51 protein-coding genes (1 of these 51 running past the window's edge) are annotated in these 56497 nt (G+C 67.6%); 16 read left to right on the forward strand and 35 right to left on the reverse strand.

Going from position 1 to position 56497, the window contains the following annotated elements; genetic code table 11:
• Window positions 1–178 (forward strand): PsiF family protein (locus HMPREF2886_RS14930; RefSeq protein WP_256562538.1); only part of this gene is annotated, 178 nt, incomplete at its 5' end.
• Window positions 179–365: 187 nt separating this feature from the next.
• Here the strand turns inward: HMPREF2886_RS14930 and HMPREF2886_RS14935 are convergent.
• Complete coding sequence (locus tag HMPREF2886_RS14935) at window positions 366–1631, reverse strand: Hsp70 family protein (protein WP_058018177.1); 1266 nt, start codon at window positions 1629–1631, stop codon at window positions 366–368.
• Window positions 1632–1838: 207 nt separating this feature from the next.
• Here HMPREF2886_RS14935 and HMPREF2886_RS14940 point away from each other — a divergent pair, with 207 nt between their 5' ends.
• Window positions 1839–2702, forward strand: coding sequence for an isocitrate lyase/PEP mutase family protein (locus HMPREF2886_RS14940; protein ID WP_003121125.1), 864 nt, complete (start codon window positions 1839–1841; stop codon window positions 2700–2702).
• Window positions 2703–2708: 6 nt separating this feature from the next.
• On the opposite strand, the gene HMPREF2886_RS14945 is transcribed toward HMPREF2886_RS14940, so the two are convergent.
• Entirely contained in the window at window positions 2709–3455 is a 747-nt protein-coding gene (locus HMPREF2886_RS14945) for a hypothetical protein (RefSeq protein ID WP_057388180.1), read from the reverse strand.
• Window positions 3456–3555: 100 nt separating this feature from the next.
• The gene (locus tag HMPREF2886_RS14950) at window positions 3556–4170 is read right to left on the reverse strand and encodes a hypothetical protein (protein WP_083318559.1); all 615 of its coding nucleotides are present in this window, start codon (window positions 4168–4170) and stop codon (window positions 3556–3558) included.
• 125 nt (window positions 4171–4295) lie between these two features.
• Here HMPREF2886_RS14950 and HMPREF2886_RS14955 point away from each other — a divergent pair, with 125 nt between their 5' ends.
• Window positions 4296–4562, forward strand: a complete 267-nt coding sequence (locus tag HMPREF2886_RS14955; protein WP_003099395.1) for a DksA/TraR family C4-type zinc finger protein — start codon at window positions 4296–4298, stop codon at window positions 4560–4562.
• 9 nt (window positions 4563–4571) lie between these two features.
• Here the strand turns inward: HMPREF2886_RS14955 and HMPREF2886_RS14960 are convergent, their stop codons facing one another.
• The 27 genes from HMPREF2886_RS14960 to gcbA all read right to left on the reverse strand — a co-directional run bounded on the left by HMPREF2886_RS14960 (window position 4572) and on the right by gcbA (window position 36424).
• Window positions 4572–5939: a hypothetical protein gene (locus tag HMPREF2886_RS14960; RefSeq protein WP_042170556.1), complete on the reverse strand. Its 1368-nt coding sequence runs from the start codon at window positions 5937–5939 to the stop codon at window positions 4572–4574.
• Window positions 5940–6057: 118 nt separating this feature from the next.
• Window positions 6058–7758, reverse strand: a complete 1701-nt coding sequence (gene ureC, locus HMPREF2886_RS14965) for an urease subunit alpha (RefSeq protein WP_033967939.1) — start codon at window positions 7756–7758, stop codon at window positions 6058–6060.
• Between the two features lie 68 nt (window positions 7759–7826).
• Window positions 7827–8132 carry an urease subunit beta gene (locus HMPREF2886_RS14970; protein WP_003095450.1) on the reverse strand — a complete coding sequence of 102 codons (306 nt, stop codon included), beginning with the start codon at window positions 8130–8132 and terminating at the stop codon, window positions 7827–7829.
• A 15-nt stretch (window positions 8133–8147) separates the two neighbouring features.
• Window positions 8148–8666 (reverse strand): L-methionine sulfoximine N-acetyltransferase, encoded by a 519-nt coding sequence (locus HMPREF2886_RS14975; protein ID WP_003099390.1) that lies wholly within the window; start codon window positions 8664–8666, stop codon window positions 8148–8150.
• Window positions 8667–8674: 8 nt separating this feature from the next.
• On the reverse strand, window positions 8675–8977 hold the full coding sequence (locus HMPREF2886_RS14980) for an urease subunit gamma (protein ID WP_003099389.1): 303 nt from the start codon (window positions 8975–8977) through the stop codon (window positions 8675–8677).
• A gap of 1 nt (window position 8978) precedes the next feature.
• Entirely contained in the window at window positions 8979–9821 is an 843-nt protein-coding gene (locus HMPREF2886_RS14985; protein WP_033967940.1) for an urease accessory protein UreD, read from the reverse strand.
• An 8-nt stretch (window positions 9822–9829) separates the two neighbouring features.
• Window positions 9830–10282, reverse strand: coding sequence for a GNAT family N-acetyltransferase (locus HMPREF2886_RS14990; protein WP_033967941.1), 453 nt, complete (start codon window positions 10280–10282; stop codon window positions 9830–9832).
• An 83-nt stretch (window positions 10283–10365) separates the two neighbouring features.
• On the reverse strand, window positions 10366–11064 hold the full coding sequence (gene urtE, locus HMPREF2886_RS14995) for an urea ABC transporter ATP-binding subunit UrtE (RefSeq protein WP_033967943.1): 699 nt from the start codon (window positions 11062–11064) through the stop codon (window positions 10366–10368).
• Window positions 11065–11201: 137 nt separating this feature from the next.
• Window positions 11202–12059 (reverse strand): urea ABC transporter ATP-binding protein UrtD, encoded by an 858-nt coding sequence (urtD, locus tag HMPREF2886_RS15000; RefSeq protein ID WP_023126687.1) that lies wholly within the window; start codon window positions 12057–12059, stop codon window positions 11202–11204.
• The gene (urtC, locus tag HMPREF2886_RS15005; protein ID WP_023436330.1) at window positions 12056–13135 is read right to left on the reverse strand and encodes an urea ABC transporter permease subunit UrtC; all 1080 of its coding nucleotides are present in this window, start codon (window positions 13133–13135) and stop codon (window positions 12056–12058) included. Before urtC ends, urtD begins: the two co-directional genes overlap by 4 nt.
• Window positions 13132–14721: an urea ABC transporter permease subunit UrtB gene (urtB, locus tag HMPREF2886_RS15010; RefSeq protein WP_039027777.1), complete on the reverse strand. Its 1590-nt coding sequence runs from the start codon at window positions 14719–14721 to the stop codon at window positions 13132–13134. The genes urtC and urtB overlap by 4 nt, the downstream gene beginning before the upstream one ends.
• Before the next feature lie 158 nt (window positions 14722–14879).
• The gene (urtA, locus tag HMPREF2886_RS15015) at window positions 14880–16145 is read right to left on the reverse strand and encodes an urea ABC transporter substrate-binding protein (protein ID WP_070747733.1); all 1266 of its coding nucleotides are present in this window, start codon (window positions 16143–16145) and stop codon (window positions 14880–14882) included.
• A gap of 424 nt (window positions 16146–16569) precedes the next feature.
• Entirely contained in the window at window positions 16570–17163 is a 594-nt protein-coding gene (locus HMPREF2886_RS15025) for a MarC family protein (protein ID WP_003095417.1), read from the reverse strand.
• A gap of 349 nt (window positions 17164–17512) precedes the next feature.
• Window positions 17513–20341: a hybrid sensor histidine kinase/response regulator RetS gene (gene retS / locus HMPREF2886_RS15030; protein ID WP_039027779.1), complete on the reverse strand. Its 2829-nt coding sequence runs from the start codon at window positions 20339–20341 to the stop codon at window positions 17513–17515.
• A gap of 103 nt (window positions 20342–20444) precedes the next feature.
• Window positions 20445–21734 carry a phosphoribosylamine--glycine ligase gene (purD, locus tag HMPREF2886_RS15035; RefSeq protein ID WP_042170542.1) on the reverse strand — a complete coding sequence of 430 codons (1290 nt, stop codon included), beginning with the start codon at window positions 21732–21734 and terminating at the stop codon, window positions 20445–20447.
• A 103-nt stretch (window positions 21735–21837) separates the two neighbouring features.
• Entirely contained in the window at window positions 21838–23445 is a 1608-nt protein-coding gene (gene purH, locus HMPREF2886_RS15040; protein WP_033977129.1) for a bifunctional phosphoribosylaminoimidazolecarboxamide formyltransferase/IMP cyclohydrolase, read from the reverse strand.
• Between the two features lie 79 nt (window positions 23446–23524).
• Window positions 23525–23848, reverse strand: coding sequence for a DNA-binding transcriptional regulator Fis (gene fis, locus HMPREF2886_RS15045; RefSeq protein ID WP_003121116.1), 324 nt, complete (start codon window positions 23846–23848; stop codon window positions 23525–23527).
• Window positions 23845–24843: a tRNA dihydrouridine synthase DusB gene (gene dusB / locus HMPREF2886_RS15050; RefSeq protein WP_033967955.1), complete on the reverse strand. Its 999-nt coding sequence runs from the start codon at window positions 24841–24843 to the stop codon at window positions 23845–23847. Before dusB ends, fis begins: the two co-directional genes overlap by 4 nt.
• Window positions 24844–25046: 203 nt before the next feature.
• Window positions 25047–26324, reverse strand: coding sequence for a DUF3426 domain-containing protein (locus HMPREF2886_RS15055; protein ID WP_033967956.1), 1278 nt, complete (start codon window positions 26322–26324; stop codon window positions 25047–25049).
• A gap of 95 nt (window positions 26325–26419) precedes the next feature.
• Entirely contained in the window at window positions 26420–27304 is an 885-nt protein-coding gene (prmA, locus tag HMPREF2886_RS15060) for a 50S ribosomal protein L11 methyltransferase (protein ID WP_033967957.1), read from the reverse strand.
• An 80-nt stretch (window positions 27305–27384) separates the two neighbouring features.
• Entirely contained in the window at window positions 27385–28251 is an 867-nt protein-coding gene (locus HMPREF2886_RS15065; RefSeq protein ID WP_033967958.1) for an EI24 domain-containing protein, read from the reverse strand.
• A 110-nt stretch (window positions 28252–28361) separates the two neighbouring features.
• Window positions 28362–29711, reverse strand: a complete 1350-nt coding sequence (gene accC, locus HMPREF2886_RS15070; protein ID WP_003095391.1) for an acetyl-CoA carboxylase biotin carboxylase subunit — start codon at window positions 29709–29711, stop codon at window positions 28362–28364.
• Between the two features lie 17 nt (window positions 29712–29728).
• Window positions 29729–30199 carry an acetyl-CoA carboxylase biotin carboxyl carrier protein gene (gene accB / locus HMPREF2886_RS15075; RefSeq protein ID WP_003110495.1) on the reverse strand — a complete coding sequence of 157 codons (471 nt, stop codon included), beginning with the start codon at window positions 30197–30199 and terminating at the stop codon, window positions 29729–29731.
• 23 nt (window positions 30200–30222) lie between these two features.
• Window positions 30223–30666, reverse strand: coding sequence for a type II 3-dehydroquinate dehydratase (gene aroQ / locus HMPREF2886_RS15080; RefSeq protein WP_003095385.1), 444 nt, complete (start codon window positions 30664–30666; stop codon window positions 30223–30225).
• Between the two features lie 143 nt (window positions 30667–30809).
• Window positions 30810–32585: a protein-disulfide reductase DsbD gene (locus HMPREF2886_RS15085; RefSeq protein WP_033977131.1), complete on the reverse strand. Its 1776-nt coding sequence runs from the start codon at window positions 32583–32585 to the stop codon at window positions 30810–30812.
• A 159-nt stretch (window positions 32586–32744) separates the two neighbouring features.
• Window positions 32745–34718, reverse strand: a complete 1974-nt coding sequence (gene ctpL / locus HMPREF2886_RS15090) for a methyl-accepting chemotaxis protein CtpL (RefSeq protein ID WP_070747736.1) — start codon at window positions 34716–34718, stop codon at window positions 32745–32747.
• A 77-nt stretch (window positions 34719–34795) separates the two neighbouring features.
• The gene (gene gcbA / locus HMPREF2886_RS15095; RefSeq protein ID WP_033967962.1) at window positions 34796–36424 is read right to left on the reverse strand and encodes a diguanylate cyclase GcbA; all 1629 of its coding nucleotides are present in this window, start codon (window positions 36422–36424) and stop codon (window positions 34796–34798) included.
• A 352-nt stretch (window positions 36425–36776) separates the two neighbouring features.
• Between gcbA and HMPREF2886_RS15100 the strand changes: the two genes are divergently transcribed.
• From HMPREF2886_RS15100 to speA, 4 genes are all read left to right on the forward strand, one after another.
• Window positions 36777–37847 (forward strand): DUF2333 family protein, encoded by a 1071-nt coding sequence (locus HMPREF2886_RS15100; protein WP_003095371.1) that lies wholly within the window; start codon window positions 36777–36779, stop codon window positions 37845–37847.
• 3 nt (window positions 37848–37850) lie between these two features.
• Window positions 37851–38387 carry an NUDIX hydrolase gene (locus HMPREF2886_RS15105; RefSeq protein ID WP_057389499.1) on the forward strand — a complete coding sequence of 179 codons (537 nt, stop codon included), beginning with the start codon at window positions 37851–37853 and terminating at the stop codon, window positions 38385–38387.
• Between the two features lie 203 nt (window positions 38388–38590).
• Entirely contained in the window at window positions 38591–38962 is a 372-nt protein-coding gene (locus HMPREF2886_RS15110) for a translation initiation factor Sui1 (protein WP_003106225.1), read from the forward strand.
• A 250-nt stretch (window positions 38963–39212) separates the two neighbouring features.
• Window positions 39213–41123 carry an arginine decarboxylase gene (gene speA, locus HMPREF2886_RS15115; RefSeq protein ID WP_033967964.1) on the forward strand — a complete coding sequence of 637 codons (1911 nt, stop codon included), beginning with the start codon at window positions 39213–39215 and terminating at the stop codon, window positions 41121–41123.
• 239 nt (window positions 41124–41362) lie between these two features.
• On the opposite strand, the gene HMPREF2886_RS15120 is transcribed toward speA, so the two are convergent.
• Window positions 41363–42517, reverse strand: a complete 1155-nt coding sequence (locus HMPREF2886_RS15120; protein WP_058178672.1) for an acetyltransferase domain-containing protein — start codon at window positions 42515–42517, stop codon at window positions 41363–41365.
• 141 nt (window positions 42518–42658) lie between these two features.
• Here HMPREF2886_RS15120 and cntO point away from each other — a divergent pair, with 141 nt between their 5' ends.
• The 4 genes from cntO to cntI are packed head-to-tail and all read left to right on the forward strand — an operon-like array spanning window position 42659 to window position 47740.
• Complete coding sequence (gene cntO / locus HMPREF2886_RS15125; RefSeq protein ID WP_070747738.1) at window positions 42659–44785, forward strand: pseudopaline transport outer membrane protein CntO; 2127 nt, start codon at window positions 42659–42661, stop codon at window positions 44783–44785.
• 29 nt (window positions 44786–44814) lie between these two features.
• Window positions 44815–45606 carry a pseudopaline biosynthesis protein CntL gene (cntL, locus tag HMPREF2886_RS15130; protein ID WP_033967967.1) on the forward strand — a complete coding sequence of 264 codons (792 nt, stop codon included), beginning with the start codon at window positions 44815–44817 and terminating at the stop codon, window positions 45604–45606.
• Window positions 45603–46904, forward strand: a complete 1302-nt coding sequence (cntM, locus tag HMPREF2886_RS15135; protein ID WP_070747741.1) for a pseudopaline biosynthesis dehydrogenase CntM — start codon at window positions 45603–45605, stop codon at window positions 46902–46904. The genes cntL and cntM overlap by 4 nt, the downstream gene beginning before the upstream one ends.
• The gene (gene cntI, locus HMPREF2886_RS15140) at window positions 46886–47740 is read left to right on the forward strand and encodes a pseudopaline transport inner membrane protein CntI (RefSeq protein ID WP_004365418.1); all 855 of its coding nucleotides are present in this window, start codon (window positions 46886–46888) and stop codon (window positions 47738–47740) included. Before cntM ends, cntI begins: the two co-directional genes overlap by 19 nt.
• Window positions 47741–47785: 45 nt before the next feature.
• Here cntI and HMPREF2886_RS15145 read toward each other — a convergent pair whose 3' ends face one another.
• A complete protein-coding gene (locus HMPREF2886_RS15145; protein WP_003095352.1) occupies window positions 47786–48403 on the reverse strand; it encodes a PAQR family membrane homeostasis protein TrhA in 618 nt (205 codons plus the stop codon).
• 230 nt (window positions 48404–48633) lie between these two features.
• Between HMPREF2886_RS15145 and HMPREF2886_RS15150 the strand changes: the two genes are divergently transcribed.
• Window positions 48634–49431 carry an SDR family NAD(P)-dependent oxidoreductase gene (locus tag HMPREF2886_RS15150; RefSeq protein WP_033967970.1) on the forward strand — a complete coding sequence of 266 codons (798 nt, stop codon included), beginning with the start codon at window positions 48634–48636 and terminating at the stop codon, window positions 49429–49431.
• Window positions 49432–49435: 4 nt separating this feature from the next.
• Here the strand turns inward: HMPREF2886_RS15150 and HMPREF2886_RS15155 are convergent, their stop codons facing one another.
• The gene (locus tag HMPREF2886_RS15155; RefSeq protein ID WP_033967971.1) at window positions 49436–49996 is read right to left on the reverse strand and encodes a TetR/AcrR family transcriptional regulator; all 561 of its coding nucleotides are present in this window, start codon (window positions 49994–49996) and stop codon (window positions 49436–49438) included.
• Between the two features lie 67 nt (window positions 49997–50063).
• Entirely contained in the window at window positions 50064–50603 is a 540-nt protein-coding gene (locus HMPREF2886_RS15160; RefSeq protein WP_033967972.1) for a PaaI family thioesterase, read from the reverse strand.
• A 173-nt stretch (window positions 50604–50776) separates the two neighbouring features.
• Here HMPREF2886_RS15160 and lpdA point away from each other — a divergent pair, with 173 nt between their 5' ends.
• Window positions 50777–52180, forward strand: a complete 1404-nt coding sequence (gene lpdA / locus HMPREF2886_RS15165) for a dihydrolipoyl dehydrogenase (RefSeq protein WP_073648937.1) — start codon at window positions 50777–50779, stop codon at window positions 52178–52180.
• A gap of 4 nt (window positions 52181–52184) precedes the next feature.
• Here the strand turns inward: lpdA and HMPREF2886_RS15170 are convergent, their stop codons facing one another.
• Window positions 52185–52640, reverse strand: a complete 456-nt coding sequence (locus HMPREF2886_RS15170; RefSeq protein ID WP_033967975.1) for a DUF2214 family protein — start codon at window positions 52638–52640, stop codon at window positions 52185–52187.
• A 124-nt stretch (window positions 52641–52764) separates the two neighbouring features.
• Between HMPREF2886_RS15170 and HMPREF2886_RS15175 the strand changes: the two genes are divergently transcribed.
• The 3 genes from HMPREF2886_RS15175 to mgtA all read left to right on the forward strand — a co-directional run.
• Window positions 52765–53604 carry an arylamine N-acetyltransferase family protein gene (locus tag HMPREF2886_RS15175; protein WP_033967976.1) on the forward strand — a complete coding sequence of 280 codons (840 nt, stop codon included), beginning with the start codon at window positions 52765–52767 and terminating at the stop codon, window positions 53602–53604.
• Between the two features lie 329 nt (window positions 53605–53933).
• The gene (locus tag HMPREF2886_RS15180) at window positions 53934–54152 is read left to right on the forward strand and encodes a hypothetical protein (protein WP_033967977.1); all 219 of its coding nucleotides are present in this window, start codon (window positions 53934–53936) and stop codon (window positions 54150–54152) included.
• Between the two features lie 226 nt (window positions 54153–54378).
• A protein-coding gene (gene mgtA / locus HMPREF2886_RS15185; RefSeq protein ID WP_033967978.1) for a magnesium-translocating P-type ATPase crosses the window boundary here: on the forward strand, window positions 54379–56497 show its 5' portion. It continues 593 nt past the right edge of the window; the window shows 2119 of its 2712 coding nt (coding positions 1–2119); its start codon is at window positions 54379–54381; its stop codon lies beyond the right edge, outside the window.

Consider the following 56497-nt stretch of genomic DNA (forward strand, 5'->3'; position numbering starts at 1 on the left):
GCTCAAGGGCGACGAACGCAAGGCGTTCATGAGCGGCTGCCTGAAGGCCGGCGCGCCTGCCGGCGGCAAGGCCACCGCCCAGCAGGAGAAGATGAAGAGCTGCAACGCCGACGCTACCGCCAAGGCGCTCAAGGGCGACGAACGCAAGGCGTTCATGAGCACCTGCCTGAAGAAGTGAGCCCCGCCCTCGTCGGGTGAACCTTGGCGGGTTCGGTGTGGCGGCGGATAACGCCTGTGGCGTTATCCACCCTGCGGACGGATGTGGCGTGGTCTTGGCGTAGGGCGAATAACCGCTCGCGGTTATCCGCCATGGCGGGCCCGGTGTGACCTTATCCACCCTAGGGCAGGGGCGCGGCCAGGGTGGCTCAGCCGTAGCGCTTCTTCGCCTCGATGGCCAGGCCGCTGCCGATGCTGCCGAACAGGTTGCCCTCGACATGACGGGCGTTGGGCAGCATCGCCGAGACGCTCCGGCGCAGCGCCGGAATGCCGCTCGAACCGCCGGTGAAGAACACCGTGTCGACCCGGTCCGGGTCGACCCCGGCCGAGGCCAGCAGTTGCGCGACGCTGTTGCGCACGCGCTCCAGCAGTCCGTCGACGGCGTGCTCGAACAGCCCACGGGTCAGCTCCACGCCCAGCCCGGCCTCGATGCGCTCCAGCGAGAGGTGCAGGCGCTCGGTTTCGGTCAGGCGGATCTTGCTGTCTTCCACCTGCATCGCCAGCCAGTGCCCGGCGCGTTCCTCGATGAGCCTGAAGAGGCGGTCGATGCCGGTGCTGTCGACGATGTCGTAGCGCATGTTCTTCAGCGCCAATTGCGACTTCTGCGCGTACACCGCGTTGATGGTGTGCCAGGTGGCCAGGTTCAGGTGGTAGCTGGTGGGCATGAAGGCGTCGCTCTTCATCCGGCTGCCGTAGCCGAACAGCGGCATCACGCCTTCCAGGCTGAGCTGCTTGTCGAAGTCGGTACCGCCGATGTGCACGCCGCCGGTGGCCAGGATGTCGTCCTGGCGCTCGGCCAGGTTGCGCCGCTCCGGCGCCAGGCGCACCAGGGAGAAGTCCGAGGTGCCGCCGCCGATGTCGACGATCAGGACCAGTTCCTCGCGCTGGATGCCGCGCTCGTAGTCGAAGGCCGCGGCGATCGGTTCGTACTGGAAGGAAACCTCCTTGAAGCCGAGCTTGTTGGCCACCTGCACCAGGGTGTCCTGGGCCTCGCGGTCGGCCTCCGGGTCGTCGTCGACGAAGAACACCGGGCGACCCAGCACCACCGCGTCGAAGGCTTGCCCGGCGGCGGCCTCGCCGCGCGCCTTGAGCTGGCCGATGAACAGGCCGAGCAGGTCCTTGAACGGCAGGGCGCTGCCGAGCACGGTGGTCTCGCTCTTCAGCAGCTTGGAGCCCAGCAGGCTCTTCAGCGAGCGCATCAGCCGGCCCTCGTAGCCCTCCAGGTACTCGCCGAGCGCCTGACGGCCGTAGACCGGGCGGCGCTCCTCGACGTTGAAGAACACCACCGAGGGAAGGGTGATCTTGCCGTCCTCCAGCGCGATCAGCGGTTCGACCTCCGGCCGCCACCAGCCGACGGTGGAGTTGGAGGTGCCAAAATCGATGCCCAGGGCGCGGGCGGCGGTGCTCGGGTTCATGGCGCGAAACGGTCCGGGAAAAAAACGGCCGCGCAGTGTATGCGAGAGCGTCGTGGATTTCACCGCCGGCGATCGGCAGGAAGTGTCCTGGTACGTCCGTGCGGGCCGCCCCGACCTTTGTATACGGATTTGCCAAGGGGCCTGCGCATGGTGCTATGTTGGCGCTGCTTTCCCACTCCGTCTTGCCGTGTTGTCCTGGATTTCGCCATGCATAGAGCCTCACACCATGAGTTGCGTGCGATGTTTCGCGCGCTGTTGGACTCCTCCCGTTGCTACCACACCGCTTCCGTGTTCGACCCCATGTCGGCGCGCATCGCCGCCGACCTCGGCTTCGAGTGCGGCATCCTCGGCGGTTCGGTGGCTTCCCTGCAGGTCCTGGCGGCGCCGGACTTCGCCCTGATCACCCTCAGCGAATTCGTCGAGCAGGCCACCCGCATCGGCCGGGTGGCGCGCCTGCCGGTGATCGCCGACGCCGACCACGGCTACGGCAACGCGTTGAACGTGATGCGTACGGTGGTCGAACTGGAGCGCGCCGGAATCGCCGCGCTGACCATCGAGGACACCCTGCTGCCGGCGCAGTTCGGGCGCAAGTCCACCGACCTGATCTGCGTCGAGGAGGGCGTCGGCAAGATCCGCGCGGCCCTGGAGGCGAGGGTCGACCCGGCGTTGACCATCATTGCCCGGACCAACGCCGAACTGATCGACGTCGATGCGGTGATCCAGCGCACCCTGGCCTACCAGGAAGCCGGCGCCGATGGTATCTGCCTGGTCGGCGTGCGCGACTTCGCCCACCTCGAGGCGATCGCCGAGCACCTGCACATCCCGCTGATGCTGGTCACCTACGGTAATCCGCAACTGCGCGACGATGCCCGCCTGGCGCGGCTCGGCGTGCGTGTCGTGGTCAACGGCCACGCCGCCTATTTCGCCGCGATCAAGGCGACCTACGACTGCCTGCGCGAGGAGCGCGGGGCGGTGGCCTCGGACCTGACCGCCTCGGAGCTGTCGAAGAAGTACACCTTCCCCGAGGAATACCAGGCCTGGGCCCGCGACTACATGGAAGTCAAAGAGTAGGCGACCTCAGGCCAGGCGCTGGCGCAGCGCCTGGTACAGCGGCAGGTCGCGTTCATACTGGCCGGGAACCAGGGCGTGGCGGTGCTCGGCGAGCATGCCCAGGTAGTCGTCCACCGCCGTACGGTAGCTGGCCAACTGGTCGGTGGCCAGGGGCTGGCCGGCCATGGCGCGGATGTCGAAAGCCCATTGCAACCCGTCGCGGGCGTTCGAATAGGCGGCGCCGTCCATGCCGGCGGTGAGTGCCAGCCACTGGTCGAGGAAGGCCTGCGGTGCGTCGCGCGGCGGGAAGTGGCGGATCTTCGCGGCGCCCACCTCGGTGATGCCGTCGCCGTCCAGGTCGACGCTGTAGCCTTCCGGCAGCAGCAGGTTGCGCGCGCCTTCCTCGCTCAGCGCCTCGACCCGGATCGGCTCGGCCAGGCCCATGTTGCGCTGGAGCGCCTGCAGGTCGTCGGCGCCCAGGCGGGTGAGGAAGCCGCGGGCGTCCAGTTGCGCGCCGTTTTCGCAGGCGCGGTTGAGCACATGGGCGAAGCGCAACTGGTCTTCCAGGCTGACGCCGCGCACCCGGCTGTATTCCAGCTGGGTGGCGCCGAGGGTGTCGGCCAGCGCCTCGGCCTGCTCCGTGCTGCCTTCGGCGGCGCCCGCAAGTCGCGCGTAGGCGGCCTGGAAGTCGCGCTGGAAATCCTGGTCGGGAGTGCGGGTCATCAGCTGCCTCTGGGCCAGGCTCGGAGAGCTGGAGGCTGAGTCGATCTTCATGTCCGGGTCGTCCTTGAGGCCGAGGAGAGAGAGCGCGTAACCCTACGCGCTGGCGGCGGCGCCCGCCAATGCGCAGAAGGTCGCAGGGCGACAGTCTGGCTCAGGATCGCCCGGAGCGCTCGCGTCGCTTGCGTTCGCGGTAGGCGGCCTGGTTGGCCAGGCGCCGCTGCGCCGAACCGGGGCGGTTGGCCGACTGGGCGCGGTACAGGCGCTGGGCGTAGACCAGTTCCATGTAGCGTTGCATCGCCCGGCTGTTGAACAGCAGCCAGGCGCAGGCGCCGCCGCCGAGTGCCACCAGGCCCGACGTCTCGCTGCTGGCCAGACGCAGCAGGAGTCCGGCGCCGACCAGCAGCAGGCTGGCGTCGCGGGCCAGGCGCGGGCCGAGGCTGGCGCCGCGGGAGAGCAGGGCGATCAGCCACAGCCAGGCCGCCAGCAGCGGCAGGGCGGAGAGCCAGCCCAGCGGCCGCAAAGGAGCCTCCGGCAATGCCAGGCGCAGCGCGGCAAGACCCAGCGGCGCGGCACCGAGCAGCAGCGCCAGGCTGCCGAGCAGCGGTGCGTAGAGACCGGGATGACGGCGCGGGTACAGGCCGTGCAGTTGCCGGATGCTATAGCGGTTCTCCGGCGCCGGCAGGGCGAACGGATCGCAGGCGAGCGCGGCGTCGAGCTGGCGGCCCTGGTCGATCAGGCGGGCGAGGCGGCGGAACAGTCCCATCATGCGGTGTACCTTCAGGCTTGGCTGGCGATTGTGCCACGCCAGGCCGATGGTCGCGCCGCCCTTGCAAAGCCGCGGGCGAACGCCCATATCTGGAGGTTCCAGGGTTTCAGCCAGAGGAGTCAGTCATGGCCAGCGGGTGGGCGAACGACGGTGCGGTGCAGGAACAGATCGACAGCACGATCGAGGATGCCATCGCTCGTGCGCGCAGCCAGTTGCCCCGTGGCGAGAGCCTGACCCATTGCGAAGAGTGCGACGCGACCATCCCCGAGGCGCGGCGCCGGGCGATTCCCGGCGTACGCCTGTGCGTCAACTGCCAGGCCGAGCACGACAGGGAACAGGCGAAGTTCAGCGGCTACAACCGCCGCGGCAGCAAGGACAGCCAGTTGCGCTGAAGGCCTGCCTCAGTTTTCCCGATAGCGTTCCTTCACCCATTGCTCCACCGGCGACAGGGTGCGCATCCCCACCCCTAGCGGATCGTCCATGTCATGCTGGCTGGAGGCGGTCCAGCGCGGGTCGATGAAGGACCAGGCCAGGCCCGCCGGGCCCTGGTCGCGGTAGGTGCCGAAGACATCGTTGAGGCCCAGCGGCTCCGCGTTGCGCAGCCATTGCCCATTGAAGCTGTCGCCGTTGATGGTGCGGTCCGATATCCAGCGGCCGTCGTCGTAGTGGAAGGCCATCACTCGCCAGCGATGCTCGCACCAGTGGCAGGCGTCGTCGTCGACGTAGAAGGCTTCGACGAAGATTTTCTTCCCGCCGATGTCGAGGAAGGTCGAGTAATCGTCGGTATGGCGCGGGGCCAGGGTCAGTCGGCTGCCATCGCCGAGGTCGATGAAGCGATCGGGGGCGTAGGGCGAGCGCGGCGAAAGGCTCATCAGGACCCTGGCGTAGTCGTCCCGCTGCGGCGGGTCGGCGACCAGTGCCTGGCGCTCCGCGGCGGTCAGCGCGAAGCGCTCGCTGCTTCGGCCGACCACGTTTTGCAGTTGCCGCTGGTCGCGCGGCAGGGTGCCGTCGAGGCCGGCGTACAGGTTGACGGCCTGGATGAACCTGGCCACATCGATGTTGAGCATTTCCGGATAGCCGGTATGGGCGGCCAGCCTGCCGTCCTTCATATCGTAGATGACCGACCAGCGCGTCCCTCCCGAGCCGCCGGAGTAGGACAGGTAGCCCAGGCGCAGTTCGTCGCGGCCGTCGCCGTCGTAGTCGGCGACTTCCAGTTGGCTGAGGCTGAACAGTTGGGGGAAGGCATAATCGGTTTCGAACTGCTCGCGCGGTTTCCGCTTCGCGTCCGGATCGAAGGGGACCAACTGGATCTTCCGGTATTCCCGGAGGCTCAGCTCGACCATGTTCTTCTGGATGTCCAGGAACGGGGAGAGGTTGAGCAGCGAGGAGAGGAGGCCGGGTTCGGCGATGTAGAACACCTTCACCAGCGGCAGGTTGGTCCGTCCCTGGTTCCGCTCCAGGCGCTCGATGACCTGGTCGTCCATGGCGAAGGCCTTGCCGACGAAGCGCCGATTGCCGTAGGCAACCAGGAATTTCTCGCCGAAGCCGAGCAGGTCGGCGCCCTTGATCTCCACCTCGTAGTCCGCCGGAAAGCGCGCGAGGATGGCTTGGCGCAGCATCACGTCCTTCTTGCTGATGGGAATCTCGCCGTACTGGTAGAGCTGGTAGGTCCAGTAGAGGAAGTAGCTCACCACGATGGCGGCTGCCGCCCGGAAGGCCTTGACCAGGAGCGGCGTGGTGGCGGAGGCGTGGCGAGGCGATGACGACATGGGCGGACTACCAGTGGCTGCGGGGAGGCGCCATTGTCGCCGCTAGCGCCGACAAGCCAAGCTGTCCGAACGGAGCGGTCGACGTCCCGGCGTGGCGCCGGGACCCGTCGCGTGGGAATCAGAACAGGAAATAGCGCTGCGCCATCGGCAGCACGTCCGCCGGTTCGCACCAGAGCAACTGGCCGTCGGCGCGTACCTGGTAGTTCTGCGCGTCGACCTCGATGGTCGGCAGGTAGCCGTTGTGGATCAGGTCGGTCTTCCGCACGTCGCGACAGCCCCTGGCCACGCCGATGGCCTTGCGCAGGCCGAGCTGCTCCGGCACGCCGGCGGCGAAGGCGGCCTGGCTGACGAAGGTCAGGCTGGTGGCGTGGCGGCTGCCGGCGTAGCTGGCGAACATCGGCCGGTAATGCACCGGCTGCGGGGTGGGGATCGAGCCGTTGACGTCGCCCATCAGGCTGGCGGCGATGGCTCCGCCCTTGAGGATCAGGCTCGGCTTGACGCCGAAGAAGGCCGGGCGCCAGAGCACCAGGTCGGCCCACTTGCCGGGCTCGATGGAACCCACTTCGTGGCTGATGCCGTGGGTGATCGCCGGGTTGATGGTGTACTTGGCGATGTAGCGCCTGGCGCGGAAGTTGTCGTTGCGCGCGCCGTCGCCGTCGAGGCGGCCGCGCTGGCGCTTCATCTTGTCGGCGGTCTGCCAGGTGCGCGTGATCACTTCGCCGACCCGGCCCATGGCCTGGCTATCGGAGCTGATCATGCTGAACGCGCCGAGGTCGTGGAGGATGTCCTCGGCGGCGATGGTCTCGCGGCGGATGCGCGACTCGGCGAAGGCCACGTCCTCGGCGATGGCCGGGTCGAGGTGGTGGCAGACCATCAGCATGTCCAGGTGCTCGTCGATGGTATTGCGGGTGAACGGCCGGGTCGGGTTGGTCGAGCTGGGCAGCACGTTGGCGAAGCCGCAGGCCTTGATGATGTCCGGTGCGTGGCCGCCGCCGGCGCCCTCGGTGTGGTAGGTGTGGATGGTGCGGCCCTTGAAGGCGCCGAGGGTGGTCTCGACGAAGCCGGATTCGTTGAGGGTGTCGGTATGGATCGCCACCTGGATGTCGTGGCGCTCGGCGACCTCCAGGCAGTTGTCGATCGCCGCCGGGGTGCTGCCCCAGTCCTCGTGCAGCTTAAGGCCGATGGCGCCGGCGAGCACCTGCTCCTCCAGCGGCAGCGGCAGGCTGGCGTTGCCCTTGCCGGTGAAGCCGATGTTCATCGGGAAGGCGTCGGCGGCCTGGAGCATCCGCGCCATGTGCCAGGGACCGGAGGTGCAGGTGGTGGCGTTGGTCCCGGCGGCGGGGCCGGTGCCGCCACCGATCATGGTGGTGACCCCGCTCATCAGCGCCTCTTCGATCTGCTGCGGGCAGATGAAGTGGATGTGCGTGTCGATGCCGCCGGCGGTGAGGATCATGCCCTCGCCGGCGATCACCTCGGTGCCGGCGCCGATGGCGATGTTCACCCCGGGCTGGATGTCCGGGTTGCCGGCCTTGCCGATGGCCTGGATGCGCCCGTCCTTGAGACCGACGTCGGCCTTGACCACGCCCCAGTGGTCGAGGATCAGCGCATTGGTGATCACCGTGTCGACCACCTGCGCCGCGCCCAGCTGGCTCTGGCCCATGCCGTCGCGGATGACCTTGCCGCCGCCGAACTTCACTTCCTCGCCATAGACGGTGAAGTCCCGTTCCACCTCCAGCCACAGGTCGGTGTCGGCCAGGCGCACGCGGTCGCCGACGGTGGGGCCGAACATGTCGGCGTAGGCTTGTCTGCTGATTTTCATCGAACGCTCCTTTGGCGATCGTCGGTGTTCGCTGTCTTTCCTCGGACCTGGCCAGTTGGGAACGGGCCCTAGAGGTCCCCCATCACCCGCCCGGCGAAGCCGTATACCCGCCGTCCGCCGCCGATTTCCACCAGCTCCACCTCGCGGCTCTGCCCCGGTTCGAAGCGCACCGCGGTGCCGGCGGCAATGTTCAGGCGCATGCCTCGGGTGGCCGGACGGTCGAAGGCGAGGGCGTCGTTGACCTCGAAGAAGTGGTAGTGCGAGCCGACCTGGATCGGCCGGTCGCCGGTGTTCGCCACGCTCAGGGCGAGGGTGCGGCGGCCGGCGTTGAGTTCGATATCGCCGGGCTGGATGTCGTATTCACCGGGGATCATGGGGGCTCCTTGGGCTCAGGGCGCGCTGCGCGTCGGGTCGAGGTTCAGTTGCATGAAGGTCAGGTCGAGCCAGCGGCCGAACTTCTGGCCCACCTGCGGCATCTGCCCGCTGATCTCGAAGCCGAGGCGCCGGTGCAGGCCGATCGAGGCGGCATTGCCGCTTTCGATGGCGGCCACCATGACGTGCAGGCCCTGTGCCCGCGCACGTTCGATCAGCGCCTGCAGCAGTTGCACGCCGAGGCCTTTGCCGCGCTGGTCGTCGCGCACGTAGACGGAGTGCTCGACGGTGCCGCGGAAGCCCTCGAAGGGCCGCCAGTCGCCGTAGGAGGCGTAGCCGAGCACTTCGCCGGCGGCGTCGCTCGCCACCAGGATCGGGTAGCCCTGGCGGGCGCGGGTGTCGAACCAGGCCTGGCGGTTGGCCAGGTCCACCGGGGTTTCGTTCCAGATCGCCGTGGTATTGCCCACGGCGTCGTTGTAGATGGCGAGGATGCCGGGCAGGTCGGCGACGCCGGCGTCGCGGATCGAAGCGCTCATGGCCGGCCTCAGGCGATGGGCTGGTGGACGGTCACCAGCTTGGTGCCGTCGGGGAAGGTGGCTTCCACCTGGATGTCCGGGATCATCTCCGGCACGCCCTCCATCACCTGCTCGCGGTTCAGCAGGGTGGTGCCGTAGTGCATCAGCTCGGCGACGCTGCGGCCGTCGCGCGCGCCCTCCAGCAGGGCGGCGGAGATCAGCGCCACCGCCTCCGGGTAGTTCAGCTTGAGACCGCGCGCCAGCCGGCGCTCGGCGAGCAGGCCGGCGGTGAAGATCAGCAGCTTGTCTTTCTCGCGGGGGGACAAGTCCATCTCAGGTACTCCAGATGCGTGGGGGAACGGCCTCGCGGCCGAGCAGCGCCGGCCGCAGCAGGCGCCAGAGTTCGATCAGCCAGGCTCGCGCGTGCAGTGCCTCGTCGGCCAGGCAGCGCGCCACCAGCAGGCCTCCGGGCAACTGGCTGAGGTTGCCGCGGCCGGCGCAGGGGAGCGCGCGGCAGCGTTGCAGCAGGTCGGTGTCGATCTCGCCGCTGGCGACCAGGGTCGCCAGCACCGGATGCCCGGCGAGGCCGATCGGCGAGTCGAGCAGGCGGTCGCCGCCGTCGATGCGCTGGCGCTCGTGCCAGAGCAGGCGGTCGTCGCGACGGATGTCCAGGGCCGCGACGAAGTGGCCGCTGGCGAAGCGCTCGCCGCTGGCCGGGCGGCCGAGCGCGACCATGTCCCAGTAGAACAGGCGGGCGTCGCCGCGCAGCTGGATACGGGTTTCCAGTTCGGCCTGGGCGCCGGCGAAGACGATGGTTTCCTGCGGCAGCCATTCCAGGGTGGCGCCGGGCTCCAGGTGGATCTCCAGGGTCTGCCGCGACGGGCAGGCGGCGCGGTACCACTTGGCCGCGCCGGGGCTGGTGAGCTGGGCCCAGGCGCGTTCGCCGAGGCGCACGTCGAAGGCCAGGCTGTCGCCGCCGGCGATGCCGCCGGGCGGATGCACGAGGATGTGCTGGCAGACTTCCGGGCCTTCGGCGTAGAGGTGCTTCTGCACCCGCAGCGGTCCGGTGTGGCGCCGCGTCACCGGGCGGGTGGCGTCGCCGGCGCGGGCGTAGGCCAGCTCCAGCTGGGCGTGCCAGGCGGGGTGGAAGCTCAGGTCGGGGAGGGCGGCGGTCATCGGTCGGGTCAGGCCAGGGCCTTGCGCATGAACACGCGGCGGAATCCCTCTTCCTGGCGGCGTTCGTATTCGAGGTAGCCGACCCTGGCGTAGAGCGCGATGTTTTCCGTCATCCGCTCGTTGGTGTAGAGGTACAGCGAGCGGTAGCCGAGGCTCGTCGCGTCGCGCTCGGCGCGCTCCAGCAGTTGTCGGCCGATGCCCCGGCCCTTGCATTCGGGAAGCACGGCGAGGTTGTCGACGAGGAAGCCGTCGGCGGTTTCCCGGGTCACCAGCAGGCCGACCGGCTGGCCGTCGTGCTCGGCGATGAGGACCCGGTCGCTGGCGATCACCTCGTGGTAGTCCTGGGTCATCGGCCAGGGCTTGCGGCCGATTACCGCGATCCACGGGGCATAGGCGGCGGCGACGCAGAGCGCGGCGAAGCCCGCGTCGGCCTGGACGGCCGGGCGCAGAGTGACGGTCATTTCGACCTCCTGCGGAAAGACGAGGGCATAGAGATTGCCAGTGCAGGCCCCGGTTGCGCCAGCGGCAGTGTGTCCCAGTCCGTTCAAATCGCCACCAGCCCGCGCACGCCCTCGTTCTCCATGTCGCGGCCGCGGCCCTGCTGGACGATCTCGCCGCGCGCCATCACCAGGTATTGGTCGGCCAGTTCGGCGGCGAAGTCGTAGAACTGCTCGACCAGCAGGATCGCCATGTCGCCGCGCGCCGCCAGGCTGCGGACGACCGCGCCGATCTCCTTGATCACCGATGGCTGGATGCCTTCCGTGGGTTCGTCGAGGATCAGCAGTCGCGGCTGGCTGGCCAGGGCGCGGCCGATCGCCAGTTGCTGCTGCTGGCCGCCGGAGAGGTCGCCGCCGCGGCGCTGTTTCATTTCGCGCAGGACCGGGAACAGCTCGTAGATGAAGTCCGGCACCGCCCGGGCGTCCCTGGCGCTGAAACGGGACAGTCCCATCAGCAGGTTCTCTTCCACCGTCAGCCGGGGGAAGATTTCCCGTCCCTGCGGCACGTAGGCGATCCCGGCGCGGACCCGCTGGTGCGGCCTGAGACCGCTGAGCGAACGGCCTTCCCAGGCGACCTGGCCCTCGCGGGCCGGGACCAGGCCCATCAGGCAGCGCAGCAGGGTGGTCTTGCCCACCCCGTTGCGACCGAGCAGGCAGGTTACCTCGCCGACCTTCGCCTCGAAGCTCAGGCCACGGAGGATATGGCTACCGCCGTAGTACTGGTGGAGCTTGTCGACTTGCAGCATGGTTCTCTTCCATTTGTCCCGTGATGGTTCTTCACTGCGATTCCCCAACCTCGCTCGGCGGATAACCGCGAGCGGTCATTCGCCCTGCGCGACGGGCGCCACTTGGCAGGCGCTACCCGCCGAGCGGATGGCTGGCGTCAGCGACCGAGGTAGACCTCGATCACCTGTTCGTCGGCCTGTACCTCCGCCAGCGAGCCCTCGGCCAGCACGTGGCCCTGGTGCAGCACGGTGACATGGTCGGCGATGCTGCCGACGAAACCCATGTCGTGCTCCACCACCATCAGCGAGTGCTTGCGCGCCAGGGACTTGAACAGCTCGGCGGTGAATTCGGTCTCGGCATCGGTCATGCCCGCCACCGGCTCGTCGAGCAGCAGCAACTGCGGTTCCTGCACCAGCAGCATGCCGATCTCGAGGAACTGCTTCTGGCCGTGGGACAGCAAACCCGCCGGACGCTGCCGCGACTCCAGCAGGCGGATGGTGGCGAGCACCTCCTCGATGCGTTCCCTCTGCGTGCCGTCGAGCCGCGCGCGCAGGCTGGCCCACACCGACTTGTCGGCCCTCTGCGCCAGTTCGAGGTTCTCGAACACGCTCAGGGCCTCGAACACCGTGGGCTTCTGGAACTTGCGGCCGATCCCGGCCTGGGCGATCTGCACCTCGCTCATGCGGGTCAGGTCGAGGGTGTCGCCGAAATACGCGGTGCCGCTCTGCGGGCGGGTCTTGCCGGTGATCACGTCCATCAGGGTGGTCTTGCCGGCGCCGTTGGGGCCGATGATGCAGCGCAATTCGCCGACGCCGATGTACAGGGTCAGGTCGCGCAGGGCCTTGAAGCCGTCGAAGCTGACGTTGATGTCTTCCAGGCTGAGGATGGTGCCGTGGCGCGCATCCAGCCGGCCGCTGGTGGCGGCGCCCAGGCCGATGGCGTCGCGGCCGCTGCCGGCGGTATCGAGGCCGGGGTGGAAGGCCGGTTCGAGCATCAGGTGCGGGGTGGCTCTCATTGCTCCTTCTCCTTGCGCAGCAGGCCGAGCAGGCCGCGCGGCAGGTACAGGGTGACGACGATGAACAGCGCGCCGAGGAAGAACAGCCAGTACTCCGGGAAGGCCACGGTGAACCAGCTCTTCGCGCCGTTCACCACGCCGGCGCCGAGCAGCGGGCCGAGCAGGGTGCCGCGTCCGCCGAGGGCGACCCAGACGGCGGCCTCGATGGAGTTGGTCGGCGACATCTCGCTGGGGTTGATGATCCCCACCTGCGGCACGAACAGCGCGCCGGCGAGGCCGCAGAGCACCGCGCTCAGGGTCCAGACGAAGAGCTTGTAGCCGCGCGGGTCGTAGCCGCAGAACATCAGGCGGTTCTCGGCGTCGCGCAGCGCGGTGAGGACCCGGCCGAACTTGCTCCGCGCCAGGCGCCAGCCGAGCAGCAGGCTGGCCGCGAGCAGCGCGACGGTGGCGAGGAACAGGGCGGCGCGGGTGCCCGGCGCGGTGATCGGGAAGCCGAGGATGCTGCGGAAGTCGGTGAAGCCGTTGTTGCCGCCGAAACCGGTCTCGTTGCGGAAGAACAGCAGCATGCCGGCGAAGGTCAGGGCCTGGGTCATGATCGAGAAGTACACGCCGCGGATCCGTGAGCGGAAGGCGAAGTAGCCGAAGGCGAAGGCCAGCGCGCCGGGCACCAGCACCACCAGGCACAGCGCCCAGAGGAAGTGCTGGGTGCCGGCCCAGTACCAGGGCAGTTCGTTCCAGGAAAGGAAGGTCATGAACGCCGGCAGGCTGTCGCCGGAAGCCTGGCGCATCAGGTACATGCCCATGGCGTAGCCGCCGAGGGCGAAGAACAGCCCGTGGCCGAGGGACAGCAGGCCGGCGTAGCCCCAGACCAGGTCGAGGGCGAGGGCGACGATGGCGTAGCAGAGGATCTTGCCGGTCAGGGTCAGGCTGTAGGCCGAGAGGTGCAGCGCGCTGTCCGCCGGCAGCAGGTGCAGCAGCGGCATGGCCAGCAGCGTGGCGAAGGCTGCGCCGAGCGCGATAGCGGTGACGCGGCCGCCGGCCTTGCGGGCGAGGGTGACGGTGAGTGGCTGGTTCAATCGATGACCCTCCCTTTCAGGGCGAACAGTCCCTGCGGGCGTTTCTGGATGAACAGGACGATCAGCGCGAGGATCAGGATCTTGCCCAGCACCGCGCCGATCTGCGGTTCGAGGATCTTGTTCGCCACGCCGAGGCCGAAGGCGGCGAGGACGCTGCCGGCGAGTTGGCCTACGCCGCCGAGCACCACCACCAGGAAGGAGTCGATGATGTAGCCCTGACCGAGGTCCGGGCCGACGTTGCCGACCTGCGACAGGGCCACCCCGCCGAGCCCGGCGATGCCCGAGCCGAGACCGAAGGCGAGCATGTCCACGCGCCCTGTGGGCACCCCGCAGCAGGCCGCCATGTTGCGGTTCTGGGTCACCGCGCGGACGTTCAGGCCGAGCCGCGTGCGGTTCAGCAGCAGCCAGGTGAGGAGCAGGACGAACAGGGCGAAGCCGATGATGACGATGCGGTTCCACGGCAGCACCAGGTTCGGCAGCACCTGGATGCCGCCGGACAGCCAGGCCGGGTTGGCTACCTCGACGTTCTGCGCGCCGAACAGCACCCGTACCAGTTGGATCAGCACCAGGCTGATGCCCCAGGTGGCGAGAAGGGTTTCCAGCGGCCGGCCGTAGAGATGGCGGATCACCGTGCGCTCCAGGGCCATGCCGATGGCGGCGCTGACGCAGAACGCCACCGGTAGCGCCAGCAACGGGTAGAGCGCCAGCCATTCCGGCGCCAGGCGCTGGAACAGCAGTTGCACCACGTAGGTGGAGTAGGCGCCGAGCATGAGCATTTCGCCGTGGGCCATGTTGATCACCCCGAGCAGGCCGTAGGTGATCGCCAGGCCGAGCGCCGCGAGCAACAGGATCGAGCCCAGCGACAGGCCGCTGAAGGCCTGGCCGAGCAGGTCGCCGACCAGCAGCCGGCGCTTGACCTGGGCCAGGCTGGTGGCGGCGGCGATGCGCACGCCTTCCTCCGGTTCTACCGCCGGGTCGAGCAGGTTCTCCAGGCGGGTTCGCGCCAGCGGATCGCCGGACTCGCCGAGCAGGCGCACGGCGGAAAGGCGTAGCGCCGGGTCGGGATCGCCGAGTTGCAGGTTGGCCAGGGCCAGGCCGAGGGCTTCCTTCACGCCAGCGTCGCTCTCGATCCGCAGGCGCGCTTCGAGCAGCGGCCGTTGCGCGGCCTTGGCGGTCTTCTGCAACTGCTGCGCGGCGGCCAGCCGCAGCGGTACTTCGTTGGCCACCAACTGGTGGCTGGCCAGGGCGGTGTTGAGCAGGCCGCGCAGGCGATTGTTCAGGCGCAGCGGCTTCGGCTCGCCGTCCGGCAGGGCGTCGCCTTCGGCGGCCTGGAAACGCTGGTCGGCGCCGAGGAGGAATGGCTGCTGGCGGCTGTCCAGCGCAATGCGGTTGTGGCGCAGCGCTTCGAGAAAGGCCAGGCGACCGGCGTCGGGCGTCGCCGCCCAGTGTTCGAGCAGGTGGGCGCGAGCGCCGTTGTCGGCAGCGGCGAAGTCCTGCGCCGGTCCGGCGTGGGCCGCCACTGCGAGAAGGGTGGCCAGGACCAGGACACAGGCCTGGAGCGGGCGGGTGAGGAGGGCAAGGGGCATGCTGGGGTTCCTGGGCGACGTGCGGTGTGGCCGGTCGTTGCCCCTCTCCCCCGCCCTCTCCCTGAAGGGCGAGGGGGCCGTTCGGCGCGCGACCGGGGCGTTCCCGTTCCGTTCAGGGGAACGCCTGGTCAGGGGAGCAGGGTTCTTCACGGCAGAACTCAGTTGCTCTTCAGCGCATGCTCCGGCTTCTTCTCGTTGCCCGGGATGAACGGGCTCCAGGGTTGCGCGCGAAGCGGCTCGGGGGTCTTCCAGACCACTTCGAACTGGCCGTCGTCCTGGATCTCGCCGATCATCACCGGCTTGTGCAGGTGGTGGTTGCTCTTGTCCATGACCAGCGTGTAGCCGGATGGCGCCTTGAAGCGTTGCCCGGCCATCGCCTCGCGAACCTTGTCGACCTCGGTGCTGCCGGCCTTTTCCACGGCCTGCGCCCACATGTGGATGCCGACGTAGGTGGCTTCCATGGGGTCGTTGGTCACCGCGGTGGCGTAGTTCGGCAGGTTCTTCGCCTTGGCGTAGGCTTTCCAGTCGGCGACGAACTTCTCGTTGACCGGATTGCTCACCGACTCGAAGTAGTTCCATGCCGCGAGGTTGCCGACCAGCGGCTTGGTGTCGATGCCGCGCAGTTCTTCCTCGCCTACGGAGAAGGCCACCACCGGCACCTCGGTGGCTTCCAGGCCCTGGTTGGCCAGTTCCTTGTAGAAGGGCACGTTGGAGTCGCCGTTGACGGTGGAGACCACCGCGGTCTTGCCGCCTGCGGCGAACTTCTTGATGTCGGCGACGATGGTCTGGTAGTCGCTGTGGCCGAACGGCGTGTAGACCTCCTGGATGTCCTTGTCGTCCACGCCCTTGCTGCGCAGGAAGGCGCGCAGGATCTTGTTGGTGGTGCGCGGGTAGACATAGTCGGTGCCGAGCAGGAAGAAGCGCCTGGCGCCGCCGCCGTCCTCGCTCATCAGGTACTCCACCGCCGGGATCGCCTGCTGGTTCGGCGCCGCGCCGGTATAGAAGACGTTCGGCGAGAGTTCCTCGCCCTCGTACTGGACCGGGTAGAACAGCAATCCGTTGAGTTCCTCGAACACCGGCAACACGGATTTGCGCGACACCGAGGTCCAGCAACCGAAGACCACCGCGACCTTGTCCTGGGTCAGCAACTGGCGGGCCTTTTCCGCGAACAGCGGCCAGTTCGACGCGGGATCGACCACCACCGCCTCCAGCTTCTTGCCGTTGACCCCGCCCTTGGCGTTGATCTCGTCGATGGTCATCAGGGCCATGTCCTTCAGCGAGGTCTCGGAGATCGCCATGGTCCCGGACAGCGAGTGGAGGATGCCGACCTTGATGGTTTCGGCGGCCTGGATGGACCAGGACAGGCCCATGGAAGCGATGGACGCGGACAGCGTGAAGGCCTTGAGCAGACTGCGACGTTTCATTGGTGTTGTTCTCCATTCACCAGCGGTCGGGGCGGCAGTTTTCAGGAGGCGTCGTGCTTGTCGTCGGGCATCCGTCCGGTGGACGGCGGGGTGCGCACTGCGGCCTGGATCTCTTCGTCGAGGCTCCAGAGCAAAGGCTGTGCCTCTTCTTGGCGCTGGCCGGTATCGGTCGGCGAAAAGACGCCGCGAGTCTCCGGGAAAGCATGCCGAGCAGGCCTGGCTATGCCGGGGAAGGCGGCGTTTTCAACGGGTTTTCGCCGGATATCGACGGAGAAGGTGCCGTGGGCTCCGGAAGGGCAGGCGTCGCGCTGACCTCCCTCTCTATCGCCGGCGGCGCATCCCTGGGAGCGCCGCCGCTCCTCCATGGCACCATCGCGGTGCGTCCGGGTACGGCATCCAGGGCGTCCGCCTCAGGCTGGTGCGCTCAGCCTGGGAACAGCGAACCCTTCAGGCCGGTGACGATGATCTGCGCCGCCAGTGCGCAGACGAACAGGCCCATCAGGCGACTGACGATCTGTAGCCCCTGGTCGCCAAGCAGGCGTTCGATGCGGTCGGAAAGATAGAGCGTGGTGCCGAGGGTCAGGCAGGCGAGGAAGATCGCCACCAGGGAGATCAGCTTGGCCTCCCAGCCCTGGCCGACGCCCATCACCAGCAGCGCGCCGATGGTGCCGGGGCCGACGGTGAGAGGAATGGTCAGCGGGACGATGGTCACGTCCTGCTGCACGTTGTCGCTCTGCACCGCCGCGCGGCCCTGGGCCATGCCCAGCGCGGAGATGAACAGCACGCTGCCGGCGCCGATGCGGAAGGCGTCGGCGGTGATGCCGAAGAGGATGAAGATGTAGCGGCCGAACAGGTACAGCGCGACGCTGGCGATCAGCGCCGCCAGGGCCACCCGCCAGGCCATGCGCTTGCGGTCGCGCGGGCCGAAGCCGCGGCTGAGGCTGATGAAGCAGGACAGCACGAAGAAGGGGCTATAGAGCACCAGCATCTTCAGGTAGACGCTGAACAGCAAATGCATGGAGGCGCTTCCGGTCCGGGGGTGGGCATGAGCATAGCGTGCGACGGGCCGGCGCGATGTCCGGCGGGTTGGCAATATGCCGGTTCGCGTGGCATGTGACAACGAGGCAGGGTGTCGGCGGATAACGCCGTTGGCGTTATGCGCCCTACGGGAGGCGGGACCATCGGGGCGTAGGGCGTATAACCGCGTGCGGTTATCCGCCGTGGCGGAAGTGGCGGTATCGGCGGATAACGCCGTTGGCGTTATGCGCCCTACGGGAGGCGGGACCACCGGAGCGTAGGGCGAACAACCGTGTGCGGTTATCCGCCGTGGCGGAGACCGGGTGCAGCGCCGGAGAGCGTCGCTGTCCTCAGGAGGGCAGGGCGTCGCCCTGGCGGCGACGGTCGCGTTCGCCGACCCAGTAGGCGATCAGCTCGCGCAATTGCGACAGCTCCACCGGCTTGGCCATGTGCCCGTCCATGCCGACCAGCCGCGCGCGTTCCTTGTGTTCGCTGAGGATGTGCGCGGTGAGCGCCACCACCGGGGTATGCGGGCGCTGTTCGTGGGCTTCCCAGGCGCGGAGCTGCTCGGTGGCGGAGAAGCCGTCGAGAACCGGCATCTCGCAGTCCATCAGCACCAGGTCGTACTGGGTCGCCTTCATCGCGCTGAGCGCTTCCTGGCCGTTGCTGGCGGTGTCCGGCTGGAGGTTGAGCTTGTTCAACATGCCGCGGATGACCTTGGTGGAGATGCTGTTGTCTTCGGCGACGAGGATCCGGAAATCGCTCGGCAGGCTCGGCGCCTGCGCTTCCTTGGCCGGTTGCAGGTAGTTGGTGACGCCGCTGACGCCGCGCTGGGCGAGTTCGTCGGCGAGGGTCGCCTTCAGCGTGTAGCCGGCCACCGGCTTGGCCAGGATGCGCTTGATCCCGGCGTTGCGGGCGATGATCTTGCTCGGCGCGTTGCTGATCCCGGTGAGCATGATCAGCAGGATGTCGTGGTTGAGGTTGGGGTCTTCCTTGATCTTCGCCGCCAGTTGCATGCCGGTCATGCCGGGCATGTCCTGGTCGAGCAGGACCACGTCGAAGTACTCGCGCAGGTGCGCCTTGGTGCGCAACTGGGCCAGCGCCTCCTTGCCGGACGACACCGCGCTGACGTTCAGGCCCCAGCCGCTGCACTGCTGCACCAGCACCTTGCGGCAGGTTTCGTTGTCGTCCACCACCAGCAGCCGGGCGCCCTGCAGCGGGCCGTCGAGATCGGCGGTGGGGTTCTCCAGCTGCTGCGGGTCGAGCGGCAGGGTCAGCGACAGGGTGGTGCCCTGGCTGCTGCCGGACTGGATGCCGAACTCCCCGCCCATCAGCCGCACCAGTTGGCGGGCGATGATCAGGCCGAGGTGGCTGCCGAGCTTGCTGGCGGAAAGGAAGTCGCCGCTGTGCAGCTCGGCGGTGAGCAGCGCCTCGCGCTCCTTGGCGTCGAACGGGTGGCCGCTGTCCTGCACGGCGATGCGCAGGCGCGGCGTCTCGCCTTGGTCGTCGAGGGCCACCACCAGCAGGATCTCGCCTTCCTCGGTCTGCTTGAACGCGTTGTCCAGCAGGCTCAGGACCACCTGGCGCAGGCGCGTCGGATCGCCGCCGATGACCCGCGGCACCTGCGGCTGGGTGAAGCTGATCAGCTCGATGCGCTGTTGCTCGGCCTTGACCCGGAAGATATCCAGGCAGTCCTCGATCAGCGCGTTGAGGTCGAACTGCACTTCGTCCAGCTCGATCTGCCCGGACTCCAGCTTGGAGATGTCGAGGATCTCGTTGATCAGCGTGAGCAGCTCGTTGCCGGCGCTGTGGATGGTCTGCACGTAGTCGCGCTGCTTCGCCGACAACGGGGTGCCGAGGAGCAGTTCGGTCATCCCCAGCACGCCGTTCATGGGCGTGCGGATCTCGTGGCTGATCTTGGCCAGGAACTCGGCCTTGGTCTGCAATTCCGCGGTGTGCGCCGCCTCGCTGGTGCGCTGTTGCAGGTTGAGCTGCTGGATCAGCCGCTGGCGTTCGGTGAGCGAGACGCTCAGGACCAGCCCGGCGAGGGTGGCGAAGCTGAACACGCCGAGCACCAGCCAGCCCGGATCGAGTTGCTTGGTGCCGAACAGTACCGGCAGGAACACCATGAAGCCGGCGTTGAACACGATCATCCCGGCAACGATCAGGCGCGCCGGCTGGTAGCCGCGATACCAGTGCCAGGCCGCGACCAGCGGGACGCTGAGCGAACTGAGGATCACCAGCAGGTAGATCAGCCAGCTGAACCAGAGTTGCTGGGTGAAGGCGATGATCGCGCCGACCGCCAGGATCAACAGCGCCTCGCCTTGCAGGAGGCGGTTCAGGCGGCTTTCCGCAGTGCCGCGGAAGAAGCTGCAGGCGAACCACAGCAGACTCACCGCGGCGCCGAGGGCGCCGAGGTCGGCGGTCAGCGACTGGTTGAACTTGAGTCCCGGCAGCCAGAACGCCACCAGCCCAAGGTTCGCCGCGGCGCAGACCGCCAGCGCCGCGTGCACCGCCGCCAGCCACAGGCTGCTGGCGCTGCGCGAGTAGGCGAAGCGGATCAGGTTGTACATCAGCAGCAGGAGCATGCCGCCGAGCAGCATGCCGAACGCGTAGGCGGGCTTCTCCAGGCCGACCAGGCCGGCTTCGTTGATCTGGTCGAACCAGGCCATCAGCGGATGGTTGGAGGTCATCCGCACGTACAGGGTCATCGGCCTGCCGTCGACCGGCAGCGAGAACAGGTAGGAGCGCGAGGGCAGCGGGCGCTCCTGGAACGGTCGCGACTCGCCGGTGTGCTGGTCCCGCACCAGTTGCCCGTCCTGCACCAGGTAGTAGTCCAGGTACTGCACCCGCGGGGCGAAGATCCACAGCCAGCTCGGCACCTTCTGCGCGGGAAGCTGGACTTGCAGCCAGACCGCCTGGGTGCTGGCGGGGAAGATGAAGGAGCGCTTGGCCAGTGGGCGGAACTGCTCCTTGCGCTGGAGGACGTCGGCGATCCGCAGTTGCGCGCTCTCGTCGCGCAGCAGGCGCCAGTTCTGGTTGGCGCTGGGGGTAGTGGCGGTGGTTTGCAGGGGAACGCTGGAAACGCCGGAGTCGTCCGCGACCGCCGGCGACATCGGACCGAGCAGAAGCAGCAGGAAGCTGACGAGTAGTCCTATGGCGATCCGAAGCCGTACCACGGCGAAGTCCCTTCGAAGGTGAATGGCCGGATTATAGACAAGTGGCCGTGGCAACGGCATAGGCCGCGGAAGCGCCGTGCAGCGCCCGCGGCCTCGGGCCGGGTCAGGACTCGCCGCGCTCGCGGGCGATGGCACGGTAGCCGATGTCCTTGCGGTAGAAGCAGCCGTTCCAGCGGATCTTCTCGGCCAGGCGATAGGCCTGTTGCTGGGCGGCGGACACGCTCTCGCCGATGGCGGTAGCGCAGAGCACGCGGCCGCCGGAGGTGACCACCTGGCCATCCTTCAGCGCGGTGCCGGCGTGGAACACCTTGCCGTCCAGCGCGGCGGCCTCGGCCAGGCCTTCGATGACCTCGCCCTTGGCGTAGTCGCCCGGATAGCCGCCGGCGGCCAGTACCACGCCTACGGTCGGACGCGGGTCCCAGGTCGCCTCGACCTTGTCCAGCGCCTTGGCCAGGGCGGCCTCGACCAGCAGGACCAGGGAGGACTCCAGGCGGACCATGATCGGCTGGGTTTCCGGGTCGCCGAAGCGGCAGTTGAATTCGATGACCTTGGGCGCGCCGCTCTTGTCGATCATCAGGCCGGCATAGAGGAAGCCGGTATAGACGTTGCCTTCCTCGGCCATGCCGCGCACCGTCGGGTAGATCACTTCGTCCAGCACCCGCTGGTGGACCTCGGCGGTGACCACCGGTGCCGGCGAGTAGGCGCCCATGCCGCCGGTGTTCGGCCCGCTGTCGCCATCGCCGACGCGCTTGTGGTCCTGGCTGGTGGCCATCGGCAGCACGTTCTTGCCGTCGACCATGACGATGAAGCTGGCCTCCTCGCCATCGAGGAACTCCTCGATCACCACGCGCGAGCCGGCGTCGCCGAAGGCATTGCCGGCGAGCATGTCGCGCACGGCGGCTTCGGCTTCGTCCAGGTTCATGGCGACGATCACGCCCTTGCCCGCGGCCAGGCCATCGGCCTTGATGACGATGGGCGCACCCTGCTCGCGCAGGTAGGCCAGGGCCGGCTCGACCTCGGTGAAGTTGCGATAGGCGGCGGTGGGAATCCGGTGGCGGGCGAGGAAGTCCTTGGTGAAGGCCTTCGAGCCTTCCAGCTGGGCGGCGCCGGCGGTCGGGCCGAAGATATCCAGGCCGCGCTCGCGGAACAGGTCGACCACGCCTGCCACCAGCGGCGCCTCGGGACCGACGATGGTCAACTGGACGTTCTTCGCGGCGAAGTCGGCCAGTTGCTCCAGGGCCAGCACGTCGATGGCGACGTTCTCGCACTTGGCCTCGGTGGCGGTGCCGGCGTTGCCCGGGGCGACGAAGACCTTCGCCACGCGCGGGTCCTGGGCGACTTTCCAGGCCAGGGCATGTTCGCGACCGCCGCTGCCGATGATGAGTACGTTCATGGGGTTCTCCTGGCGCAACGGCGGGTAACGCGCCGCGTTATCCGCCCTGCGTGAAATTCGTGGGTAGGGCGGCCGACCGCATCGCGCTCAGCCGCCGTGATACTCAATGGCGGAAATGGCGCATGCCGGTGAACACCATCGCGATATCCGCCTCGTCGGCCGCCGCGATCACTTCGTTGTCGCGCATCGAGCCGCCCGGTTGGATCACCGCGGTGATGCCGGCCTTGGCCGCGTTGTCGATGCCGTCGCGGAACGGGAAGAAGGCGTCGGAAGCCATCACCGCGCCTTTCACTTCCAGGCCAGCGTGCTCGGCCTTGATCGCGGCGATGCGGGCGGAGTTGACCCGGCTCATCTGGCCGGCGCCGACGCCGACGGTCTGGCGGTTCCTGGCGTAGACGATGGCGTTGGACTTGACGAACTTGGCCACCTTCCAGGCGAAGATCAGGTCGTGGATCTCCTGCTCGGTGGGCGCGCGGCGAGTGACGATCTTCAGGTCCTCGGCCTTGATCATGCCGATGTCGCGACTCTGTACCAGCAGGCCTCCGTTGACCCGTTTGAAGTCCCAGCCCGGGGCGCGCTCGGCCGGCCATTCGCCGCATTCGAGCAGGCGTACGTTGGCCTTGGCGGCGACCACCTCGCGGGCGGCGGCGGAAATCTTCGGCGCGATGATCACCTCGACGAACTGGCGCTCGACGATGGCCTTGGCGGTTTCGCCGTCCAGTTCGCGGTTGAAGGCGATGATGCCGCCGAACGCCGATTCGCTATCGGTGGCATAGGCCAGGTCGTAGGCCTTGCGGATGCCGCCTTCGTCTTCCGGCACCACGGCGACGCCGCAGGGGTTCGCATGCTTGACGATCACGCAGGCCGGCTTGAGGAAGCTCTTCACGCATTCCAGGGCGGCGTCGGTGTCGGCGACGTTGTTGAACGACAACTCCTTGCCTTGCAACTGGATGGCGGTGGAGACGCTGGCCTCGCCCTTCTTCGCCTCGACGTAGAACGCCGCGCTCTGGTGCGGGTTCTCGCCGTAGCGCATTTCCTGGGCCTTGACGAACTGGCTGTTGAAGGTGCGCGGGAAGGCGCCGCGGTCGGCGGTGCCCAGGGTGTCGCGGGTCTGGTCGATGGTACCCAGGTAGTTGGCGATCATGCCGTCGTAGGCGGAAGTGTGCTCGAACGCCTTGAGGGCCAGGTCGAAACGCTGGGCGTAGGTCAGGCCGCCGGCCTTGAGGGAGTCGATCACGGCGGCGTAGTCGCCGGCATTGACCACGATGGCGACATCCTTGTGGTTCTTCGCCGCCGAACGGACCATGGTCGGCCCGCCGATATCGATGTTCTCGATGGCGGTAGGCAGGTCGCAGTCGGGCCTGGCCACCGTGGCCTCGAAGGGATACAGGTTGACCGCCACCAGGTCGATCGGCTTGATGCCGTGCTGCTCCATGACCGCGCCGTCCAGGTCGCGGCGACCGAGGATACCGCCATGCACCTTCGGGTGCAGGGTCTTCACCCGACCGTCCATCATTTCCGGGAAGCCGGTGTAGTCGGCCACTTCCACGGCAGAGATGCCGTTGTCCCGGAGCAGCTTGTAGGTGCCGCCGGTGGAAAGGATTTCCACGCCGAGGGCGACCAGCTCACGGGCGAAGTCGACGACGCCGGTCTTGTCGGAAACGCTGATCAGCGCGCGGCGGATGGGCAGGCGGGTGGTTTGGTCGGTCATTGCAAGGGTCCTGAGGGCTGGCTTCCGGCCGCGGGTGCCGGCCGGGACGCGCGCCCTTGGCCGGAGCCCGCCGCCGCTCTTAAAGAAGGTCGTATTGCTTGAGTTTCTTGCGCAGGGTCCCGCGGTTCAGGCCGAGTAGCTCGGAGGCCTTGGTCTGGTTCCCCTTGACGTGGTTCATGACGGTTTCCAGCAGCGGCGCTTCGACTTCGCAGAGCACCATGTTGTAAACGTCCGTGACCGGCTGCCCTTCGAGGTGGGCGAAGTAGTTGTGCAATGCCTTCTCCACGCTGTCGCGCAGGGTCTGCCCTTCTTGCGTCGGCGTGGTGAGGTGCTGTTTCAGGTTGGCGTTGTCGCTCACGGGCGTTGTTCCACTCACTAAAGTCTCGGTCGTCATCGTTGTCATGCGGCCACCCCTGTTCCGTTGTTCTGGCGCTCGGCGAAGAACTGCCTGACGCTGGCGCACTGCGCATCCGTGTCCTGCAAACGATTGAACCGGGCGCGGAATTCCCTTGCGCCCGGCAGAGTCGCGAGATACCACCCCACATGCTTGCGGGCGATCCGCACACCCATTTCTTCCCCATAAAAAAGGTGCAGCTCCGCGAGGTGTTCGAGCAGGATGCTCTGCACTTCGGGAAGCGGCGCCGCCGGCAGGTGCTCGCCGGTCCGCAGGTAATGGTCGATCTCGCGGAAAATCCACGGTCTTCCCTGGGCGGCCCGACCGATCAGCAGGGCATCCACCCCGGTCTGCTCGATGACTTTCCTGGCCTTTTCCGGCGAATCGATGTCGCCATTGGCGAACACCGGTATCGACACGGCCTGCTTGATCGCCGCGATGGTCTCGTACTCCGCCTCCCCGGTGTACAGGTCGGCGCGGGTCCGGCCATGTACCGCAAGAGCCTGGATCCCCGCCTGTTCGGCGAGCTTCGCGACGGTGACGCCGTTACGGTTGTCCCGGTCCCAGCCGGTCCGGATCTTCAGGGTGACCGGTACGTCGACCGCCCTGACCACGGCATCGAGGATCTCGGCGACCAGCGCCTCGTCCCGCAGCAGGGCGGACCCCGCTGCCTTGTTGCATACCTTCTTCGCCGGGCAGCCCATGTTGATGTCGATGATCTGCGCACCGAGTTCCACATTGCGCTGCGCGGCCTCGGCCAGCATGGCCGGATCGCCGCCGGCGATCTGCACCGAGCGCGGCTCGTCCTCGCCATCGTGGATCAGGCGCAGGCGCGACTTGCGGCTGTTCCACAGGCGGACGTCGCTGGTCACCATCTCCGATACCACCATCCCGGCGCCAAGGCGACGGCAAAGCTGACGGAACGGACGATCGGTCACCCCGGCCATCGGCGCGAGGATCAGTCTGTTGGGCAGTGTATATGGGCCGATGCGTACCACCGACATGGGGCTTCCCTGTCTTGCGGTGCTGCGAAAAAAGGGAGGGCATGATACCCGCTCTGGATGACCGGATAAAGGCTGTTTTGGATAAATTCTGAACAGCCGGTTCCTTAGTTCTTACAGTTGGAAGACGAGCGGCACTTGCGCCTGGCGCTCCGCGCGAGCGGGTGGGCGTAGCGGCCCGGCGGCGACCGGCGAGGTCCTTCCGGTCACTCCGGGGAATGGAAGCTCAGGCTGTAGTTCACCGCCTTCGGGCCCGGGTCGAGGATGTCCAGCGACACGTGGATCGGTACCTGTGGCGGCATTTCCGTCCGTCCGGCCAGTTCGCCGCCGAGGTACTCGCCGGGCTTGAAGCGGCGATTGGCGATGAGGTGGCCGTTGAGGTCGGCGAAGCGCAGTTCCAGCAGCGGGAACGGCTGCGAGAAGCTGGCGCGGTTGTAGATGATCGCGTCGACCACCAGTGCGCCGCTGAATTCGGGATGGCTGCGGACCACCAGGTTGCTGCTCCTGATCTGTTCCACGTCGACCTTGGAGGGAAGGGTGCAGCCGATTTCCGGGCAGAGCTGGGCGAACCAGGGGCGGTAGGCGTCCTGGCGCGCCAGCTCGTCGAAATGGTAGGCGACGTACTGTGCGGCGAGACCGCCCAGCGCCAGCAGGATCAGCAGCAGCCAGCCGAGACGCCGCGGCCATTGGCGCCGGGGCTTCTCCCAGGCCAGTTGCAGCGGCTCGTCGCGCAACTGGTCGAGACTCTCGACCGGCGCCTCGTCCGGCTTGCGGGCGCTGCCCAGGGGCGCGACTGACTGTTCCTCGGCGCTTTCCTCGTCGTCTTCATCCAGGGCGCTCAGTCCGTTGCGGCGCTTGCCGAGGCTGGGCTGGTCGTCATCGTCGTCATCGAGGCTGAGGCGAAGTTCCGGCGGATCCTCGGCGCGGCGCAGCGGCACGAAGGATACCCGCTCTTCCGCCAGCGGTTCGCCGAGGCTCGGTTCCTGGCGCGGATTGCCGCGCGCCGGCTGGGCCGGTTCGGCATCGGCGATCAGCGCCTCGGCCCAGCGCTCGTCGTGTGGATCGCGTTCGTCGTCGCGGCGCGCCAGCAGGCTTTCCGCCGGTCGCGGGGCCTTCTCGATGCTGGAGAACTCCTGGTTCAGCTCGAACTCGTCGAGCTTGGCCAGTTCCTCGTCGAGGTTGAGGCTGTCCAGGTCGAGATCGTCATGGATCCACAGGGTTTCGTCGCGCGGGCGCGCTGCCGGGGGCGCGGCCGAGGTGGCGGCCGCGACGCTTGGCGCGGGCGGCGGAGCGGCGGCCGGCTTCGCTTCGGCTGCCGAAGGAGCGTTCGCGCGCGGCGCGCCACCGACCTGGTGTTGCAGGGCGTTGAAGACTTTCAGGCAGGTGCCGCAGCGGACCGCGCCATTGGCGGCGCCCAGCTGCGCGTCGTTGACGCGGAAACTGGTGCTGCAATGGGGACATTGGGTGATGACGCTTTCGCTCATGCGGCGATCCGTAGGGAAAATCCGGCGGCTAGTCTACCCCAAGCTTCTTGCACGAAGGCAGTGGGGCGGGATCAGTGGTGGCTGGCGGTGCGCCATCAATCGGCGCGGCGGCGGCCGCTGATGCGGATCCAGCCTTCGCGCTCGGCGGTCGGGTCGAGATCGAAGTGTGCGGAGTAGGCCTCGCGGACCTCGTCGGCCTGCTCGGCGAGGATGCCGGACAGCGCCAGCAGGCCGCCGGGACGTACCAGGCCGGTCAGTTGCGGGGCGAGGGAAACCAGCGGGCCGGCGAGGATATTGGCGACCAGCACATCGGCCTGTCGCTGCGGCAGGTCCGCCGGCAGGTAGACAGGGAACCGCGCGGGCTCGATACCGTTGCGCGAGGCATTGTCGCGCGAGGCTTCCAGGGCCTGTGGATCGATGTCGGTGCCGACCGCCCGTTCGGCGCCGAGCAGCAGCGCGGCGATGGCGAGGATTCCCGAGCCGCAGCCGAAGTCGAGTACTTGCCGGCCGGCCAGTTCCTGGCCGTCGAGCCATTCCAGGCACAGCGCGGTGGTCGGGTGGGTGCCGGTGCCGAAGGCCAGGCCCGGATCGAGCAGCAGATTGACCGCGCCAGGCTCGGGAGCGGCGTGCCAGCTCGGCACGATCCACAGGCGGCGGCCGAAACGCATCGGCTGGAAGTTGTCCATCCAGCTGCGCTCCCAATCCTGGTCGGCGATTTCCTCGACATGGTGCTCGGGCAGGTCGCCGCCGGTAAGCAAGGCGAGGTGGGCGAGCAGGGCGGTCTCATCGGTGTCCGCTTCGAACAGCGCCAGCAGGTGGGTGCGCGACCACAGTGGGGTGGTACCGAGGTCCGGCTCGAAGATCGGCTGGTCTTCGGCGTCCATGAAGGTCACGGAGACGGCACCGACTTCGAGCAGGGCGTCTTCGTAGGTTTCGGCCTGTTCCGGAGTGATGGCCAGGCGAACTTGTAACCAGGGCATGGGGCGACCTCTGTTGCGGCTGTAAACGAAACGGGCCGCCCAGGGGCGACCCGTTTTCCACCGCGCAAGCTTACTTGAGGCTAGCCGGCGCTGCCACTCTCTGCCGTGGCCTCGCCGCGCAGTTGCGCCAGGCCGCGATTGGCCAGGTGGCAGGTACCGCCGCCGAGCACTGCCGGCAGCAGCAGGTTGAGCAGCGGCACCAGCGCCAGGAGCAGTATCAGCAGGCCGAACAGCAACAGGCTGCCGCGGCGGGCACGAAGCACGGCGAGCTGCTCGCCGGCATCGGCCAGCCCGGCCAGCGCGGCGGGCAGCAGGAAGCGGATGTTCAGGTAGGCCAGCGCCAGCAGCAGGAGTACACCGTTGTAGAGCGGAACCAGCAGGCCGACCAGGATCGATCCGGAAACGCCCAGCCAGGGCGCCAGGCGGAAGCCGGCGGCACGCCACAGCGAGATCCTTTCGCCGGAGGCAGGTGCCAGTCGCGGGTAGCGTTGGCGGACCTGTTCCTTCAGTTGTCCGAGCAGGCCGATGCGCAGGCCCAGGCGGATGCCGAAGACGATGCTGGCGGCGTACAGGGCGACGAAGAACAGCGCGGCATAGCCGACGAAATAGAACGCCAGTTGCGCCAGTCCCGCCAGGCCGTTGAAGGCCGCCAGCGGATCGAAGTACGGGCCACCGCTGCCGGCCTCGATCAGCGAGCCGCTGGGGATCAGGGCGAAGTTGGCCACGCTGAATGCCGTGTACAGCGCGGCCCAGCCGCAGAGGCGGATGATCGGTTCGAAGAAATGCACGAACAGCCAGGTGCAAAGCACGCTGACGAGAATGCACAGGCCCGAGGAGCGGAAGAGGGCGGCGGGTTGCAGGCTCTCCCTGAAACCCAGGGTGAAGCAGGTCGCGGCCTCGGTCGCGGCGGCCAGCGATTGGCGGTACCAGCGGCGGATGCGTTCCATGCAGGAGTCCGGTGGTGGAGGGGCGGCGAGGATAGCACCGTTGGGGCGGCCGGCAGGCGGAAACGACAAGGGCCGCCCGGAGGCAGCCCTTGTGCGCAGCGACTGACGGATCAGTGCTTGTCCATACCCAGTTTCTTCTCCAGGTAATGGATGTTAACCCCGCCCTTGCAGAAGGCGGCGTCGCGCACCAAGTCCTTGTGCAGTTCGGTGTTGGTCTTGATGCCGTCGACGATCAACTCGTCCAGGGCATTGCGCATCCGCGCCAGCGCCTCGTCGCGGTCGGCACCGTAGGTGATGACCTTGCCGACCAGCGAGTCGTAGTTCGGCGGCACGCTGTAGCCGCTGTAGAGGTGCGAGTCGACGCGCACGCCGTTGCCGCCGGGGGCGTGGAAGTGCTTGACCTTGCCCGGGCTGGGCATGAAGGTCTTCGGGTCTTCGGCGTTGATCCGGCATTCCAGCGCATGGCCGCGGATGACCACGTCCTCCTGGCGGATCGAGAGCTTCTCGCCGGAGGCGATGCGCAGCATCTCCTTGACGATGTCGACACCGGTGACCATCTCAGATACCGGGTGCTCCACCTGCACGCGAGTGTTCATCTCGATGAAGTAGAAGCGGCCGTTCTCGTAGAGGAACTCGAAGGTGCCGGCGCCGCGGTAGCCGATCTCGATGCAGGCCTGGACGCAGCGGGCGAAGACTTCCTGGCGGGCCTTCTCGTCGATGCCGGGGGCCGGCGCCTCTTCGATCACCTTCTGGTGGCGGCGCTGCAGGGAGCAGTCGCGGTCGCCGAGGTGGATGGCGTTGCCCTGGCCGTCGGAAAGCACCTGGACTTCCACGTGACGCGGGTTGGTCAGGAACTTCTCCAGATAGACCATCGGGTTGCCGAACGCCGCGCCGGCCTCGGTGCGGGTCAGCTTGGCCGACTTGATCAGCTCGGATTCGTCGTAGACCACGCGCATGCCGCGCCCGCCGCCGCCGCCGGCGGCCTTGATGATCACCGGGTAGCCGACCTCGCGGGCGATCGCCAGGGCGGTCTCTTCATCTTCCGGCAGCGGGCCGTCGGAGCCCGGCACGGTGGGTACGCCGGCGCGCTTCATGGCGTCCTTGGCCGAAACCTTGTCGCCCATCAGGCGGATCACCTCGGCGGTCGGGCCGACGAAGGTGAAGCCGGAGCGTTCGATCTGCTCGGCGAAGTCGGCGTTCTCGGCGAGGAAGCCGTAGCCGGGGTGGATCGCGGTGGCGCCGGTGACCTCGGCCGCGGCGATGATCGCCGGGATCTGCAGGTACGACTGGGTGGCCGGGGCCGGACCGATGCACACCGATTCGTCGGCGAGCGACAGGTGCATCAACTCGCGGTCGGCGGTGGAGTGTACCGCCACCGTCTTGATCCCCAGCTCCTTGCATGCGCGAAGGATGCGCAAGGCGATTTCGCCGCGGTTGGCGATCAGCACTTTTTCCAACATCGCAGGTTCCCCGCGGCTTAGACGATGGTGAACAGCGGCTGGTCGAACTCAACCGGCTGGCCGTTCTCCACCAGGATCGACTCGATGGTGCCGCTAACTTCGGCTTCGATGTGGTTCATCATCTTCATGGCTTCGACGATGCACAGGATGTCGCCTTTCTTCACGCTCTGGCCGACTTCGACGAAGTTGGCCGAGGTCGGCGAGGCGGCGCGGTAGAAGGTGCCGACCATCGGCGAGCGAACCACGTTGCCGTTCAGCTTCGGCGCGGCCGGGGCGCTTTCCGCGGCAGCGGCGGCCGGAGCGGCGGCTGCCGGCGCCGGCGCGGCGACCGGAGCGGCGAAGGCCGGAGCCTGTGCGTACACCGGCTGGGCGGCGGTCTTGCTGTGGCGACTGATGCGTACCGACTCTTCGCCTTCGCGGATTTCCAGCTCGTCGATACCGGACTCTTCCAGCAGCTCGATCAGTTTCTTGACTTTACGAATGTCCATTAGCGCTAGCACTCCCAGTGAGGTCAGGGGCGTTGAAGTTGTTCAAGGGCGGATTCCAGGGCCAGGCGGTAGCCTGTGGCGCCGAGACCGCAGATCACCCCTACCGCCACGTCGGAGAAGTAGGAGTGATGCCGGAAAGGTTCACGTTTGTGCACGTTCGACAGGTGCACTTCGATGAATGGGATGCTCACCGCAAGCAGCGCGTCACGTAACGCGACGCTGGTATGGGTGAATGCCGCCGGATTGATGATGATGAAGTCCACGCCTTCGTCGCGCGCGGCATGGATCCGGTCGATCAGTTCGTATTCGGCGTTGCTTTGCAGATGCAGCAGGTGGTGGCCGGCTTCGCGGGCGCGACGCTCGAGGTCCTGGTTGATCTGCCCGAGGGTGGTCGAGCCGTAGGTGCCGGGCTCGCGGGTGCCCAGCAGGTTCAGATTCGGCCCGTGCAATACGAGGAGGGTCGCCATTGTCTTGTTGATTGTCCTGTACAGGCTGCAAACGGCAAGCGGGCACTATGCCGGAATTTCCGTATGACTGTCCAGTCACTGTTAGATTGCAGTAGATCGCCGCATGTTGACCGGCAATTGCGGCAGAAGTATGTCAGCGCATGTCACTGCCGGGTAGCGGCCCGGCGCAGTCGTTCGGCGAGCCCGGCGGCGTCGATCTCTCCGATGACGCGCAAGTCGCTCCATTCGTCACCGCCCGGGGCGAAGAACAGGATCGCCGGCGGACCGAACAGGTTGTAGCGGTCCAGCAGGCCGCGCTGGGCCGGGTTGCTTTCGGTGATGTCGAAGCGCAGCAGGCGGTAGGCCGGCAGTCGTGCCTGCACCGTGGGATCGGTGAGAACCTGGCGCTCGATGACCTTGCAACTGATGCACCAGTCCGCATACCAGTCCAGCAGCACCGGCTTGCCGGCCTGGCGTGCCTCGGCCAGGGCGGCGTCCAGCTGCGCCGGGGTGGTCAGGTTCTGCCATTCGCCGGGCGTGCTCGGCGGCCCGGCGTGGATCGACGGCACCGAGCGGCCCAGCGGATGGATCGGGTCCGACTCGCCCTGCAGGGCGCCGATCCAGGCGGCCACCGCGTAGGTCAGGAACATCAGGCCAAGCAGTTGCAGCAGGCGGCGTGCGGCGCTCTTCGCGGTGAATTCGAGGGCGCCCAGGGCCAGGCCGGCGCCGCCGGCGAGCATGCCCCAGAGCATCAGCGCCACCGGGCCGGACACCACCCGCTCCAGCAGCCACACGGCGACCGCCAGCAACAGCACGCCGAAGGCGTTGCGCACGCCGTTCATCCAGGCTCCGCTCTTGGGCAGCAGGGCGCCGCCGCCGGCGCCGAACACCACCAGCGGCGTACCCATGCCCAGGCCGAGGGCGAACAGTTGCAGGCCGCCCCCCCAGGCATCGCCGCTGGCGCTGATATAGAGCAGCGAGGCGGCCAGCGGGGCGGAGACGCAGGGCGAGACCAGCAGGCTGGAAAGCACGCCGAGGGTGGCCGCGCCGAGGATCGAGCCGCCGCGCGCGTCGCCGGCCAGGCGGTCGAGCGGTTCGCGGATGAAGCCGGGCAGGCGCAGCTCGAAGAAACCGAACATGGCCACGGCGAACAGCGCGAAGAACGCCGCGAATGGCACCAGCACCCAGGGCGACTGCAATTGCGCCTGGAGATTGAGGCTGGCGCCGAACATGCCCATCAGCGCGCCGAGCAGGGCGAAGCAGAGCGCCATCGGCAGCACGTAGGCGAGCGACAGGACGAAGCCGCGACCACCGCCCGGCCGGCCGCGCAGGACCACTCCGGAGAGGATCGGCAGCATCGGCAGCACGCAGGGGGTGAAGGTCAGGGTCAGGCCGGCGAGGAAGAAGAACAGCAGGCTGCGCTTGCCCTTGTGCTCGAGCGGGCCCTTGCTGGCAGCGTCGTTCGCGGCTGGCATCGCGGCACCGCCGTCGATGTCGAAGCGCTTGGTTTCCGGGGGGTAGCAGAGGCCCTTGTCGGCGCAGCCCTGATAGGTCACCACCAGGGTATAGGGCTGCCGGGCCGGGTTGTTCAGGGGAATCTCCAGGTCGACGATGTTGTAGTAGACCTCGGTATCGCCGAAGTACTCGTCGTGGTGCTGCTTGCCCGCCGGCAGTTGCACCTGGCCGAGGCTGACCTGGGCTGGCTCGACCTTGAACTGGAAGCGGTGGCGGTAGAGGTAGTAGCCCTCGGCGTTGACGAAGCGCAGCAGCACGTGCTGCGCGTCGCTGCGCTCGACGCTGGGCTTGAACGCCTGGTCGACCTTGAGGAAGTCGCCGCCATCGAGGCCGCCGCCGAGGGAGGCGCCGGGACGGCTGTCGAACAGGCCCGCGCCGGCGGGCAGGGCGACCAGCAGGAGGATCAGGGTCAGCAGGCGGCGCATGGATATCTCGTCGGATCAAAAGCCGGAATGATAGCGGAAAGCCGGGCCCGATCGAGCCCCGTGCGGCTGATCAGGTCCTGTCCCGGTCCCGCTGAGCGGAATCCGACCGGCCCCGCGCCAGGCGGTTCCCCTGGCGCCTTGCGGCACGTCGCCGCAGGGTCACAGGCGGAAGGCCAGCACCGTGGTGCGCAGGTCGCCGCCGAGTTGCCGCAGTTGCTCGCCCTGTTCGCGGCTATGGCCGATCAGCCGCAGGTTTTCCCCGCCCAGGGCGTGGATGCGTTCGCTGTGCGAGCGAATCTCGCCGACCGCCTGGCTCTGCTGGGTCGAGCCTTCGGCGATGCGCTCGGCCATCACGCCGATGGTATGGATCGCGGCGACCACTTCGTCCAGCGCGCCCTCCGCCGCGCCGGCCTGTTCGGCGGTGCGTTCGGCATGCTCGACCTGCCTGCGCATGGCCTCCACCGATTGCCGCGCGGCCTGTTGCAGGCGGCCGATGAGCTGCTGGATCTCCTCGGTGGCGCCGGCGGTGCGCTGGGCCAGCGAGCGGACTTCCTCGGCGACCACGGCGAAGCCGCGGCCCTGGTCGCCGGCGCGCGCGGCCTCGATGGCGGCATTGAGGGCGAGCAGGTTGGTCTGTTCGGCGATCGAGCGGATCACCGTCAGCACGCTGCCGATGGTCGCCGACTCCTCGGCCAGGCGCTCGATCGACTGGGCGTTGCCTTGCACCTCGTCGACCAGCTCGCGCAGGCCGCCCAGGCTCTCGCCGATCACCCGCTGGCCGTGTTCCACTGCCTGGCCTGCGCTGCGGCTGGCGTCGGCGGTCTGGCTGGCGTCTCCGGCGACCTGCTGGATCGCCGCTTCCATGTCGCCGAGGGCGTCGCGGATCTGCCCGGTATCGCCGGCCTGGCGCTCGACCCCGGCGTGCAGGCCGCTGCTGACCTCGGCCAGGGTCTGGCTGCTGCCGGCGACCTGTTCGGCGCGGCGGTGGATCGCGCCGACCAGCTCGGCGAGGAAGCTGCGCAGGCGGTTCAGCGAGTCTTCCAGGTTGCGCAGGTCCTCGGTGCGGGTACGCAGGGATATGGGGCGCGAGAAGTCGCCGTCGGCCCATGCCGAGAGCGCCGGCACCAGTTGCCCGAGGACTCGCGCCAGGCGTCTTTGCAGGCTGTCGATGGCGAGGGCGATGAGCAGGATCAGGGCGATCATCCCACCCTGGATCAGGCGTACCTGGCCTTGCAGGCGCTGGCGTTCGCCGCGCACCTGGGGTTCCAGGGTGGCCAGGGCCTGGCGCACCGCGTCCAGTCTGGCGCCGGTGTCGGCGGACAGTTGCTGGCGTCGCTCGATCAGGTCGCGGGTGCGGCGCAACTCGCCCGGATAGCGTTGCAGCAAGCTGGCGAGTTCGCGCCGCAGCGCCACGCCGCGGTCTTCGGCATTGCCGGCGCCAGCCTCGGCGTCGCCGGCCAGCCCCATCATGGCGGCGAAGTCGTCGCTGGCCGAGCGCTGTTCGTCGAGCACGCCGAGCAGCGGCAAGGCCTCGATCCGCCCGGCCTGCTCGCGCAGGTTGGCCAGTTCGCGCTCGACGTCGCCGGCCAGGGCCGGGTTGGCGCTTTCCACCAGCTTGGCGCGGGCCAGGCTGAGGCGGGTCAGGTGCAGGCTTGCGAGCAGCAGCGGGGTGCGGTAGGCGCCGGCCTGGGGCTGCTCCGCCGCGGCGTCCAGGTAGGCAGACCATTGTTCCAGGTTGCCGGCCAGGTCGCGCTCGGCCTGCAGCAGCAGACCCTGCGGGTCGCCGGCGAGCTTGCCGGCGGCGAGCAGGTCGCCGGCGCTGAATTCGCGCAACTCCGCGAGGCTTGGCGCGAGGGTCCGGGCGAGGTCTGGCGGTAGCTCCGGCAAGGCCTCGGCGAGACTTTCCAGGGCTTGCAGCGCGGCCTGCTGGCGCACGGCGTCGCCGCTGCCGAGGTACTGGCGGATGTTGCGCGCGACCTGTTCGTCGAAGCGCTGCGACAGCTCCAGGTACTGGTCGAGCAACTGGAAGGGGCGCTCCATGGCGCGTTGCGACCACCACAGGGTGATTCCCAGGGCGAGGCAGACGGTGAGCAGGAGCAGGGTGTTGAGGTTGGTGAGTTGCTTGAGGCGCATGGCGAGTCTCGTCCGACTACGGAACGGCGAGACCGCAGGTTATTTCCGTTCGGTTACCGGCTGATGACGAAAGGCCATTAGCGAGCGTCGGGACGATATACCTCGATCCGGTTGCGCCCGCCGTGCTTGGCCCGGTACAGCGCTTCGTCGGCCTGCTTGGCCATGCTCTTGATATCGAGGTCCGGGGTCAGCTCGGCGATGCCGCAACTGAAGGTGCAGCGCAGGTCGGTCGGTTGCGCCGGGTAATGGATCTCGGCGAAGCGCTGGCGAATCTCGTCGAGCACCAGGCGCGCGGCGTCCAGGTCGGTGTCCGGAAGGACCACGGCGAACTCTTCGCCGCCATAGCGACCGATGTGGTCGGTCTTGCGCAGGCGTTGCTTGAGAAACAGCGCCAGGCCCTTGATCACCCGGTCGCCCATGGGGTGGCCGAAACGGTCGTTGACCTGCTTGAAGTGGTCGATGTCGAGCATCGCGAAGCTCAGCGGACGGTCATCGCGACGTGCGCGCAGACGGGCGTCCTCGAGCAGTTGCAGGGTATGGGTGTGGTTGTACAGGCCGGTCAGGCTGTCGCGCACCATCCGCGCCTTCAGGCTGCGCGCGCGGCTGGCGCGGGTGCGCACGGTGGCGATCAGGTGGCGCGGGCGGATCGGCTTGGTGAGGAAGTCGTCGCCGCCTTCGCTCATGGCGTCCAGCTGTTTGTCCAGGTCGTCCTCGGCGGACAGGTAGATGATCGGCACACTGACGTGGCGCTCGTGCTGGCGGATCACCTTGGCCAACTCGGTGCCCAGGCATTCGGGCATGTACATGTCGAGGATGATCAGGTCGGGCTGGAAGTCGCTCAGCTCGGCCATCACCGACAGCGGCTCGGTGAGCGCGCGGGTGATGATCCCGGCGCTGTTGAGGACCATCTCGGTGTGCAGCGCCTGGGCCCGGGAGTCGTCGACGATCAGTACCCGATAGGGTTCGTAGAAGCTCAGGCGGCTGAGGGTCTCGATCTTTTCCAGCACGCTGGAGGCGTCCAGGGTGCCGGTGAAGAATTCCTGGCCGCCGGCGCGGGCTGCGGCCAGGCGGGTCGGGGTGTCGGTCTCGCTGTCGCTGAAGAACAGCACCGGCAGCTTGTGTTCGAGGCCGGCCTGGGCCTCGCTGGCCAGTCGCAGGCCCATGTCGGGGCCGGCGAAGTCGACTTCCATGACGATCGCCGCCGGGTAGCGTTCGCGCATGCTGGCGCGGAAGGCGTCGGCGGTCTCGCAGCTCAGCGCCTGCAGACCGAAGAACTCCAGTTGCTGGGCCAGGCGCTCGGCGCGTTCGCGGTCCTTCAGTGCCAGGTAGACCGGTTTGCGCAATGGCGGCAGGACGGTGTGCTCGAGCTGGTCGCCATGCCGCAGGCCGGTGCGCGACAGGCGCTGCATCAACTGGTTGAGTTCGCTGATCGACTCGCTGGAAAGCCGGCCGCGGTTGGCCTCGACGATGTCCAGGGTGCGGTCGATGGCACCGGCCAGCTGGGCATGCTCGGCTTGCTCGAAGCGTTCGGCGTAGCGCTGCAGGCGCAGGGTGGCGTCGGCCAGTTCTTCCATGCCATCGCTGTTCCACTCCGCGCGGGTCAGGCGTTGCCAGACCTCCAGAACCTGGCGCGCCTGGTTGATCACTCGCTGGGCGAAGTGGTGCTTCAGGCGGTCCAGGGTCGGGTCATCGTGCTCGGTCATCATGACGCGCTTCTTTCGTGGTCTTCGCGGCAGAGCGTCGCCGCGAATGATGGCTCTATGCTATCACCTATCACCATGAAAGCCAGCGGCCGTTGGGCGGCTGACGAGAGGAGCCTTTTCTTTTCCAAATGTCATCCCCACCTGTTGGTGGGTGCCTTTGTGCGACGGACTACGGCATGCTTATGCCTGTTTCGGAAAATTCTCACTGAGCATTCCGGCACAAAACCGGCTTCCACTACGCTGAAAGCCGACGATGCCGAGGTTTTCGGCGTCCTGGAAGGGTTGGCGCTTGGCACGGAACGCGTTCGCCATGGTCCAATCCCCCATCTATCGAGCTGTTTTAAGGACCCTTGCCATGCTGGACTGGAAGAAGCGTCGTGGGACCATGCGCGATCGCGTGGACAATTCCGTGGATGATGTGCGTACCTACTTCGGCGGCCCCTGGCTGGTGCGCGTGGTGGGAGGCCTGCTGGGCGTCTACCTGCTGGTGGCGATGCTGGTCGGCTGGTACTGGAGCCAGGAACCCGACCTGTTCCCCGTGCAGCAGGACGCCCAGGCCGCCGCCGAGCGCGCCGGGCGGCAGATGGTCACCGGCTACACCACGGTGGAGACCCTCAAGGAAGTGGTCGACACCCTGCTGACCAAGCCGGGCGGCTACATCTCCAACGACATCTTCCCGCCGGGCATCTGGATGGACAACATGCCCAGCTGGGAGTACGGCGTGCTGGTCCAGGTCCGCGACATCAGCCGGGCGCTGCGCAAGGACTTCGCCCGTTCGCAGTCGCAGTCCACCGAGGACGCCGACCTGGCTCGCGCCGAGCCGCGCTTCAACTTCGACAACAAGAGCTGGGCGCTGCCGGCGTCCGAATCGGAGTACCAGGAAGGCATCAAGTCGCTGGACCGCTACCTGGCCCGCCTGTCCGACCCGAACCAGCCCAACGCGCAGTTCTATGCCCGCGCCGACAACCTGAACAACTGGCTGGGCGACGTCGCCACCCGCCTGGGCTCTCTGTCCCAGCGCCTGTCGGCGAGCGTCGGCCGGGTCAAGCTGAACACCAACATCAAGAACCCCGAAGAGGTACAGCCGGGCGAGGCGCCCAAGGTCGAGGAAGTGGTCCAGGAAACCCCCTGGCTGCAGATCGACAACGTCTTCTACGAGGCCCGTGGCCAGGCCTGGGCGCTGTCGCACCTGCTGCGCGCCATCGAGGTCGACTTCGCCGACGTGCTGGCGAAGAAGAACGCCACGGTCAGCGTGCGGCAGATCATCCGCGAACTGGAGGCCGCGCAGGAGCCGTTGTGGAGCCCGATGGTGCTGAACGGCAGCGGCTACGGCATCCTGGCCAACCACTCGCTGGTGATGGCCAACTACATTTCCCGCGCCAACGCCGCGGTGATCGACCTGCGCCAGTTGCTTTCCCAGGGCTGACCCATGGCCGCGCCGATCAGCGCCGAAGAGGTGGCCCACCGGGCCGCCTCCGACGCCGAACTCATCGCCTGGGTCGACGAGCAGGACCGCCCGCTCGGTAGCCTGCCGCGCGCGGAGTTGCGCGAGCGCGGGCTGATCGGTCGCGGCACCTTCATCCTGCTGTTCAACTCCGCCGGCGAGCTGTGCGTGCAGCGCCGGACCTTGAGCAAGGCGGTCTATCCGGGGTACTGGGACCTCGCCGCCGGCGGCATGGTCCAGGCCGGCGAGCCCTACGCCGACTCCGCCGCCCGCGAACTGGAGGAAGAGCTGGGAATCCGCGACGCGGTCCTGCGCGAACATGGCCGCTTCTTCTTCGACGAACCGGGCAACCGGCTCTGGTGCGCAGTGTTTTCCGCCGTCTCCGATGCGCCCTTGCGCCTGCAGGCGGAGGAAATCTCCGAAGCCCGCTTCATCCGTCCCGAACTGGCGCTGGAGGAGGCTTGCAGCCTGCCGTACTGCCCTGATTCCCTGCAGGCGTTGCGCCTGTACCTGGGCGCCTGAGCCGCGGATGTCGCCATTTCACCGATCAATGGCGCATTTTCGCTCTTAGCATTTGCTCGCAATGCTGCTAAATTGCGCGACCTTTTCGGGCGGTCCCCATGCCGCCCCTGCGCAGCCCCTGCCTGAGTGGGGCGTCGCGGTCGGCTGCCGCCGGCCATCGTTGTTGACCTGGCCCGTCGAGGCCATCCTGGGGGAAACGCCCGGTGGTCAAAAAAGCTTCGTCCCTGTCCGCCCTCGGCGGGCTGGTGTATTCCACGGATGGCGGCCGGCATTGCCCGGACTGCCAGCAACCCAAAGACGCCTGCATCTGCGGGCAGGCCGTAGCGCCTGTCGGCGACGGGATCGCGCGCGTGCGCCGCGAGACCAAGGGCCGCGGCGGCAAGACGGTGACCACCATCAGTGGCCTGCCGCTCGCCGGCGATGCGCTCAAGGAACTGGCCAGCGCGCTGAAGCGGCGCTGTGGCACCGGCGGCAGTCTCAAGGACGGCGTGGTGGAGATCCAGGGCGAGCATGTCGAACTGCTGATCGACGAACTCCTCAAGCGCGGTTTCAAGGCGAAGAAGTCCGGCGGCTGACCGCGTTCTCCCCTGCAGAGAGCGGGCAGGTCCGGCACCGCGAAGGCCGCGCCAGCCCTTTCCCTAGATGGGAGACTGCGGATACCCGCATGAGCGGATTTCCTCGGCTTTCCTAAACTACCGCCCAGTGTGGCGGTCAACACGGCAACGTCACATCCTCCGGCTAGCCTCCACCACAGGCGTGCCGGCCCAGGGCCATCCGGAGATCCCGGCGCCCGCCCGACCCCGAACATTGAGGAGATCACCGCGCATGGCCGCTCGACGGACTCGCAAAGACGATGGCAGCAACTGGACCGTGGCCGACAGCCGCGGCGTATATGGCATCCGCCACTGGGGTGCGGGTTATTTCGCCATCAACGATGGCGGCAATGTCGAAGTGCGTCCGCAGGGTGCCGACTCGACGCCTATCGATCTCTACGAGCTGGTCGGCCAACTGCGCGAGGCGGGCCTGAGCCTGCCGCTGCTGGTACGCTTCCCGGATATCCTGCAGGACCGCGTGCGCAAGCTCACCGGTGCCTTCGACGCGAACATCGAACGCCTCGAATACCAGAGCCGCTATACCGCGCTGTATCCGATCAAGGTCAACCAGCAGGAAGCGGTGGTGGAGAACATCATCGCCACCGAGAATGTTTCCATCGGCCTGGAGGCAGGCTCCAAGCCGGAACTCATGGCGGTGCTGGCGCTGGCCCCGAAGGGCGGCACCATCGTCTGCAACGGCTACAAGGACCGCGAGTTCATCAAGCTGGCGCTGATGGGGCAGAAGCTCGGGCACAACGTGTTCATCGTGATCGAGAAGGAATCCGAGGTGCAGCTGGTGATCGAGGAGGCCGCCAGCGTCGGCGTGCAGCCCCAGGTCGGCCTGCGCGTGCGGCTGTCCTCGCTGGCTTCGTCGAAGTGGGCAGATACCGGTGGCGAGAAGGCCAAGTTCGGCCTTTCCGCCGCCCAGCTGCTGTCGGTGGTCGAGCGCTTCCGCCAGGCCGGTCTCGACCAGGGCGTGCGCCTGCTGCATTTCCACATGGGCTCGCAGATCGCCAACCTGGCCGACTACCAGCACGGCTTCAAGGAAGCCATCCGCTACTACGGCGAGCTGCGCGCGCTCGGCCTGCCGGTGGACCACATCGACGTCGGCGGTGGCCTCGGCGTTGACTACGACGGCACCCATTCGCGCAACGCCAGCTCGATCAACTACGACATCGATGACTATGCCGGCGTGGTGGTCGGCATGCTCAAGGAGTTCTGCGACGCCCAGGGCCTGCCGCACCCGCACATCTTCTCGGAGAGCGGCCGGGCGCTGACCGCGCACCATGCGGTGCTGATCACCCAGGTCACCGACGTCGAGCGGCACAACGACGACGTGCCGAAGATCGTCGATCCCGACGAGCAGCCGGAGATCGTCCGCTGGTTGGCCGAACTGCTTGGCCCGACCGATGCCGAGATGGTCACCGAGACCTACTGGCGCGCCACCCACTACATCGGCGACGCCGCCGCGCAGTATGCCGACGGCAAGATCAGCCTGGCGCAGAAAGCCCTCGCCGAGCAGTGCTACTTCGCTATCTGCCGGCGCCTGCACAACCAGCTCAAGGCCCGCCAGCGCTCCCACCGGCAGGTCCTCGACGAACTCAACGACAAGCTCGCCGACAAGTACATCTGCAACTTCTCGGTGTTCCAGAGCCTGCCGGATACCTGGGCCATCGGCCAGGTGCTGCCGATCCTGCCGCTGCACCGCCTGGGCGAGGAGCCGGATCGGCGCGCGGTATTGCAGGACCTGACCTGCGACTCCGACGGCAAGATCACCCAGTACGTCGACGAGCAGAGCATCGAGACCAGCCTGCCGGTGCACGAGGTGAAGGAGGGCGAGGACTACCTGATCGGGGTGTTCCTGGTCGGCGCCTACCAGGAGATCCTCGGCGACATGCACAACCTGTTCGGCGACACCGACTCGGTGAACGTCTACCAGCGCGCAGACGGCGGCATCTATCACGCCGGCATCGAGACCCACGACACCATCGAGGACATGCTGCGCTACGTGCACCTGTCGCCGGAGGAACTGATGACCCTCTACCGCGACAAGGTCGCCGGGGCCAAGCTCACCGCCCGCGAGCGCAACCAGTACCTGGATGCGCTGCGCCTGGGGCTGACCCGCTCGGCGTACCTGTCCTGACTGGCTAGCCCGTCGGCGACGGGAAGCGAACCAGGCAATGGCCGGCTGGCGCGAGGCGCCCGCCGGCCATTTCGTTTCCGTTATCCGGGAGTTCCGCGCAATCCCTTATTTCTGCTTCCCTGCCGGCGGTGGACGTCGGCGTGGTTGCCTGCTGTGTCCGGCGGATAACGCTTCGCGTTATTCGCCCTACCCGTGGGGGAAGGGCCGGGCTTTTCCAGCGCTCCTGGATGCTCCGCGCCTCAGAAGTACTTCAACCAGGCGATATCCCGCCGCCGCGCCTTGAAACCGGCGAACCAGTGCACCGCCGGGTACAGCGCCACGGCCAGCAGGATGCTGCACAGCCATAGCGCCGGCACCGAGGAGAAACCGAAGTAGTCGCCCCGGTTGGCGCCCCAGATCGCCAGCGCCAGCAGGTACAGCAGCTTCAGTACGTAGAGATGCAGCAGGTAGAAGAACATCGGCGCTCCTCCGAACGCCGCCAGGGCCTTGCCGCGACCGCTCCAGTCCAGGCGCTCGAACCAGGCCAGGAGCAGCAGGCCGATTCCCAGGGTGAGGGCGAGGAACAGCAGCGACGGCGGATACTTGGTGACGTTGAAGAAGCCCATCAGGGTGATCGCCGGCATCTCGCCGAAGGCCCAGGGTTTCTCGCCATAGCCGTTGAGCAGGCGCAGCAGGATGAAGCCGAGCAGCAGCCCGCCAGCGCCCGCCAGCAGGTAGCGTCGGCGCGTGGCTGCCGGCGTGGCGCCGCTGAACCAGTTGCCTGCGGCATAGCCCAGGGCGATCACGCCGATCCACGGCAGCAGGGGGTAGGAGGTGCGCAGGCGCAGGGTGTCGCCCGCTTCGATCCAGCCGCGGTCGTGGAGCACCGCCCACGGCAGGTGCCAGGCCGAGCCGGGAGCGAAATGCAGCGGATCGAGCAGGTTGTGGCCAGCCACCAGCAGCACGCCGAGCGCCGCGAGCAGAGGGCGCGGTAACCAGAGCAGGGCGGCCAGGGCGAGCATGCTCAGGCCGATCGCCCAGATTACCTGGAGGTAGATCACCGTCGGCGGCAACTGGAAGGACCAGGCGAAGTTCACCAGGGTCAGTTCCAGCGCCACCAGGACCAACCCGCGCTTGAACAGGAACGCCGAGACCGCTCGGCGTCCCTGGTGCTTCTCGCCGTACAGGAATGCCGATAGGCCGGTGAGGAAGACGAACACCGGCGCGCACAGGTGCGCCAGGGTGCGGCTGAGGAACAGCGCCGGCTCGGTGCTGGCGACGTCCATCGGGTCGCCGACCTGGCGGTGCAGGAAAAAGGTCTCGCGGACATGGTCGAGCAGCATGAACAGCATCACCAGGCCGCGCAGGGCGTCGATGCTGTGCAGGCGGGAGGAATTGGAGATGGAGTTGGGCATGGCTGGGATGGTCGTCGGAAAAGAGGGATGGGTATCACAGCCTGGCGGCGAGAAACACGATAGAGCCGGGCATTGTATTGCGAGGCCGGAATCGAACTGTTAGCGTTATAGTATATCATTTCTTTTCTGGTGCGATTTCCCATGAGAGTCAGTGTGTCGCTTGTCCTCGGTGTCGGCCTCGGTTGCAGCAGTCCGGCGCTCTGGGCGGAAACGGAAAGTCCCGCGGAGCTGGAGGTCCTCACTGTCACTGCCGAAGCGGAGCGCGCGGAGGGCCCGGTGCAGGGCTACCGGGCCAATCGGTCGGCCAGCGCGACGCGCACCGACACCCGTATCGAGGACATCCCGCAAGCCATCAGCGTGGTGCCGCGCCAGGTGCTCGACGACCTTGACAGCGCTCGTATCGAGCGGGCGCTGGACTTCGCCGGCGGGGTTTCGCGGCAGAACAACTTCGGCGGCCTGACGATGTTCGAGTACAACGTCCGTGGCTTCACCACCTCGGAGTTCTACCGCGACGGCTTCAGTGCCAACCGCGGCTACATGAACTCCCCGGACAGCGCCACTATCGAGCGCGTGGAAATCCTCAAGGGGCCGGCCTCCAGCCTGTATGGGCGCGGCGATCCCGGCGGCACGGTGAACCTGGTGACCAAGAAGCCCCAGGCCGAGCGTTTCGCCCGCTTGCATGCCAGCGCCGGCAGCTGGGACCGCTACCGCTCGACCCTGGACCTGAACACGCCGCTGGACGAAGAGGGCGACCTGCTCTACCGGATGAACCTGGCGCTGGAGGACAGCAAGGGCTTCCGCGACTACGCCGACGGCCAGCGCCTGTTGGTGGCGCCGTCGTTCAGTTGGCAACTGGACCCGGACACCTCGCTGCTGGTGGAAGCCGAGGTGGTGCGCAACCGCCAGGTCTTCGACCGCGGCACCGTGGCGCCGCACAATCACCTGGGCAGCCTGCCGCGTTCGCGGTTCTTCGGCGAACCGGACGACGGCAAGATCGACAACAACAACGAAACCCTCCAGGCCACCCTGCGCCATCACTTCAACGAGCAGTGGAGCCTGCGCCTGGCCAGCCACTACAAGCATGGCCACCTGGACGGCTATGCCTCGGAGAACTCCAGCCTCGCCGCCGACGGCTACACACTGCGCCGGGAGTACCGCTACCGCGACTTCGAGTGGCACGACAGCATCACCCAGCTCGACCTGCTCGGCGACCTCCATACCGGCTCGATCCGCCACCAGTTGTTGATGGGCCTGGAATACGAGCGCTACCACAACGACGAACTGATCCTGCGTAGCATCCCGTCGCGCAACCCCTATGCCATCGACATCCGTCGGCCGGTCCACGGCCAGCCGAAACCACCCTTCGGACGCGACGACCGCAACCACGAGGAAGTCGACGCGATGGCGCTCAACCTGCAGGACCAGATCGAGTTCAGCGAGAAATGGCGCGGCCTGCTCGGCGTGCGCTTCGACCGCTACCGCCAGGACATGAACGCCACGCGCCTGAACAATGGCCGCTTCCGCGACACCAGCTCGCAGCAGACCCAGCGTGCCGCCACTCCGCGCATCGGCGTGCTGTACCAGGCGACCCCGGAGATCGGCCTGTTCGCCAACGCCTCGAAATCCTTCAAGCCCAATGGCGGTACCGACATGGCCGGCAAGGCCTTCGACCCGGAGGAGGGGCGCGGCTACGAGGCGGGGGTGAAGCTCGACCTGCTCGATGGCCGGCTGGGCATGACCCTCGCCGCGTTCCACCTGAAAAAGAAGAACGTGCTCACCGCCGACCCGAGCAATCCCGGTTACCAGCAGACCGCCGGCGAGGCGCGCAGCCAGGGCTTCGACCTGCAGTTCAGCGGCCAGCTCACCGAGCAGTTGCGGCTGATCGGCGCCTACGCCTATATCGACGCCGAAGTGACCAAGGACGAGAACATCGCCCGCGGCAGCCGCCTGCTCAACGTGCCGAAGCACAGCGGCAGCCTGATGGGCGTCTACGAGTTCCGCGAGGGCTGGCTGCACGGCGCCGACGCCGGCGCGGCGCTCAACTATGTCGGCGAGCGCGCCGGCGACAGCAGCGACAGCGGCTTCGAACTGCCGGCCTACACCACCGTCGACCTGCTCGCACACTATCCGCTGGCGAGCAATGCCACCCTCGGGCTGAACGTCAACAACCTCTTCGATCGCCGCTACTACGAGCGTTCCTATAACAACGTCTGGGTCGCACCCGGCGAGCCGCGCAACCTGACCATGAGTCTGACCCTGAACTACTGAGCCCTCTACCGCCGCCAGGAAGCCATGCCATGCGAGGACGCCCACCGCTGCTGGAAACCCTCCGCGAACTGGAATGCGAGATTCGCCTGCTCACCGTCTATGCCCGCGAGTGTTGCGGTTGCTACGAGATCCTCAGGCGCAAGCTCGACCGTCTGAGCGGACTGATCGGGGAGGATTGCAGCCGTGCGCAGTGGCAGGCCGATTCGGACGATCCTGCGTTGCAGGCGCTCGGCCTGCGCCTTCGCGACGCGGCGGTACAGGCCCTCTGCGAACTGGAGAAGCACCTTTGCCAGGGCGTGCTGCATGAACCCGGCGAGATGGGCCGCTACCTGGGCAGCCTGCTGGAATCCATCCGCGGCGAACTCGACAGCGCCGGGATAGATGCCGATGCACGGGTCCTGTTCGTCGGCTCCGGTGCCCTGCCGACCTCGGCCCTGGTGCTGGCGCGGGAGGTCGGCGCACAGTTGTGCTGCCTGGACATCGACGAGGAGGCCCTGGGCTGTGCCCGCGAGATCGCTCGCTGCCAGGGGCTGGAGGCACGCATGCAGTTTTCCTCGCTGCCGCCGGCGGAACTGGCGTTTTCCCGCGATGCCACGCATTTCCTGATCGCTTCGCTGGTGCAGCAGAAAAGCGCGGTGCTGGCGCAGATCCGCCAGGTCATGCGCGCTGACGCCAAGGTCCTGCTGCGTCACGGCAGCGGCATCAAGGGACTGTTCAACTACCCGGTGGAGCCGGCCGAACTGGAGGGCTGGCGGGTTTGCGCGGAGCGGGTCAGCCAGCCGCTGTACGACACCCTGATCCTGGAGAAGGCCGGTCGATGAATGCCGCTGATGAGAGCCTGGGCAACGTCCTGCTGGTCGGACTGGGCGCGGTGGCGATCCAGGTCGCGCTGGACCTGCGCCGCCACGGTGCCGGTCGCCTCGGTGCGCTGAACCATCCCGGCCGGCGCAGCCAGCGGATCGCCGAGGCCCTGGCGCGCGGCGCCTGCCTGCAGCTGGAAGGGCAGGGGCAGCATCGCTGGCTGTCCGGCAACGCTGTGCTGGACGTCTTCCACCAGGATCCCGCTGAACTTCGCGACGATTGGCAGACCCTGGTGCTCTGTGTGCCGGCCGACAGCTACCTGGATGTGGTCCGCGGGTTGCCCTGGGAGCGACTCGGCGGGGTGCGCGCGCTGCTGCTGGTGTCCGCCTTCATCGGCGCCAACCTGCTGGTGCGCAGCGCCCTGCCGCCGGGGTGCCAGGTGACCGTGCTGAGCCTGTCCAGCTATTACGCGGCGACCAAGGTGATAGACGAGACACAACCGCTGCGGGCCCTGACCAAGGCGGTCAAGCGCAGGGTCTACCTGGGCTCCAGCCGGCCGGACTGCCCGGCGCGGGAGACCTGGCGGCGGGTCCTGGCCGGCAGCGGGGTGGAGGTGGTACCCCTGGCGACGCCGGAAGCGGCGGAGGGCCGAAACGTCACCACCTACGTGCACAGTCCGTTCTTTCTCGGCGAGTTCGCCCTCGCCCGGATACTTTCCGAGCAGGGACCGCCCGGTTTCATGTACAAGCTCTACCCGGAGGGACCTATCACCCCCGGGGCCATCGGCGCCATGCGGCGGCTGTGGTGCGAGCTGAGCGAACTGTTGCGACGGATGGGCGCCGAGCCGCTGAACCTGCTGCGGTTCCTCAACGACGACAACTACCCGGTGCACGAGACGATGCTGCCGCGCGCGGCCATCGACGGCTTCGCCGAGGCCGGCGCCGAGCGCCAGGAATACCTGCTGTTCGTGCGCTACGCGGCGTTGCTGGTCGATCCGTTCTCTCCGGCCGACGAGCAGGGTCGCCATTTCGACTTTTCCGCCGTGCCGTTCCGCCGCGTCAGTCGCGACGAGGACGGACTCTGGCGGCTCCCGCGGGTGCCGCTGGAGGACTACCGCAAGCTGGCGCTGATCGTCGCGTTGGCCGTCCACTTCGACCTGGCCATGCCGCAGGCGCGCAGCCTGCTGGCGAACTACGAGAACGCCGTGTCCCGATTCATCGATTGCCAAGGAGCGAGCCAGTGCCATCCAAGCCTGTATCCGATCGACAGCCGTCCGGCGGCGGACGCCATCTATCGCCAGTGGTGCTCGACCTGCTGAAGAGCGGGGTGCTGCTGGCGGTGCTGGCGTCCTTCACCTTCAGCGTGATGAACGCCCTGGTCAAGGAAGCCAGCGCCACCCTGCCGGCAGCCGAGATCGTGTTCTTCCGCAGCGCCATCGGTACCCTGCTGATCTACCTGCTGATGCGCCAGGCCGGTGTCGCCCTGTCGCGCCAGGGCGTGCCGATGCTGCTGGTGCGCGGGGTGATGGGGGCGCTGTACCTGGTCTGCTATTTCTACGCCATCGCCCACATCCCGCTGGCGGACGCGAGCATCCTGGCGCACATGTCGCCGTTCTTCGTCATCCTCTTCTCCGCGCTGTTCCTCGGCGAGCGGATTCCCCGTGCGGTCTATTGGCTGTTGCTGGTGGTGGTGCTCGGCGCGCTGATGATCGTCAAGCCGTTCAGCTATTCCAGCTACTCGGTATACGCCGTGGTCGGCCTGCTCAGCGCGGTGTTCGCCGCCGGTGCCTCGGTGGCGATCCGCCAACTGAGCGCGCGGCACCATACCTACGAGATCGTCTTCTACTTCCTGGCGGTGGCCACCCTGGTGGCCATCCCGCTGATGTGGAGCGACTTCGTCGTGCCGGCGACGCTGCGCGAGTGGGGGCTGCTGCTGGCCATCGGGGTGGTGTCGCTACTCGGCCAGGTGTTCCTCACCCGCGCCTTCAGTCATGAGAGCGCGACCATCGTTGCGGTGACCCGCTATATCGGCATCGTCTTCAACGCCGGCTGGGGCTGGTTGTTCTGGAGCGAGGTGCCGGACGCGCTGACCATCGCCGGCGGCGTGCTGATCGTGGTGGCGTGCATCGCGCTGTCGCGGACGAAGAAGGGCTGAGTCTCCGGCGCGACCAGCTCCCCGCTGCTTCGCGCCGGACCGCGCCTAGAGTACGTAGCGCCAGATCGCCACGAAATGGAGGAGGCTGCCGGCGATCACGAACAGGTGCCAGATGCCATGCCAGTGGCGGAAGCGGTGGTCATAGGCATAGAAGACGATCCCTACGGTATAGAGCACGCCACCGGCCGCCAGCCAGGTGAAGCCGGCGCTGCCGAGGGCGGCGAGCAGCGGTTTCACCGCGATCAGCACGATCCAGCCCATCACCGCGTAGATCACCACCGACAGCACTCGCGCCTCGGAGCGTGGCTTGATCTCCTGGAGCATGCCGAGCACCGCCAGGCCCCAGACGATGCCGAACAGCGTCCAGCCCCAGGGACCGCGCAGCGTGACCAGGCAGAAGGGCGTGTAGCTGCCGGCGATCAGCAGGTAGATGGACAGGTGGTCGAGCTTGCGCATCACCACCTTCGCTCGCCCGCGCACGCTGTGGTAGGCGGTCGAGATGCTGTAGAGCAGCGTCAGGGTGACGCCGTAGACGCCGACCCCGACGATCTTCCACGGACTGCCGTTGAGGCTCGCCTGGACCGTCAGCCAGACGGCGCCGGTGCAGGCGGCGACCGCACCGATCAGGTGGGTCCAGGCATTGAGTCTTTCACCGTGATACATGACGCATGATCCTCCCGCGATGGACAACGCCATGGTAGGGCATGTCGGGGTGGTGTGGGTCCTGACCTTTTATTGGCGTTTTCCGTGACGGTTGCATGAAGGTTCTCCTCATCCCTCCCTGCTCGTTGGAACGGATAAAGGCTTGACGGTTTTAATTATGATCATAATATTAAGTGTGTAATATAAATAGCCGCTGCCAGCGGTCAGGCTTTTTTCCAGCGAGAACCCACATGAACGAACAGATTGGCAATGGCGTCGCCCTGGTCACCGGCGCCTCTTCCGGAATCGGCGCGATCTACGCCGAGCACTTGGCCCGCCGTGGCCACGACTTGTTGCTGGTGGCGCGCGACCGGCAACGCCTGGAAGCCCTGGCGGATCGACTTCGCCAAGCCCACGGGGTCAGGGTGGAGATCCTGCGCGCCGACCTGTCCGAGCGCGACGATAGGTTGCGGGTCGAGCGACGGTTGCGCGATGACGCCTCGATCGCGTTGCTGGTGAACAACGCCGGCGTGGCGATGAACGGTCCGCTGGCCGATGCCGACATGGACCGGGCGGAGCGGATGATCGCCCTCAACGTAGTGGCCCTGACCCGTCTGGCTGCCGGTGCGGCGGAGGGGTTCCGCCGGCGTGGCGGCGGCGCCATCGTCAATCTCGGTTCGGTGGTGGCGCTGGCGCCGGAGTTGTTCAATGCCGTCTATAGCGCGACCAAGGCCTACGTGCTGAGCCTGAGCCAGTCGCTGCAGCACGAGCTGGCCGGCAGCGGCGTTTACGTCCAGGCGGTGCTGCCCGGCGTCACCCGTACCGAGATCTGGGAGCGCAGCGGCACCGGAATCGCCGGGATTCCCGCGGAGATGGTGATGGAGGTCGAGGACCTGGTGGAGGCGGCGCTGGTCGGCTTCGACCGGCGTGAAGCGGTGACCATCCCGTCGTTGCCGGATGCGGCCGATTGGCAGGCGCTGATGACGGCGCGGGCCAGGCTCGCGCCCAACCTGTCGCGGCAGCGGCCGGCCGAGCGCTACCTCGGCTGAGGCCCTAGCGCTCCATCTGCTCCAGCAGCTTCTTGCGCGTCGCTTCCAGTATCCGTTGCGACAGCGCCTCATCCTGCACGCTGCGCGACAGTTGCAGCGCGCCGACCAGCGAAGCGAGCAGCAGCACGGCGCGCTCGCCTGCGTCCTCGCCCTCCAGGGCCGCTTCGATCGTCTCCAGGCGCTTGCGCACGATGCTGTCGGTGGTCGGGCTCGGCGTGCCGCGCTGGCCGAGTTCCGCCGATAGGGTCGGCAACGGGCAGCCGGCGCCGGGATTATCGCGGTGACGCGGCGACAGGTACTGCTCTATCAGCAGCGCCAGCGGTCGTTCCGCCTCCGCCAGGGGCGCGGTGACTTCGTCGAGTTGCGCCGCGGCATGCCGCAACGCGGTTTCCACCAGGTCGTCCTTGGACTTGAAGTGCGCGTAGAAGCCGCCGTGGGTCAGGCCCAGTGCCTTCATCAGCGGTTGCAGCCCGGTGGCGCCGACGCCGTCCTGGCGGAACAGCCGGGCAGCCTCCTCGACGATACGCCGGCGGGTCTTCTGCTTGTGGTCTTCGGGATAACGCATGGCTTCGATACCTTGGAATGCAGGTCGTCATCTTAACGCCTGGCGGCCTTCCCTGGCGAAGCCGCGTTCATCCGGCCATGTGCAGGACCAGGCAGGTGGTCGAGCCGACGGCGTAGAGACGGTCGTCGACATCGTACAACCGGCCCTCGGCGACCGCCGTCGAGCGGCCGAGGTGCACCACTCGGCCTTCGGCGCGCACCGGGCCGACCTTGTCGGTCAGCGCGCGCAGGTAGCTGATCCGCAGGTCGGTGGTGGTATAGCCCTGGCCGGCCTGGAGCCGGGTATGGATCGCGCAGCCCATGCAGGAATCCAGCAGCGAGGCGGCGTAGCCGCCGTGCACGCTACCCAGCGGATTGTAGTGGCGGCGGTCCGGGGTGCCCTGGAACAGGAAGCGCCCTTCGGACCACTCGATGGGAACGAAGTCGACCAGTTCGCCGTAGGGCGGGCAGGGCAGTTGGCCGCTGCCGATGCGGTCGAAGAATTCCTGCGGGGAGAGCGCGGCGACTTGCGCCAGCTCCAGGGTTCCGCTGGCGCCGAGGCGGGCGCGGGCGGCCCGCTCGGTGGCGATCCAGGCGTTCAGGCGATCTTCGCGGCCGGACTGTTCCATGGTGGTGCTCCTGTCGTGGTGGGAAAGGGGTTGCAGGAAAATTACGGTCATCATATAAGCTTTGCATGACGAGCGAAATACAATCGCTTTCGGTCCCTCTACGCGGCGTTTCCTCTATTTACGCCGGCGTCGCCTACGCTGAGGGGGCCGTGGCGGGACAACCGAGGAGCAGGATGATGGAAAGCTATGACGTGATCGTGATCGGCGCCGGACCGGGTGGCTACAACGCTGCCATTCGCGCCGGCCAGCTAGGCCTGAAGGTAGCCTGCGTGGAAGGTCGCGAAACCCTCGGCGGGACTTGCCTGAACGTCGGCTGCATGCCGTCCAAGGCCCTGCTGCACGCCTCGGAGCTATACGCCGCGGCGAGCGGCGGCGAGTTCGCCCGGCTCGGCATACGGGTCAGCCCGGAACTGGACCTGGCGCAGATGATGAAGCAGAAGGACGAGAGCGTCGCCGCCCTGACCCGTGGCGTCGAATTCCTCTTCCGCAAGCACAAGGTGCAGTGGATCAAGGGCTGGGCGCGCTTGCAAGGCGAGGGCCGGGTCGGCGTGGACCTCGCCGACGGCGGCCACGCGCAACTGGAGGCGCGCGACATCGTCATCGCCACCGGTTCGGAACCGGCGCCGCTGCCCGGCGTGCCGGTGGACAACCAGCGCATCCTCGACTCCACCGGTGCCCTGGAGTTGGCCGAAGTACCTCGCCACCTGGTGGTGATCGGCGCCGGAGTGATCGGCCTGGAGCTTGGTTCGGTCTGGCGCCGGCTGGGCGCACGGGTCACGGTGCTGGAGTACCTCGAGCGGATCTGCCCGGGGTTGGATGGGGAAACCGCAGGGACCCTGCAGCGCGCCCTGACCCGCCAGGGCATGCGGTTTCGCCTCGGCACCCGCGTGGTCGCCGCGCGCAGTGGCGAGCAGGGCGTCGAACTCGATCTGCAGCCGGCCGCCGGCGGCGCCACGGAATCGCTGCAGGCGGACTACGTGCTGGTGGCCATAGGCCGGCGCCCCTATACCGAAGGACTGGGGCTGGAGACCGTCGGCCTGGCCAGCGATCGTCGCGGCATGCTGGAGAACCAGGGACAGCGCAGCGCGGCGCCGGGCGTCTGGGTGATCGGCGACGTGACCTCGGGACCGATGCTGGCGCACAAGGCCGAGGAAGAGGCGATCGTCTGCATCGAGCGGATCGCCGGGCATGCGGCGGAGATGAACGCCGAGGTGATTCCGTCGGTCATCTACACCCAGCCGGAAGTGGCCAGCGTCGGCCTCGGCGAGGAGCAGTTGCAGGCGGCGAGGCGCGAGTACAAGGTCGGACGCTTCCCGTTCAGCGCCAACAGCCGGGCGAAGATCAACCACGAGAGCGAAGGCTTCATCAAGATCCTCTCCGATGCCCGTAGCGACCAGGTGCTCGGCGTGCACATGGTCGGGCCGGGCGTCAGCGAGATGATCGGCGAAGCCTGCGTGGCCATGGAGTTCAGCGCCTCGGCGGAGGACCTCGCGCTGACCTGCCATCCGCATCCGACCCGCTCCGAGGCGCTGCGCCAGGCGGCGATGGACGTGCATGGCCGGGCCATGCAGAACTGAGGGCTCAGCCGCGCATGCCGAAGCCGCGCGCCATCAGCGTAGCCAGCAACGGAATGACCAGCAGCAGGAGCAGTTGCAGGCGCACCGCCAGGACCACCCGCCGGCCCCGGGCCGGCGTCACCGCCGGCACTTCGCCGGCCTTGAGGGCGCCGCGCCAGCCAAGGATGGTGACGGTCGGCAACAGCGAGACCAGGGCGGCGAGGACGAATAGCCCGACCTTGGCGTGGAACAGGCCATTGTGCAGGTAGTAGTCGACGCCCTTGCCGTACCACAGCACCCGCGCCAGCCCGCTGGCCAGGACCGCCAGGGCGCAGAGGCCGTAGCCGCGGTCGACCGCCGCCAGGCTGCGGGCGCGCTCCAGGTCCAGTGGCAGGCGCAGCAGGCGGTGCTGCAACACCAGCAGGGCGAACAGCAGGAAGATCGACAGGTAATGCAGGTAGGCGACGATTGCCTGGGCCATGGCGGCGCTCCTCGGGGTGGGATGGGCACAGTCAAGCAGACCCCGGGCCAATGTGCCTGACGGCGCTTCCGGTATTCCCCGAGAATGCGTCTAGAATCGAGCTGGCCATTTTCCGGAGCCCGCCATGACCCCGCTGACGCCCGAGCAGACCCATGCCTACCTGCACCATATCGGCATCGACGATCCCGGTCCGCCGAGCCTGGCGAATCTCGACCGGCTGATCGACGCGCATCTGCGCCGGGTCGCCTTCGAGAACCTCGACGTGCTGCTCGACCGCCCCATCGAGATCGACGCCGACAAGGTTTTCGCCAAGGTCGTCGAGGGCAGCCGTGGCGGTTATTGCTTCGAACTCAACTCGCTGTTCGCCCGCCTGCTGCTGGCCCTCGGCTACGAGCTGGAACTGCTGGTGGCACGGGTACGCTGGGGGCTCCCGGAGGACGCGCCGCTGACCCAGCAATCGCACCTGATGCTGCGTCTGTACCTGGCGGAGGGTGAGTTCCTGGTGGATGTCGGCTTCGGCTCGGCGAATCCGCCGCGAGCACTGCCTTTGCCGGGCGACGAGGCGGATGCCGGACAGTTGCACTGCGTGCGCCTGGTCGACCCGCACGCCGGTCTCTACGAAAGCGCCGTGCGCGGTCGCAGCGGCTGGCTGCCGCTGTACCGCTTCGACCTGCGCCCGCAGTTGTGGATCGATTACATCCCGCGCAACTGGTACACCTCGACCCACCCGCACAGCGTGTTCCGCCAGGGCCTGAAGGCCGCCATAACCGAGGGCGACCTGCGCCTGACCCTGGCCGACGGGCTGTTCGGCCAGCGCGCCGGCAACGGCGAGACGCTGCAGCGCCAACTGCGCGACGTCGACGAACTGCTGGACATCCTGCAGACCCGTTTTCGCCTGCGCCTCGACCCGGCCTCCGAAGTGCCGGCGCTGGCGCGACGGCTGGCAGGGCTGATCTCCGCCTGAGCGCTTTTGGCCGGCGTCTTTTCGCCGGACTCCTGCGGGAATTTTCCGATGTTCCATAGAAGCCTGAACGAAACGGCTTTTTCGGTTGACCTCGTCTGGCAAGAGGTCTATAAAACCCCCGCCCGCAGAGCCGGGCACTTTCTTTCCCCCTACGAAGAGAGCCATGGACAGTATTCCCAGTAGTCGTCGCCCGGCCCAGCAGATACCGGCTGGTGCGATGACCCAAACCAACGCACGACGGAACCCGCAACGGGTCGGTCGGTTGAGCGGCATCCTGGGCTGACCCACTGCTTCTCACCCGTGTCCGGCACGCCGGGTACAGGTGAGTCATGAACTTCGAGAATTCGGTAATCCCCGGCGTATCCGCCTTCGTGGCGAAAATGCGCGTGCGCGCCGCGCAGTCCCCCGGCGCGATCCTTCCCGGCCACGGCCATCCCGCGAGCCTCGCCTGGCGTGTCAGCCCGGGCGGCGGTCGACTGGAGTATCGCCGCCTGGAGACGCAGGTCGAAGAGAACCCTGAGAGCGGTCGCCGCCCGATGCGCGGCTGACGCTTTCTCCTGCCTAACCCTTCGCACAAGGAGCCTGCCATGGACGAACCACCAAGTCGGCCTGCTGCGTGCCGCCTGAGCGGCCGCGCGCAGTGGGCCTCACCCGGACAAGCCGAACATTCTTCCCACCGATCGCGAACATCGCGACCCGGCACGCCTTTGCCTGTCACCTGACCGGCAACCGACTCGTGTCGCCGTCGCGCAGCTCGCGACAGGAGACCGAGTCATGAGCGTAGCGACCCAACGCAATACCCAGCTCGATACCGAGCGCCGCAACGACCGACTGTCCATGCGCGCCGCCCGCGAAGCGCAGAACAGCCTGGAAACCACCCTTACCAACGTCCGCGGTCGCCAGGACGGCCTAGACCAGGCCGAGGCCGCCGCCCGGCTGCACGCCGACGGCCCCAACGAAGTGGCCCACGACCGTCCGCCACACGTCCTGGTGCAACTGCTGCAGGCGTTCAACAACCCCTTCATCTACGTGCTGATGACGCTTTCCGCGATCAGCTTCTTCACCGACTTCTGGCTGCCGCTGCAGGACGGTGAGGAAACCGATCTCACCGGCGTCATCATCGTCCTCTGCATGGTCCTGGTCAGCGGCCTGATGCGCTTCTGGCAGGAATACCGCTCGGGCAAGGCCGCCGAGGCGCTCAAGGCCATGGTGCGGAACACCGCCACCGTGCTGCGCCGCGACGAGCGCGGGATGCGCGGCGAGCTGCGGGAAATCCCGATGGGCGAACTGGTGGTCGGCGACATCGTGCGCCTGTCCGCCGGCGACATGATCCCCGCCGACATCCGCCTGATCGAATCGCGCGACCTGTTCATCAGCCAGGCCGTACTCACCGGCGAGGCGCTGCCGGTGGAGAAATACGACACCCTCGGCGCGGTCCGCGAGAAGTCCGCCAAGCGGATCGCCGCCGATCAGCAGGACCTGCTCGAACTGCCGAACATCTGCTTCATGGGCACCAACGTGGTCAGTGGCACGGCCACCGCGGTGGTGGTCGCCACCGGTGCGCGCACCTATTTCGGTTCGCTGGCCCGTTCCATCGTCGGTTCGCGGGCGCAGACCGCCTTCGACCGCGGGGTGAACAGCGTCAGCTGGCTGCTGATCCGCTTCATGCTGGTGATGGTGCCGATCGTGCTGCTGATCAACGGTTTCACCAAGGGCGACTGGACCGAGGCGTTCATGTTCGCTCTCGCCGTGGCGGTCGGCCTGACCCCGGAAATGCTGCCGATGATCGTCAGCGCCAACCTGGCCAAGGGCGCGGTGGCGATGTCGCGGCGCAAGGTGGTGGTCAAGCGCCTCAATGCGATCCAGAACTTCGGCGCCATGGACGTGCTCTGCACCGACAAGACCGGCACCCTGACCCAGGACCGGATCATCCTCGAGCATCACGTCGACGTCGCCGGCCGGCGCTGCGACCGGGTCCTGCAAATGGCCTGGCTGAACAGCTTCCACCAGTCCGGGATGAAGAACCTGATGGACCGTGCGGTGGTCGCCTTCGTCGAACAGAACCCGCGCATCACGCCGCCGGATGCCTGGCGCAAGGTCGACGAACTGCCCTTCGATTTCGTCCGTCGGCGTCTCTCGGTGATCCTCGAGGGCAAGGGCGGCGAACACCTGCTGGTGTGCAAGGGCGCAGTCGAGGAAATGCTCGAGATCGCCACCCACGTGCACCAGGACGGCGTCGACCTGCCGCTCGACGAGGAACGCCGCGGGGCCCTGCTGGCGCTGGCCGAGCAATACAACCGCGACGGCTTCCGCGTGCTCCTGCTCGGCACCCGCAGCCTCTCGCGCTCGGAGTCCCAGGCCCAGTACGGCGCCAGCGACGAGCGCGACCTGGTGATCGCCGGCCTGCTGACCTTCCTCGATCCGCCGAAGGAAACCGCCGGTCCGGCCATCGCCGCGTTGCGTGAGAACGGTGTGGCGGTGAAGGTGCTCACCGGCGACAACCCGGTGGTCAGCGCGAAGATCTGCCGCGAGGTCGGCCTGGATGTCGGCGAGCCGCTGCTCGGTCGCGACATCGACCTGATGGACGATGCCACCCTGCAACGCCTGGCCGAGGAGCGCACGGTGTTCGCCAAGCTGACGCCGCTGCAGAAGTCGCGGGTGCTCAAGGCCCTGCAGGGCAACGGACACACCGTCGGCTTCCTCGGCGACGGCATCAACGACGCCCCGGCGCTGCGAGATGCCGATGTCGGCATCTCGGTGGACAGCGGCACCGACATCGCCAAGGAGTCGGCCGACATCATCCTCCTGGAAAAAAGCCTGATGGTCCTGGAGGAGGGCGTTATCAAGGGCCGCGAGACCTTCGGCAACATCATGAAGTACCTGAACATGACTG

Source organism: Pseudomonas sp. HMSC066A08 (genome assembly GCF_001813025.1).
GTDB lineage: Bacteria > Pseudomonadota > Gammaproteobacteria > Pseudomonadales > Pseudomonadaceae > Pseudomonas > Pseudomonas aeruginosa.

Coding starts and splice junctions, on each gene's coding strand:
- HMPREF2886_RS14935 (WP_058018177.1), bottom strand. CDS start 1,631: ATGAACCCGAGCACCGCCGCCCGCGCCCTGGGCATCGATTTTGGCACC.
- HMPREF2886_RS14940 (WP_003121125.1), top strand. CDS start 1,839: ATGCATAGAGCCTCACACCATGAGTTGCGTGCGATGTTTCGCGCGCTG.
- HMPREF2886_RS14945 (WP_057388180.1), bottom strand. CDS start 3,455: ATGAAGATCGACTCAGCCTCCAGCTCTCCGAGCCTGGCCCAGAGGCAG.
- HMPREF2886_RS14950 (WP_083318559.1), bottom strand. CDS start 4,170: ATGATGGGACTGTTCCGCCGCCTCGCCCGCCTGATCGACCAGGGCCGC.
- HMPREF2886_RS14955 (WP_003099395.1), top strand. CDS start 4,296: ATGGCCAGCGGGTGGGCGAACGACGGTGCGGTGCAGGAACAGATCGAC.
- HMPREF2886_RS14960 (WP_042170556.1), bottom strand. CDS start 5,939: ATGTCGTCATCGCCTCGCCACGCCTCCGCCACCACGCCGCTCCTGGTC.
- ureC (WP_033967939.1), bottom strand. CDS start 7,758: ATGAAAATCAGCAGACAAGCCTACGCCGACATGTTCGGCCCCACCGTC.
- HMPREF2886_RS14970 (WP_003095450.1), bottom strand. CDS start 8,132: ATGATCCCCGGTGAATACGACATCCAGCCCGGCGATATCGAACTCAAC.
- HMPREF2886_RS14975 (WP_003099390.1), bottom strand. CDS start 8,666: ATGAGCGCTTCGATCCGCGACGCCGGCGTCGCCGACCTGCCCGGCATC.
- HMPREF2886_RS14980 (WP_003099389.1), bottom strand. CDS start 8,977: ATGGACTTGTCCCCCCGCGAGAAAGACAAGCTGCTGATCTTCACCGCC.
- HMPREF2886_RS14985 (WP_033967940.1), bottom strand. CDS start 9,821: ATGACCGCCGCCCTCCCCGACCTGAGCTTCCACCCCGCCTGGCACGCC.
- HMPREF2886_RS14990 (WP_033967941.1), bottom strand. CDS start 10,282: ATGACCGTCACTCTGCGCCCGGCCGTCCAGGCCGACGCGGGCTTCGCC.
- urtE (WP_033967943.1), bottom strand. CDS start 11,064: ATGCTGCAAGTCGACAAGCTCCACCAGTACTACGGCGGTAGCCATATC.
- urtD (WP_023126687.1), bottom strand. CDS start 12,059: ATGAGAGCCACCCCGCACCTGATGCTCGAACCGGCCTTCCACCCCGGC.
- urtB (WP_039027777.1), bottom strand. CDS start 14,721: ATGCCCCTTGCCCTCCTCACCCGCCCGCTCCAGGCCTGTGTCCTGGTC.
- urtA (WP_070747733.1), bottom strand. CDS start 16,145: ATGAAACGTCGCAGTCTGCTCAAGGCCTTCACGCTGTCCGCGTCCATC.
- HMPREF2886_RS15025 (WP_003095417.1), bottom strand. CDS start 17,163: ATGCATTTGCTGTTCAGCGTCTACCTGAAGATGCTGGTGCTCTATAGC.
- purD (WP_042170542.1), bottom strand. CDS start 21,734: ATGAACGTACTCATCATCGGCAGCGGCGGTCGCGAACATGCCCTGGCC.
- purH (WP_033977129.1), bottom strand. CDS start 23,445: ATGACCGACCAAACCACCCGCCTGCCCATCCGCCGCGCGCTGATCAGC.
- fis (WP_003121116.1), bottom strand. CDS start 23,848: ATGACAACGATGACGACCGAGACTTTAGTGAGTGGAACAACGCCCGTG.
- dusB (WP_033967955.1), bottom strand. CDS start 24,843: ATGTCGGTGGTACGCATCGGCCCATATACACTGCCCAACAGACTGATC.
- HMPREF2886_RS15055 (WP_033967956.1), bottom strand. CDS start 26,324: ATGAGCGAAAGCGTCATCACCCAATGTCCCCATTGCAGCACCAGTTTC.
- prmA (WP_033967957.1), bottom strand. CDS start 27,304: ATGCCCTGGTTACAAGTTCGCCTGGCCATCACTCCGGAACAGGCCGAA.
- HMPREF2886_RS15065 (WP_033967958.1), bottom strand. CDS start 28,251: ATGGAACGCATCCGCCGCTGGTACCGCCAATCGCTGGCCGCCGCGACC.
- accC (WP_003095391.1), bottom strand. CDS start 29,711: ATGTTGGAAAAAGTGCTGATCGCCAACCGCGGCGAAATCGCCTTGCGC.
- accB (WP_003110495.1), bottom strand. CDS start 30,199: ATGGACATTCGTAAAGTCAAGAAACTGATCGAGCTGCTGGAAGAGTCC.
- aroQ (WP_003095385.1), bottom strand. CDS start 30,666: ATGGCGACCCTCCTCGTATTGCACGGGCCGAATCTGAACCTGCTGGGC.
- HMPREF2886_RS15085 (WP_033977131.1), bottom strand. CDS start 32,585: ATGCGCCGCCTGCTGACCCTGATCCTCCTGCTGGTCGCCCTGCCCGCC.
- ctpL (WP_070747736.1), bottom strand. CDS start 34,718: ATGCGCCTCAAGCAACTCACCAACCTCAACACCCTGCTCCTGCTCACC.
- gcbA (WP_033967962.1), bottom strand. CDS start 36,424: ATGATGACCGAGCACGATGACCCGACCCTGGACCGCCTGAAGCACCAC.
- HMPREF2886_RS15100 (WP_003095371.1), top strand. CDS start 36,777: ATGCTGGACTGGAAGAAGCGTCGTGGGACCATGCGCGATCGCGTGGAC.
- HMPREF2886_RS15105 (WP_057389499.1), top strand. CDS start 37,851: ATGGCCGCGCCGATCAGCGCCGAAGAGGTGGCCCACCGGGCCGCCTCC.
- speA (WP_033967964.1), top strand. CDS start 39,213: ATGGCCGCTCGACGGACTCGCAAAGACGATGGCAGCAACTGGACCGTG.
- HMPREF2886_RS15120 (WP_058178672.1), bottom strand. CDS start 42,517: ATGCCCAACTCCATCTCCAATTCCTCCCGCCTGCACAGCATCGACGCC.
- cntO (WP_070747738.1), top strand. CDS start 42,659: ATGAGAGTCAGTGTGTCGCTTGTCCTCGGTGTCGGCCTCGGTTGCAGC.
- cntL (WP_033967967.1), top strand. CDS start 44,815: ATGCGAGGACGCCCACCGCTGCTGGAAACCCTCCGCGAACTGGAATGC.
- cntM (WP_070747741.1), top strand. CDS start 45,603: ATGAATGCCGCTGATGAGAGCCTGGGCAACGTCCTGCTGGTCGGACTG.
- HMPREF2886_RS15145 (WP_003095352.1), bottom strand. CDS start 48,403: ATGTATCACGGTGAAAGACTCAATGCCTGGACCCACCTGATCGGTGCG.
- HMPREF2886_RS15150 (WP_033967970.1), top strand. CDS start 48,634: ATGAACGAACAGATTGGCAATGGCGTCGCCCTGGTCACCGGCGCCTCT.
- HMPREF2886_RS15155 (WP_033967971.1), bottom strand. CDS start 49,996: ATGCGTTATCCCGAAGACCACAAGCAGAAGACCCGCCGGCGTATCGTC.
- HMPREF2886_RS15160 (WP_033967972.1), bottom strand. CDS start 50,603: ATGGAACAGTCCGGCCGCGAAGATCGCCTGAACGCCTGGATCGCCACC.
- lpdA (WP_073648937.1), top strand. CDS start 50,777: ATGATGGAAAGCTATGACGTGATCGTGATCGGCGCCGGACCGGGTGGC.
- HMPREF2886_RS15170 (WP_033967975.1), bottom strand. CDS start 52,640: ATGGCCCAGGCAATCGTCGCCTACCTGCATTACCTGTCGATCTTCCTG.
- HMPREF2886_RS15175 (WP_033967976.1), top strand. CDS start 52,765: ATGACCCCGCTGACGCCCGAGCAGACCCATGCCTACCTGCACCATATC.
- HMPREF2886_RS15180 (WP_033967977.1), top strand. CDS start 53,934: ATGAACTTCGAGAATTCGGTAATCCCCGGCGTATCCGCCTTCGTGGCG.